The organism is Micromonospora sp. NPDC005291 (assembly GCF_040607415.1).
In the GTDB taxonomy this organism is placed as follows: Bacteria; Actinomycetota; Actinomycetes; order Mycobacteriales; family Micromonosporaceae; genus Micromonospora.
In genome coordinates, this window is sequence record NZ_JBEXGR010000006.1 from 224,449 (window position 1) to 281,748 (window position 57,300).

Annotated in this window: 50 protein-coding genes, 2 pseudogenes and 1 riboswitch (2 of these 53 cut by a window edge); of the genes and pseudogenes, 36 read left to right on the forward strand and 16 right to left on the reverse strand. The window is 73.1% G+C overall.

The window, feature by feature from the left end; genetic code table 11:
* Together ABZT18_RS11535 and ABZT18_RS11540 are read right to left on the reverse strand one after the other, a co-directional pair.
* Positions 1–242 carry the start of an inositol monophosphatase family protein gene (locus ABZT18_RS11535; RefSeq protein WP_354994187.1) on the reverse strand. Its footprint begins 562 nt before the window's first position, so the window shows 242 of its 804 coding nt (coding positions 1–242); it begins with the start codon at positions 240–242; its stop codon lies off the left edge, out of view.
* Complete coding sequence (locus ABZT18_RS11540; protein ID WP_354994186.1) at positions 239–1,072, reverse strand: DUF5919 domain-containing protein; 834 nt, start codon at positions 1,070–1,072, stop codon at positions 239–241. The genes ABZT18_RS11535 and ABZT18_RS11540 overlap by 4 nt, the downstream gene beginning before the upstream one ends.
* A gap of 213 nt (positions 1,073–1,285) precedes the next feature.
* Here ABZT18_RS11540 and ABZT18_RS11545 point away from each other — a divergent pair, with 213 nt between their 5' ends.
* The 13 genes and pseudogenes from ABZT18_RS11545 (at position 1,286) to cobA (ending at position 18,528) form a co-directional block, all read left to right on the forward strand.
* On the forward strand, positions 1,286–1,561 hold the full coding sequence (locus tag ABZT18_RS11545) for a hypothetical protein (protein WP_354994185.1): 276 nt from the start codon (positions 1,286–1,288) through the stop codon (positions 1,559–1,561).
* Positions 1,562–2,132: 571 nt separating this feature from the next.
* Positions 2,133–2,262, forward strand: a riboswitch (cobalamin riboswitch).
* A 337-nt stretch (positions 2,263–2,599) separates the two neighbouring features.
* Positions 2,600–6,268, forward strand: a complete 3,669-nt coding sequence (gene cobN, locus ABZT18_RS11550; protein ID WP_354994184.1) for a cobaltochelatase subunit CobN — start codon at positions 2,600–2,602, stop codon at positions 6,266–6,268.
* A complete protein-coding gene (locus tag ABZT18_RS11555; protein WP_354994183.1) occupies positions 6,265–8,376 on the forward strand; it encodes a VWA domain-containing protein in 2,112 nt (703 codons plus the stop codon). The genes cobN and ABZT18_RS11555 overlap by 4 nt, the downstream gene beginning before the upstream one ends.
* Before the next feature lie 84 nt (positions 8,377–8,460).
* Positions 8,461–9,072, forward strand: coding sequence for a cob(I)yrinic acid a,c-diamide adenosyltransferase (gene cobO, locus ABZT18_RS11560; RefSeq protein WP_354994182.1), 612 nt, complete (start codon positions 8,461–8,463; stop codon positions 9,070–9,072).
* Positions 9,066–10,430 (forward strand): cobyrinate a,c-diamide synthase, encoded by a 1,365-nt coding sequence (locus ABZT18_RS11565; RefSeq protein ID WP_354994181.1) that lies wholly within the window; start codon positions 9,066–9,068, stop codon positions 10,428–10,430. Before cobO ends, ABZT18_RS11565 begins: the two co-directional genes overlap by 7 nt.
* Positions 10,427–11,206 carry a precorrin-2 C(20)-methyltransferase gene (cobI, locus tag ABZT18_RS11570; RefSeq protein WP_354994180.1) on the forward strand — a complete coding sequence of 260 codons (780 nt, stop codon included), beginning with the start codon at positions 10,427–10,429 and terminating at the stop codon, positions 11,204–11,206. The genes ABZT18_RS11565 and cobI overlap by 4 nt, the downstream gene beginning before the upstream one ends.
* Entirely contained in the window at positions 11,203–12,048 is an 846-nt protein-coding gene (gene cobM / locus ABZT18_RS11575) for a precorrin-4 C(11)-methyltransferase (RefSeq protein ID WP_355251166.1), read from the forward strand. The genes cobI and cobM overlap by 4 nt, the downstream gene beginning before the upstream one ends.
* Positions 12,045–13,196 carry a cobalt-precorrin-5B (C(1))-methyltransferase gene (locus tag ABZT18_RS11580; protein WP_355251169.1) on the forward strand — a complete coding sequence of 384 codons (1,152 nt, stop codon included), beginning with the start codon at positions 12,045–12,047 and terminating at the stop codon, positions 13,194–13,196. The genes cobM and ABZT18_RS11580 overlap by 4 nt, the downstream gene beginning before the upstream one ends.
* 5 nt (positions 13,197–13,201) lie before the next feature.
* Positions 13,202–14,407: pseudogene (gene cbiE / locus ABZT18_RS11585) on the forward strand (precorrin-6y C5,15-methyltransferase (decarboxylating) subunit CbiE); the annotation flags it as partial.
* A complete protein-coding gene (cobJ, locus tag ABZT18_RS11590) occupies positions 14,395–16,122 on the forward strand; it encodes a precorrin-3B C(17)-methyltransferase (protein WP_355251172.1) in 1,728 nt (575 codons plus the stop codon). The pseudogene cbiE and the gene cobJ, both read left to right, overlap by 13 nt.
* Positions 16,110–16,307, forward strand: a complete 198-nt coding sequence (locus ABZT18_RS11595) for a 4Fe-4S binding protein (RefSeq protein WP_355251175.1) — start codon at positions 16,110–16,112, stop codon at positions 16,305–16,307. Before cobJ ends, ABZT18_RS11595 begins: the two co-directional genes overlap by 13 nt.
* Complete coding sequence (locus ABZT18_RS11600) at positions 16,304–16,900, forward strand: precorrin-8X methylmutase (protein ID WP_355251178.1); 597 nt, start codon at positions 16,304–16,306, stop codon at positions 16,898–16,900. The genes ABZT18_RS11595 and ABZT18_RS11600 overlap by 4 nt, the downstream gene beginning before the upstream one ends.
* Positions 16,897–18,528 (forward strand): uroporphyrinogen-III C-methyltransferase, encoded by a 1,632-nt coding sequence (gene cobA / locus ABZT18_RS11605; protein ID WP_355251181.1) that lies wholly within the window; start codon positions 16,897–16,899, stop codon positions 18,526–18,528. The genes ABZT18_RS11600 and cobA overlap by 4 nt, the downstream gene beginning before the upstream one ends.
* A gap of 3 nt (positions 18,529–18,531) precedes the next feature.
* Here cobA and ABZT18_RS11610 read toward each other — a convergent pair whose 3' ends face one another.
* From ABZT18_RS11610 to ABZT18_RS11635, 6 genes are all read right to left on the reverse strand, one after another.
* Positions 18,532–20,688, reverse strand: coding sequence for an FtsX-like permease family protein (locus tag ABZT18_RS11610; protein WP_355251184.1), 2,157 nt, complete (start codon positions 20,686–20,688; stop codon positions 18,532–18,534).
* Positions 20,685–21,365: an ABC transporter ATP-binding protein gene (locus ABZT18_RS11615; RefSeq protein ID WP_355251187.1), complete on the reverse strand. Its 681-nt coding sequence runs from the start codon at positions 21,363–21,365 to the stop codon at positions 20,685–20,687. The genes ABZT18_RS11610 and ABZT18_RS11615 overlap by 4 nt, the downstream gene beginning before the upstream one ends.
* On the reverse strand, positions 21,362–21,886 hold the full coding sequence (locus ABZT18_RS11620; protein WP_354994171.1) for a PadR family transcriptional regulator: 525 nt from the start codon (positions 21,884–21,886) through the stop codon (positions 21,362–21,364). The genes ABZT18_RS11615 and ABZT18_RS11620 overlap by 4 nt, the downstream gene beginning before the upstream one ends.
* Before the next feature lie 91 nt (positions 21,887–21,977).
* Positions 21,978–22,340, reverse strand: coding sequence for a fluoride efflux transporter CrcB (gene crcB, locus ABZT18_RS11625; protein WP_354994170.1), 363 nt, complete (start codon positions 22,338–22,340; stop codon positions 21,978–21,980).
* Positions 22,337–22,813 (reverse strand): CrcB family protein, encoded by a 477-nt coding sequence (locus ABZT18_RS11630; protein WP_354994169.1) that lies wholly within the window; start codon positions 22,811–22,813, stop codon positions 22,337–22,339. The genes crcB and ABZT18_RS11630 overlap by 4 nt, the downstream gene beginning before the upstream one ends.
* A gap of 6 nt (positions 22,814–22,819) precedes the next feature.
* The gene (locus tag ABZT18_RS11635; protein WP_354994168.1) at positions 22,820–23,578 is read right to left on the reverse strand and encodes a class I SAM-dependent methyltransferase; all 759 of its coding nucleotides are present in this window, start codon (positions 23,576–23,578) and stop codon (positions 22,820–22,822) included.
* Positions 23,579–23,785: 207 nt separating this feature from the next.
* Between ABZT18_RS11635 and ABZT18_RS11640 the strand changes: the two genes are divergently transcribed.
* The 5 genes from ABZT18_RS11640 (at position 23,786) to ABZT18_RS11660 (ending at position 27,970) form a co-directional block, all read left to right on the forward strand.
* A complete protein-coding gene (locus ABZT18_RS11640) occupies positions 23,786–24,061 on the forward strand; it encodes a MarR family transcriptional regulator (RefSeq protein ID WP_354994167.1) in 276 nt (91 codons plus the stop codon).
* A gap of 86 nt (positions 24,062–24,147) precedes the next feature.
* Positions 24,148–25,455: a phenylacetate--CoA ligase PaaK gene (gene paaK / locus ABZT18_RS11645; protein WP_354994166.1), complete on the forward strand. Its 1,308-nt coding sequence runs from the start codon at positions 24,148–24,150 to the stop codon at positions 25,453–25,455.
* 120 nt (positions 25,456–25,575) lie between these two features.
* On the forward strand, positions 25,576–26,682 hold the full coding sequence (locus tag ABZT18_RS11650; protein ID WP_354994165.1) for a nucleotide disphospho-sugar-binding domain-containing protein: 1,107 nt from the start codon (positions 25,576–25,578) through the stop codon (positions 26,680–26,682).
* Between the two features lie 55 nt (positions 26,683–26,737).
* Entirely contained in the window at positions 26,738–27,304 is a 567-nt protein-coding gene (locus tag ABZT18_RS11655) for a dienelactone hydrolase family protein (RefSeq protein ID WP_354994164.1), read from the forward strand.
* Between the two features lie 120 nt (positions 27,305–27,424).
* Positions 27,425–27,970, forward strand: a complete 546-nt coding sequence (locus ABZT18_RS11660; RefSeq protein WP_354994163.1) for a YciI family protein — start codon at positions 27,425–27,427, stop codon at positions 27,968–27,970.
* An 89-nt stretch (positions 27,971–28,059) separates the two neighbouring features.
* Here ABZT18_RS11660 and ABZT18_RS11665 read toward each other — a convergent pair whose 3' ends face one another.
* Positions 28,060–30,384 carry an adenylate/guanylate cyclase domain-containing protein gene (locus ABZT18_RS11665; RefSeq protein WP_354994162.1) on the reverse strand — a complete coding sequence of 775 codons (2,325 nt, stop codon included), beginning with the start codon at positions 30,382–30,384 and terminating at the stop codon, positions 28,060–28,062.
* A gap of 194 nt (positions 30,385–30,578) precedes the next feature.
* On the opposite strand from ABZT18_RS11665, the gene ABZT18_RS11670 reads away from it, so the two are divergent.
* The 5 genes from ABZT18_RS11670 (at position 30,579) to ABZT18_RS11690 (ending at position 39,027) form a co-directional block, all read left to right on the forward strand.
* Positions 30,579–33,476 carry an AAA family ATPase gene (locus ABZT18_RS11670; RefSeq protein WP_354994161.1) on the forward strand — a complete coding sequence of 966 codons (2,898 nt, stop codon included), beginning with the start codon at positions 30,579–30,581 and terminating at the stop codon, positions 33,474–33,476.
* Between the two features lie 134 nt (positions 33,477–33,610).
* On the forward strand, positions 33,611–34,381 hold the full coding sequence (locus tag ABZT18_RS11675) for a DUF5995 family protein (RefSeq protein WP_354994160.1): 771 nt from the start codon (positions 33,611–33,613) through the stop codon (positions 34,379–34,381).
* Positions 34,382–34,758: 377 nt separating this feature from the next.
* Positions 34,759–35,160, forward strand: a complete 402-nt coding sequence (locus ABZT18_RS11680; RefSeq protein WP_354994159.1) for a hypothetical protein — start codon at positions 34,759–34,761, stop codon at positions 35,158–35,160.
* Positions 35,161–35,247: 87 nt separating this feature from the next.
* Positions 35,248–37,344, forward strand: a complete 2,097-nt coding sequence (locus ABZT18_RS11685; RefSeq protein ID WP_354994158.1) for an amino acid transporter — start codon at positions 35,248–35,250, stop codon at positions 37,342–37,344.
* A 168-nt stretch (positions 37,345–37,512) separates the two neighbouring features.
* Entirely contained in the window at positions 37,513–39,027 is a 1,515-nt protein-coding gene (locus ABZT18_RS11690) for a hypothetical protein (protein WP_354994157.1), read from the forward strand.
* Between the two features lie 113 nt (positions 39,028–39,140).
* Here ABZT18_RS11690 and ABZT18_RS11695 read toward each other — a convergent pair whose 3' ends face one another.
* Positions 39,141–40,100: a TIGR03557 family F420-dependent LLM class oxidoreductase gene (locus ABZT18_RS11695; protein ID WP_354994156.1), complete on the reverse strand. Its 960-nt coding sequence runs from the start codon at positions 40,098–40,100 to the stop codon at positions 39,141–39,143.
* A 254-nt stretch (positions 40,101–40,354) separates the two neighbouring features.
* On the opposite strand from ABZT18_RS11695, the gene ABZT18_RS11700 reads away from it, so the two are divergent.
* On the forward strand, positions 40,355–40,807 hold the full coding sequence (locus tag ABZT18_RS11700; protein ID WP_354994155.1) for a hypothetical protein: 453 nt from the start codon (positions 40,355–40,357) through the stop codon (positions 40,805–40,807).
* A gap of 68 nt (positions 40,808–40,875) precedes the next feature.
* Here the strand turns inward: ABZT18_RS11700 and ABZT18_RS11705 are convergent, their stop codons facing one another.
* On the reverse strand, positions 40,876–41,082 hold the full coding sequence (locus ABZT18_RS11705) for a hypothetical protein (RefSeq protein WP_306271566.1): 207 nt from the start codon (positions 41,080–41,082) through the stop codon (positions 40,876–40,878).
* A 251-nt stretch (positions 41,083–41,333) separates the two neighbouring features.
* Here ABZT18_RS11705 and ABZT18_RS11710 point away from each other — a divergent pair, with 251 nt between their 5' ends.
* Together ABZT18_RS11710 and ABZT18_RS11715 are read left to right on the forward strand one after the other, a co-directional pair.
* Positions 41,334–42,161 carry a hypothetical protein gene (locus ABZT18_RS11710; protein ID WP_354994154.1) on the forward strand — a complete coding sequence of 276 codons (828 nt, stop codon included), beginning with the start codon at positions 41,334–41,336 and terminating at the stop codon, positions 42,159–42,161.
* A complete protein-coding gene (locus ABZT18_RS11715) occupies positions 42,158–42,916 on the forward strand; it encodes an Asp/Glu racemase (protein WP_354994153.1) in 759 nt (252 codons plus the stop codon). The genes ABZT18_RS11710 and ABZT18_RS11715 overlap by 4 nt, the downstream gene beginning before the upstream one ends.
* Before the next feature lie 24 nt (positions 42,917–42,940).
* Here the strand turns inward: ABZT18_RS11715 and ABZT18_RS11720 are convergent, their stop codons facing one another.
* From ABZT18_RS11720 to ABZT18_RS11740, 5 genes and pseudogenes are all read right to left on the reverse strand, one after another.
* Positions 42,941–44,149, reverse strand: coding sequence for a low temperature requirement protein A (locus ABZT18_RS11720; RefSeq protein WP_354994152.1), 1,209 nt, complete (start codon positions 44,147–44,149; stop codon positions 42,941–42,943).
* A gap of 283 nt (positions 44,150–44,432) precedes the next feature.
* Positions 44,433–44,669, reverse strand: a pseudogene (locus ABZT18_RS11725) (hypothetical protein); the annotation flags it as partial.
* 1,247 nt (positions 44,670–45,916) lie between these two features.
* A complete protein-coding gene (locus ABZT18_RS11730; RefSeq protein WP_354994151.1) occupies positions 45,917–47,266 on the reverse strand; it encodes an NAD(P)/FAD-dependent oxidoreductase in 1,350 nt (449 codons plus the stop codon).
* A 1-nt stretch (position 47,267) separates the two neighbouring features.
* Positions 47,268–47,609 carry a TcmI family type II polyketide cyclase gene (locus ABZT18_RS11735; protein ID WP_354994150.1) on the reverse strand — a complete coding sequence of 114 codons (342 nt, stop codon included), beginning with the start codon at positions 47,607–47,609 and terminating at the stop codon, positions 47,268–47,270.
* A gap of 88 nt (positions 47,610–47,697) precedes the next feature.
* Positions 47,698–48,495: a BTAD domain-containing putative transcriptional regulator gene (locus ABZT18_RS11740; protein ID WP_354994149.1), complete on the reverse strand. Its 798-nt coding sequence runs from the start codon at positions 48,493–48,495 to the stop codon at positions 47,698–47,700.
* Between the two features lie 444 nt (positions 48,496–48,939).
* Here ABZT18_RS11740 and ABZT18_RS11745 point away from each other — a divergent pair, with 444 nt between their 5' ends.
* The 10 genes from ABZT18_RS11745 to ABZT18_RS11790 all read left to right on the forward strand — a co-directional run.
* Complete coding sequence (locus ABZT18_RS11745; RefSeq protein WP_354994148.1) at positions 48,940–49,278, forward strand: TcmI family type II polyketide cyclase; 339 nt, start codon at positions 48,940–48,942, stop codon at positions 49,276–49,278.
* Positions 49,275–51,062 (forward strand): acetyl-CoA carboxylase carboxyltransferase subunit alpha, encoded by a 1,788-nt coding sequence (locus ABZT18_RS11750; protein WP_354994147.1) that lies wholly within the window; start codon positions 49,275–49,277, stop codon positions 51,060–51,062. The genes ABZT18_RS11745 and ABZT18_RS11750 overlap by 4 nt, the downstream gene beginning before the upstream one ends.
* Positions 51,063–51,079: 17 nt before the next feature.
* Positions 51,080–51,580, forward strand: a complete 501-nt coding sequence (gene accB, locus ABZT18_RS11755; RefSeq protein WP_354994386.1) for an acetyl-CoA carboxylase biotin carboxyl carrier protein — start codon at positions 51,080–51,082, stop codon at positions 51,578–51,580.
* Between the two features lie 19 nt (positions 51,581–51,599).
* The gene (locus ABZT18_RS11760; protein WP_354994146.1) at positions 51,600–53,030 is read left to right on the forward strand and encodes an acetyl-CoA carboxylase biotin carboxylase subunit; all 1,431 of its coding nucleotides are present in this window, start codon (positions 51,600–51,602) and stop codon (positions 53,028–53,030) included.
* Positions 53,027–53,782, forward strand: coding sequence for an SRPBCC family protein (locus tag ABZT18_RS11765; protein ID WP_354994145.1), 756 nt, complete (start codon positions 53,027–53,029; stop codon positions 53,780–53,782). The genes ABZT18_RS11760 and ABZT18_RS11765 overlap by 4 nt, the downstream gene beginning before the upstream one ends.
* Positions 53,775–54,179: a cupin domain-containing protein gene (locus ABZT18_RS11770; RefSeq protein WP_354994144.1), complete on the forward strand. Its 405-nt coding sequence runs from the start codon at positions 53,775–53,777 to the stop codon at positions 54,177–54,179. Before ABZT18_RS11765 ends, ABZT18_RS11770 begins: the two co-directional genes overlap by 8 nt.
* 55 nt (positions 54,180–54,234) lie before the next feature.
* Positions 54,235–55,509: a beta-ketoacyl-[acyl-carrier-protein] synthase family protein gene (locus tag ABZT18_RS11775; protein WP_354994143.1), complete on the forward strand. Its 1,275-nt coding sequence runs from the start codon at positions 54,235–54,237 to the stop codon at positions 55,507–55,509.
* Entirely contained in the window at positions 55,506–56,762 is a 1,257-nt protein-coding gene (locus ABZT18_RS11780) for a beta-ketoacyl synthase N-terminal-like domain-containing protein (protein ID WP_354994142.1), read from the forward strand. Before ABZT18_RS11775 ends, ABZT18_RS11780 begins: the two co-directional genes overlap by 4 nt.
* Positions 56,759–57,076, forward strand: coding sequence for an antibiotic biosynthesis monooxygenase family protein (locus ABZT18_RS11785; protein WP_354994141.1), 318 nt, complete (start codon positions 56,759–56,761; stop codon positions 57,074–57,076). Before ABZT18_RS11780 ends, ABZT18_RS11785 begins: the two co-directional genes overlap by 4 nt.
* A gap of 127 nt (positions 57,077–57,203) precedes the next feature.
* Positions 57,204–57,300, forward strand: partial view of a hypothetical protein gene (locus tag ABZT18_RS11790; RefSeq protein ID WP_354994140.1) — the 5' end (the start) only. The gene runs 257 nt beyond the window's last position; the window shows 97 of its 354 coding nt (coding positions 1–97); its start codon is at positions 57,204–57,206; its stop codon lies beyond the right edge, outside the window.

The following is a 57,300-nucleotide window of genomic DNA, read 5'->3' on the forward strand; positions in this document are numbered from 1 at the left end:
AGTGCCCACGTGAGTTGGCTGGTGTCGCCGCTGGCGCCGTACTCCTCGCCGAGGAACCCGATGTCGGGTGCCTTGGCGGCCAGGTGCTCGCGGACCTGTTGCTCGATGGCGTAGTCCAGCTCAGAGGCCATGTCGCGGTCACCCTTGAAGGTGAGCGCACCGGGACGGAGAGTCCGCATCAGGTTATGCGCCAGGTCGATGGCCTCATGTGCCAGGGGGAGGAGATAGGCGTAGTCGGTCATAGCTGGCGGCTGCGCTCCCAGAGGGAGGTGAACATCTCGTCGAATACCGGGTAGAGGACGGCGGGGCCGGCGGTGCGTTCGATAACCATCGTGGGGCAGTCGACGCCGCGCCTCTGCGGTAGGTAGTGCTGGACGACGCAGAGCCGGTCGTCGATCAGAAGGACGTTGGCCCGGACGGATTCGTCGTACACGCGAATGGCCAGGCGGTCACGGTCATCCGCCGGGAGCCGGTTGCGGATACGGCGAGCCAGGTTTTGGATGTTGAGTTCGGTGAGTGCGCTGAGATGTCCGTCCGGATAGTCGTCCTCGCGCTCCTGCCGCCGGATCGTCTCGCCGGCCGGATCAAGGAACAGGCAGCGGAGGCGACCGCCGGCGGCGAGGAGCTTCAGGAGATGGTTGTCGGCGTACTGCTGACAGATGAGGTTGAGCGACAAGCCGGCCGCCCGGATGTCCTTGGCCTGGTCGAAAAGGACGTGCGGAGGCAACTCTGCGGTGAAGTCTGACCGGTTGGAATATATCGCCGTGACATCGCCCAGTCGGTCGCGATCAGTCCTGTCGAGCTGCGGGCCACTGATGTCCTGCTCTGCCGAGGCCGAGTGGCGTTCGCCGAGGAGGAGCGTCATGCGTGCGTGGCTCGGCACGGACAGGCCGGCGCAGATACGGGTGAGGACGTCGATGCTGCTGACCCGCCGGGTGCCGCTGGTGATCTCGCTGACCTGAGCCTGGCTGAGACCGGTGGCGATACCGAGATTGGTTTGGCTGGCGCGGGTGGCCCGCTGCACAAGCCGGAACACCTGAGCGATGTCGCGAGCGGTCAGAGCGTCGAGCATGTCGGCGGTCTCCCACAGCAGGTGGGGGATGGTGACCGCTGCGGCCGTTCGAACGCTCACGCGAGGCTCCCTTCCCACCTGTGGGGTGAGGTGAGCTTATCCAGTGGTCGAATGGCCCGACCCGGACGACATCCGGAAGGCGGGTGGAAACTATCCGCCGAAGAACCATCCGCCGTGATGGATGGCATCGGTTGCGGCAAGCAGGCTCGCTGCGTGAGACTCTCGTGCCGCCCACACCTGCCGATGCGCCCAGCCTGGCTGTGCCGTGACTGCGCCGCCCCGTGGCCGTGCTCGCGCGCGCAGCTCGATCTCGTCGCCGAGTTCTACGGCCACTCGCTGGCGCTGGCGTTCTACCTGGCGTCCTGCATGAACGAGGCGATTCACGACCTGCTCAGCCTCGGGGGTCGCCCCGACCTTGCCAAGATGCACGTGCGTTTCCTCGGCTGGCTGTCGCTGGCTCGTCGCCCCCGCCGCCGTGAGCCAGACTGATGGGCCTCGCGGACGTTGCCGCCCGGCTCAGGCGTCGTCGACGGCTGAGCGGGCTGCTCCAGCGCGGCCCAGGTCTCGGCGGCGTGCGCGGGGCTCCGCCCGGCGTCGATCATCACACTGCCGCGCTCGTCGGCGACCACCGCGACGCCGGCCTGGACCGCGTCCGGGTCCGGATCGCCTGGGCAGAGCCAGACTCGGCCGGAGAGGTGACGGAACTGCACGGCGACGATGGTGATCGACCCCCGAGATTGATGGCCGACGCTGGTCCGGCGATCACCGATCCTAGGTGCCGGGGCCGGGAGTCGCTGCCCCGCCGGGTGATCGGGGCAGGCCAGGGCATGCGCGCGGACCTTTGCTCTGCTTACGCATACGCACCGAAAAGACGTCGGCACTGTTGCGTCGGGTGAAGCAGAGCAAAGGAACCGCGGCATTGACCCAGGGCATTGCGATCCTGGTTTTCGCACACAAGCCAATCGTCAAATCTCGATGCATGGCGCTCGCCCGGCGGTGTCGGGGTCGGCGTTGACCGGCGACGGAGGGGTGTGGCAGCATTCGCGGCCTGACGGCAGTGAAGGAAGTCGGTGTGAATCCGACGCGGTCCCGCCACTGTCACCGGGGAGCGATCCCCCCTCGTGAGTCACGGCCGTGTGTCTGCGGTTGGAAGGCCGGGGGAGAGCGTCGATCCGGAAGCCAGGATACTTCGGCCGTCGGGACGTACCCCAGGGCGTGGACACCCGAGGAGGACCCGATGACGCACGGCGTCTCATTCATTGGCGAGCATCGTCATGAACCGCACGGTGGGCGCTTCGCCGCGCCCGTGACCGGCGGCACCCGCATGCGCCGAGCCGGCCGCGTCGGTGTGCTCCGAGCCGGCCGCGTCGGCCACCGGTACCGCTGAACTGACCGCCCGGCGCTGACCGTCCCCGACGCCCGCGTCGGTGAGTCGTCCGCCCGGCCGTCGTACCGGCTGACGCCGCACCCACTCGTATCGCCCCGTCACCCCCGTGGTGACCAGGGCGTCATCTCTCGGAGCCTGCCGTGCGCATCCTGCTGCTCTCCACCGCCGACACCGACCTGCTGGCCGCCCGCGCCAGCGGCGCCGACTACCGGCTGGCCAACCCCGCGCGGGTCCCCGCCGACGAGGTACCCGCCCTGCTCGACGGGGTCGACCTCGTCGTCGTACGCCTGCTCGGGGGTCGGCAGGCGTGGCCGGACGGCCTCGCGGCGGTGCTCGCCACCGGCGTGCCGACGGTCGTGCTCGGCGGCGAGGCACTACCCGACGCCGAGCTGATGGCCATCTCCACCGTGCCGTCCGGGGTCGTCACCCAGGCGCTGGCGTACCTGGTCGAGGGCGGGCCCGACAACCTCGGGCAGATGGCCCGGTTCCTCTCCGACACGGTGCTGCTCACCGGCGAGGGGTTCGCCCCGCCCGCACCCACCCCGGCGTACGGCGTGCACGGCGCGCACCTGGCCGACCCGTACCGGCCCACCGTGGGGATCGTCTTCTACCGGGCACACGCGCTGGCCGGCAACACCGGGTTCGTCGACGTGCTGGTCGAGGCGGTGCGGGCTGCCGGCGGCAACCCGCTGCCGATCTTCTGCGGCTCCCTGCGCGGGCTCACCGCCGACAGCGGACCGTTCGGGCTCTTCGCCCGCTGCGACGCGCTGCTGGTCACCGTGCTCGCGGCCGGCGGCGCGGTCGCCGCGGACGCCTCCGGAGGCGGTGACTCCGATGCCTGGGACGTCGGCGCGCTGGCCGCCCTGGACGTGCCGATCATCCAGGCGCTCTGCCTGACCAGCACCCGTGCGCAGTGGGCCCGCAGCGACGCCGGACTGTCCCCGTTGGACGCGGCGATGCAGGTGGCCATCCCCGAATTCGACGGCCGGATCGTCACCGTGCCGTTCTCGTTCAAGCAGATCGACGCGGACGGGCTCTCGGTCTACGCCGCCGACGAGGAGCGGGCCGCCCGGGTCGCCGGGATCGCGGTTCGCCACGCCCGGCTGCGGTACGTTCCCAACGCCGACAAGCGGATCGCCGTGCTGCTCAGCTCGTACCCCACCAAGCACTCCCGGGTCGGCAATGCCGTCGGGCTGGACACCCCGGTCTCGGCGGTCCGGCTGTTCGCCGCGCTCGCCGACGCCGGCTACCACCTGGGCGACGCGCCGCTGCCCGACGACGGTGACGCCCTGATCCACGCGCTGATCGCCGCCGGCGGTCACGACGTGGAGTGGCTCACCCCGGAGCAGCTCGCCGCCGCCGAGGCCCGGGTGCCCGGGCAGACGTACCGACGCTGGTTCGATCAGGTCCCGGCAGAGCTGCGTGAGCGGATGCGGGAGCACTGGGGTGAGCCGCCGGGCGAGCTCTACACCGAGGGCGGGGACATCGCGCTCGCCGGGCTGCGCTTCGGCAACGTGGTGCTGCTGATCCAGCCGCCGCGCGGCTTCGGGGAGAACCCGATCGCCATCTACCACGACCCGGACCTGCCGCCCAGCCACCACTACCTGGCCGCGTACCGCTGGTTGGCAGCACCGGTCGCCGACGGCGGCTTCGGCGCGGACGCCGTGGTGCACCTGGGCAAGCACGGCACCCTGGAGTGGCTGCCCGGCAAGGGCCTCGGCCTCGCCGCCGACTGCGCACCCGACGCGGTCCTCGGCGACCTGCCGCTGGTCTACCCGTTCATCGTCAACGACCCCGGCGAGGGCACCCAGGCCAAGCGGCGGGCGCACGCCGTGGTGATCGACCACCTCGTGCCGCCGATGGCCCGCGCCGAAACCTACGGCGACCTGGCCAAACTGGAACAACTGCTCGACGAGTACGCCACCGTGCAGGCCCTCGACCCGGCCAAGGTGCCGACCGTGCGGGCACAGATCTGGGATCTGGTACGCGCCGCCGAGCTGCACCACGACCTGAACGCCGAGGCGATGCCCGACGCGGACGACTTCGACGACTTCGTGCTGCACCTCGACGGGTACCTCTGCGAGGTCAAGGACGTGCAGATTCGCGACGGGCTGCACATCCTCGCCGACGCGCCCACCGGGGAGCCCCGGGTCAACCTGGTCCTCGCGGTGCTGCGCGCCCCACAGATCTGGGGTGGTGCCCGCGCCCTGCCCGGCCTGCGGCAGGCCCTCGCCGTCGCGTACGGGCTTGACGAGCAGGCGCTGCTCGCGTCACCGGGCCAGCGACTGGCACTGCCCACGGCGCTGACCGAGGTGGTGGACGGGCCGGCCGGCACCGCCGCCGACGCCGTCGACCTGATCGAGGCCCTCGCCCGGCGGTTGGTCATCGGCATGGAGACGCTCGACTGGGACGCCGAGACCGTCGACGCCGTGGTCGAGGAGGTCACCGGCCAGCCGATCCGGGACGTCGCCGCGGTGCTGCGTTTCGCCGCCACCGAGCTGGTGCCCCGGCTGGACCGGACCACCGACGAGCTGAGGAACACCCTCGGCGCGCTCGACGGGCGGTTCGTGCCGCCCGGTCCGTCCGGCTCACCCACCCGGGGCCTGGTCAACGTGCTGCCCACCGGCCGCAACTTCTACTCCGTCGACCCCAAGGCCATTCCCAGCCGCAACGCCTGGGACGTCGGGGTCGCCCTCGCCGACTCGCTGCTGGCCCGGCACCTCGCCGACACCGGGGCGTACCCCCGCTCGGTGGGTTTGACCGTGTGGGGCACCAGCGCCATGCGGACCCAGGGCGACGACATCGCCGAGGTGCTCGCGCTGCTGGGCTGCCGCCCGGTCTGGGACGACCGGTCGCGGCGCGTCACCGGCATCGAGGTGGTGTCGACCGCCGAGCTGGGCCGGCCCCGCGTCGACGTCACCGTGCGCATCTCCGGCTTCTTCCGCGACGCGTTCCCGCACGTCGTGGCGCTGCTCGACGACGCCGTCCGGCGGATCGCCGCCCTGGACGAGCCGGATGAGGAGAACTACCTGCGAGCGCACGTCGCCGTCGACCTCGCCGAGCACGGCGACGAGCGGCGGGCCACCGCCCGGATCTTCGGCTCCAAGCCCGGGGCGTACGGCGCGGGCCTGCTGCCCCTCATCGACGCCCGGACCTGGCGCAGCGACGCCGATCTGGCCGAGGTGTACGCGGTGTGGGGCGGCTACGCCTACGGCCGGGGCCTGGACGGGCGGGAGGCGCGCGCCGACATGGAACGCTCCTTCGCCCGGATCGCGGTGGCGGTGAAGAACCAGGACACCCGCGAGCACGACATCGTCGACTCCGACGACTACTTCCAGTACCACGGTGGGATGGTGGCGATGGTCCGTCACCTCACCGGCACGTCGCCGCAGGCGTACGTGGGTGACTCGGCGATGCCACACGACGTGCGTACCCGCACGCTGGGCGAGGAGACCCGGCGGGTGTTCCGGGCCCGGGTGGTCAACCCGAAGTGGATCGCCGCGATGCGCCGGCACGGCTACAAGGGCGCATTCGAGTTGGCCGCCACCGTGGACTACCTGTTCGGGTACGACGCCACCGCCGGCGTGGTCGACGACTGGATGTACGAGCACCTGGCCGCCGCGTACCTCTTCGACGAGACCACCCGGGAGTTCCTGGAGCAATCCAACCCGTGGGCGCTGCGCGGCATCACCGAGCGGCTGTTGGAGGCCGCCGACCGGGGGTTGTGGGCCACACCCGAGCCGACCACCCTCGACCGGCTCCGCGATACGTACCTGGCCAGCGAGGGTGACCTGGAGGACCGGGCATGACCAGTACCTACCCGTTCAGTGCTGTGCTCGGCATGGCTGACATGCGGCTGGCGCTGCTGCTCAACGCGGTGTCCCCGGCGATCGGCGGGGTGCTGGTCCGCGGCGAGAAGGGCACTGCCAAGTCGACGGCCGTACGGGCCCTCGCCGCGCTGCTGCCCCCCGTACCCCGGGTCGCCGGTTGCCGCTTCGGCTGTGACCCGGCCGAGCCGGACCCGGCCTGCCCGGACGGCCCGCATCCGGCCGAAGCCCCTACCGAGACCCGTCCGGCGCGGCTGGTGGAGCTGCCGGTCGGTGCCGCCGAGGACCGGGTGGTCGGCTCGCTGGACCTGGAGAAGGCCCTCGGCGAGGGCGTACGCGCCTTCGAACCGGGCCTGCTCGCTGCCGCGCACCGGGGCCTGCTCTACGTCGACGAGGTCAACCTCCTGCACGACCACCTCGTCGACCTGCTGCTCGACGCGGCGGCGATGGGCCGCAGTCACGTCGAGCGGGAGGGCGTCTCGGTCAGTCATGCCGCCCGGTTCCTGCTGGTCGGCACGATGAACCCGGAGGAGGGGGAGCTGCGCCCGCAGTTGCTCGACCGGTTCGGCCTCACCGTCGAGGTGGGGGCCAGCCGCGACCCGGAGGTCCGGGTCGAGGTGGTTCGCCGCCGGCTCGCCGCCGACGCCGACCCGGCCGGGTTCGCCGCCCGCTGGGCCGGTGCCGACGCGGAGATCGCCGGCCAGGTGGCCGCCGCACGCCGCAGGCTTCCCGGGGTACGACTCCCGGACGCCGCGTTGCGGCAGATCGCCGAGGTCTGCGCGGCGTTCGACGTGGACGGGATGCGCGCCGACATCGTCACCGCCCGTACCGCCCTCGCTCACGCCGCCTGGCACGGCCGGGACCGGGTCACCATCGACGACGTCCGGGTCGCCGCCCGGCTCGCCCTGCCGCACCGCCGTCGCCGCGACCCCTTCGACACACCAGGGCTGGACGAGAAGCGCCTCGACGAGGCGTTGCAGCGCGCCCAGGACGCACACCCCGACGACCTGGACGACGACCGTGGCCCCGACGACGGCAGCGGTCCCGACGGCGGCGGCGGTCCGGCTGGCAGTGGCCCCGACGGCCGTGGCCCGGCTGGCGGTGGCCCCGACGGTGGCGGCCCGGCCGGCGGCGGTGGCCCGGCTGGTCCCGGCGGCCGGGACGGCGGGGATGGGAGCGGCGGCGACCGGCAGAACGAGGGTGCGCACGGCGGTCGGGATGCGGCGACCGGTGACGACGACCTTTCCCGTGGGCGGGGCAGCGGCGGGGAGGGGCAGCCGGTGGCCGTACCCCGAGGTGGGTTGAGGGCGCGGGTCCTCACCGCGCCCGGCGTGGGTGACGGGGTGCCTGGCCGGCGTTCGCGTGCCCGCACCGGGCGGGGCCGCACCACCGGGGCCCGGGTGCCGACGAGTCGGGTCGGGGCGCTGCACCTGCCGGCGACGGTTCGTGCCGCCGCGCCGCACCAGGCCTCCCGGGGGCGACTGACCGGCCCTCTGCGGCTGCGTCCGGACGACGTGCGCGAGGCGGTCCGGGAGGGGCGCGAGGGCAACCTGGTGCTGTTCGTGGTGGACGCGAGCGGCTCGATGGGTGCCCGGCAGCGAATGAGCGCCGTGAAGGACGCGGTGCTCGCCCTGCTCACCGACGCGTACCAGCGGCGGGACAAGGTCGCGGTGATCGCCTTCCGGGGTGCTGGCGCGCGGACGTTGCTGCCGGCCACCTCCTCGGTGCTGGCCGCCTCGACCCGGCTGGCCGAGTTGCCCACCGGTGGGCGTACGCCGCTGGCCGAGGGGCTGCTCGCCGCCGCCGACCTGCTGCGCGTGGAGCGCCTGCGCGACCCGAGGCGGCGGCCCCTGGTCCTCATCGTCACCGACGGCCGGGCCACCGCAGGCAACCGCCCGTTGGACCGCGCGGCGGGAGCGGCAGCCGTGCTGGCAGCAACGAACGCCCCCTGCGTGGTGATCGACTGCGAAACCGGCCCGGTCCGCCTGAACCTGGCGCGCCGTCTGGCGACCCAGCTCAACAACGCACCCCACCACACCCTCGACACCCTCACCCGCCCTCGCGATCTTGCACTTACTGCCCCGGCATAGCGGACGAGGTGCACATATGACAGACCGAAACTGCGAGATCGCGGGGATGTGGGCCGGGGTCGGGGCGAGAAGGGGAGACTGCTGATGCCGCAGGGGAAACCTGACGTGGTGCCCGATGACGGGTTGACTACCCGGCAGCGGCGTCGTCGGCCACTGCTGATAGTCCACACCGGACAGATGAAGGGGAAGTCGACCGCTGCCTTCGGGTTGGCGTTGCGGGCCTGGACGGCCGGTCTGCCGGTCGGGGTGTTCCAGTTCGTCAAGAGCGCCAAGTGGCGGGTGGGGGAGGAGAACGCCTTCCGAGCGCTCGGCGAGGTGCACGCGCGCACCGGCCAGGGCGCACCGGTGGCCTGGCACAAGATGGGCGAGGGCTGGTCGTGGATCCAGCGTGGTGGCGACGCCGACCACGCCGCCGACGCCCTGGAGGGCTGGCGGCAGATCCAGCGTGACCTGGCCGCCGAGCGCTACGGGCTGTACGTGCTGGACGAGTTCACCTACCCGATGACGTGGGGCTGGGTGGACGTCGACGAGGTGGTCGCCACCCTGGCCGACCGACCCGGTTTCCAACACGTGGTCATCACCGGCCGGAACGCCGACCCACGCCTGGTCGCCGCCGCGGATCTGGTCGCCGAGCTGACCAAGGTCAAGCACCCGATGGACACCGGCCAGAAGGGCCAGAAGGGCATCGAGTGGTGAGCACCCCTGCCGAGCCGTGGCCGCTGCCCCGGGTGGTCGTCGCCGCGCCGGCCAGCGGCCACGGCAAGACGACCATCGCCACCGGGCTGCTCGCCGCGCTGCGCCGTCGTGGCCTGACAGTCAGCCCGCACAAGGTCGGCCCGGACTACATCGACCCCGGCTACCACGCCCTCGCCGCCGGCCGGGTCGGCCGCAACCTCGACCCGTTCCTGGTCGGGGCCGAGCGGATCGCCCCGCTGCTGCGGCACGGCGCGAGCGTCCCGACAGCCGCCGACATCGCCGTGGTGGAGGGCGTCATGGGCCTGCACGACGGCGCGGTCGGCCGCCGCGACTACGCCTCCACCGCACACGTCGCCCGGCTCATCGACGCACCCGTGCTGCTGGTGCTGGACACCACCGCGCAGGGCCGCTCGGCCGCCGCGCTGACGCTGGGCATGGCCGCGTTCGACCCGGCCGTACGGATCGGCGGCGTGATCCTCAACCGGGTCGGCTCGCCCCGGCACGAGACACTGCTGCGCGACGCCCTCGCCGAGGTGGGCGTACCGGTGCTCGGGGCGGTCACCCGCGCCGCCGAGGTGACCGCGCCGGCCCGGCACCTCGGGTTGGTCCCGGTCGCCGAGCGGGCACCCGAGTCCCTCGCGATCGTCAGCGCGCTCGCCGAACTGGTCGAAGCCACCGTGGACGTCGACGCCGTGCTCGACCTGGCCCGTACCGCCCCACCGCTGACCATCCCGGCGTGGGACCCGGTCACGGCCGTCGGCGGGCCGGCCGGCACCGAGCGGCCACGTGTCGCGCTCGCCGGTGGTCCCGCCTTCACCTTCTCGTACGCGGAGACCGCCGAACTGCTCACCGGGGCCGGCGCGGACGTGGTCACCGTCGACCCGCTGTGTGACCCGGCGCTGCCCGTCGGCACCCGCGCGGTGATCATCGGCGGCGGGTTCCCCGAGGCGTACGCGGAGGCGCTGGCCGGCAACGCCGCGCTCCGCGCCGAGCTGGCCGACTTCGACGGGCCGATCGTGGCCGAGTGCGCCGGGCTGCTCTACCTCGGGCGGTCCCTGGACGGCGTACCGATGTGCGGCCGGCTGGACCTGACCGCCCGGATGACCGGCCGGCTCACCCTCGGCTACCGCGAGGCCGTGGCTGTCACCGACTCCCCGCTGGCCCTCGCCGGCCAGCCGGTACGCGGCCACGAGTTCCACCGCACCACCACCGACCCTCAGCACGGTGACCGGCCGGCGTGGCGCTGGGATGACGCGGAGCACGGCTTCGTCACCGGTGGGCTGCACGCCTCCTACCTGCACACCCACTGGGCCGGTCACCCCGACGCGGCCCGCCGGCTGGTCGAGGCGTGCCGATGAACGCCGACGCCACGCTGACCGGGGTGGGCGTCGGCCCGGGCGACCCGGAACTGCTCACCGTCAAGGCGGTGCGGGTGCTGCGCGAGGCCGACCTGGTCTTCGTACCGGTGATGGCGGACCGGGTCGAGCCCACCGCGACCGCCGGTCCGACGCCGCCGGGCGTGGACGCCGGGCGCGCCGAGCGGACCGTGCGGACCCACGTCGCGGCGGACCGGCTGCGCCGGCTGCCGTTCGCCCTGGACGACCGGGGCGGGGTGACCGCCCGCCGGGCGGCGGCCTGGGACGACGCGGCCCGGGTGGTCGTCGACGCGATCGACGCGGGCGCACGGTCCCTGGTCTTCGCGACCATCGGCGACCCGAACGTCTACTCCACCTTCGGCTATCTGGCGCAGAGCGTCCGGGCCCTGCGCCCGGCGGTGCGGGTGGCGAGCGTGCCCGGCGTCACCGCCATGCAGGAGCTGGCCGCACGCAGTGGCACCCCACTTTGCGAGGGACGCGAACCGCTGACCCTGCTGCCGGCCACCGCCGGGCTGGCGCTGTTCGCCGACGCCCTCGCTGGGCCGGGCACCGTGGTCGTCTACAAGGGCTGGCGACGGCACCCGGAGCTGCTCGCCGAACTGCGCCGCCAGGGCCGGCTCCCCGCCGCGGTGCTCGGGCGCAGCCTGGGGCTGCCCGGTGAACGGATCGGCCCGGTCGACGACACCGCCCACGACCTGCCGTACCTGTCGACGCTGCTGGTCCCGGCCCGCCGCGACCACCGAGGAGGAAAACTGTGACCAGCGACGGCAAGGTGTGGTTCGTCGGTGCCGGCCCAGGTGCGGCGGACCTGCTGACCCTGCGGGCCGCCCGGGTGATCGCCGAGGCGGACATCGTGATCTGGGCGGCCAGCCTGGTGCACGCCGACGTGCTCGACCACGCCCACCCCGGCGCGGAGATCGTCGATTCGTCGCAGCTGCCCATCGAGGGGGTGCTGCCGCTCTACGAGCGGGCCGCCGAGCAGGGGCTGACCGTGGCTCGGATCCACTCCGGCGACCCGGCGCTGTGGGGCGCGGTGCAGGAGCAACTGGACCTGTGCCGTGCGCTCGGCCTGGCCGTCGAGATCGTGCCCGGGGTCTCCTCGTTCACCGCCGTCGCGGCGATCGTCGGGCGGGAGCTGACCGTGCCCGAGATCGCCCAGTCGGTGATCCTCACCCGCCTCGAAGGTGGCAAGACCCCGATGCCGCCCGGCGAGCGGGTCCGAGACTTCGCCCGGCACGGCACCACGATGGCGCTGTTCCTCTCCGCCGCCCGCTCCGGGCAGGTGCAGGCCGAGTTGCTGGCCGGCGGCTACCCGGCGGACACCCCGGCCGTGGTGGCGTACCAGGCGACCTGGCCCGACGAACTGGTCGTGCGCTGCACGGTCGGCACCCTGGAAGCGACGGTCAAGCAGCACCGGCTGTGGAAGCACACCCTGTTCCTGGTCGGACCGGCCCTCGCCGCCGAGGGCACCCGCTCGCACCTGTACCACCCCGGGCACTTCCACACCTTCCGCAAGGCGGAGCCGGCCGCCCGCGCCGAGCTGCGCCGCCAGGCCGGCGCCCGCACCGGGGGGACAGCCACACCGGGGCACACACCATGACGTACGCCGAGCCACCGCTGCGCGAGCCAGACCTGCCGCGTACCGCGAAGGTCCGGCCCACCGCGCTGCGGACCGGCTGGACCACCGGCGCCTGCGCGACGGCGGCGGCCAAGGCCGCGGTCACCGCCCTGGTCACGGGGGAGATCCAACCGGAGGTGGAGATCGGTCTGCCCGCAGGGCGTCGGGTGCGTTTCCCGGTGGAACGCTGCGAGGTGACCGGCACCCCGCCGGTCCGGGCCGAGGCGGTCGTCGTCAAGGACGCCGGGGACGACCCGGACGTCACCCACGGGGCCGAGCTGACCGCCACCGTGGACTGGACCGACGTCCCCGGTCTGCGGCTCTCCGGCGGTGCCGGCGTCGGCACGGTCACCAAGCCGGGTCTCGGGCTCGCGGTCGGCGGTCCGGCGATCAACGACACCCCGCGCCGGATGATCGGCGAGGCGGTGGCCGAGGTGGTCGACCTCACCGAGGTCGGCGTCCGCGTGCTGATCAGCGTGCCCCGGGGCGAGATCATGGCCCGCAAGACCACCAACCGACGGCTCGGCATCCTCGGCGGCATCTCGATCCTCGGCACCACCGGGATCGTCCGTCCCTTCTCGACCGCGTCCTGGCGGGCAAGCGTCGTCCAGGCCGTGCACGTGATGGCCGCACAGGGCGAGCCGACCGTGGTGCTCTGCACCGGCGGGCGCACCGAACGGGCCGCCCGCGCACTGCTGCCCGACCTGCCCGAGGTCTGCTTCGTCGAGGTCGGCGACTTCACCGGTGCCGCGGTGACCGCCGCCGTGGGCGACGCGATGACCGGGGTGGTCTTCGTCGGGATGGCCGGCAAACTGGCCAAACTCGCCGCCGGCATCCTGATGACCCACTACACGCGCTCCACGGTCGACCTGTCGCTGCTCGGCGCGGTGACCGCCGAGGCCGGTGGCGACCCGTCGCTCGTCGCCGCCGTGACCGAGGCGAACACCGGACGGCACGCGTACGAGCTGTGGGAGGCCGCCGGCCTGCTCAGCCCCGCCGGTGACCTGCTCTGCCAGCGGGTCCGCCAGGTGCTGCGGCGCTTCGCGGGGCCGACGGTCACCGTGGACGTGGCGATGGTCGACTTCGCCGGAGCGCACGTCGTCGCCTCCTCCGGGCGGTGGCCCCGGTGACCGGCGTGACCGTGGTCGGGCTGGACGCCGCCGGCGCACCGCCGCACCCCGCGCTCGCGCCGGTGCTGGCCGCCGCCGGGCTGGTCGTCGGGGCCGCCCGGCACCTGGCCGCGGTGCCCGTACCGGCCGGCACGGACACTGTCGCCCTCGGACCGCTCGCCCCCGCCCTGCACCGGCTGGCCGACGCCGTCGCCGCCGGGGTGCCGGCCGTGGTGCTGGCCAGCGGGGATCCCGGTCTGTTCGGCATCGTCCGGCGGTTGCGCGCGGCCGGGCTGCCGCTGCGGGTGGTGCCGGCGGTGTCCAGTGTGGCCGCCGCGTTCGCGCGCGCCGGGCTGCCCTGGGACGGTGCCGCCGTGGTCACCGCGCACGGGCGCGACCCGCGACCGGCCCTGAACGCCTGCCGGGCGTTGCCGCTGGTCGCGGTGCTCACCGCGCCCGGCGCGGGCGCGGCCGAGGTGGGCACCGGCCTGATCGGATGGTCCCGCCGCCTGCTGATCGCCGAGCACCTGGGCACCGACGCCGAACGGGTCCGCGAGGTGACCCCCGAGCAGGCCGCCGCTGAGACCTGGTCCGACCCACACGTCCTGCTCAGCCTCGCCGACGCCGAACCCGGTGGAATGCGCTCGGACAACCAGCCGGCTGCCGGGCCGGTCGGCGGTTGGGCGCTGCCGGAGACCCGGTACGCCCACCGCGACTCAATGATCACCAAGTCGGAGGTGCGCGCCCTCGTCGTCGCCTGGCTGCGACCCCGACTGGGCCGGCTGATCTGGGACGTCGGTGCGGGCAGCGGCTCGGTCGGCATCGAGTGCGCGTTGCTCGGCGCGGCGGTGCTCGCCGTCGAGCAGGACCCCCGGGCCGGCGCGACCATCCGGGCCAACGCCACCGCGCACGCCGTGGACGTCCGGCTCGTCACCGGGCGAGCTCCGGAGGCGCTGGCCGGCCTGCCCGAGCCGGACGCGGTCTTCGTCGGCGGTGGCGGCGGCGACGTCCTCGCCGCCGTGGTGGCCCGCCAGCCCGAGCGGGTGGTGCTCACCCTGGCCGCCCTGGACCGGGTCGCGCCGGCCGTGGGCCTGCTGCGCGCCGCCGGCTACACGGTCGAGGGCAGTCAGCTCTCCGCCGCCCGCCTCGCCGATCTGCCCGGCGGGTCGATCCGCCTCGCGGCCACCAACCCGGTGGTCGTCCTCACCGGGGAGCTCCCGTGCATGACCTGACCGTGACCCCCCGGATTGGTCTGGTGGCGGCCACCGCCGCCGGCCGACGGCACGCCCACACCGTCACCGCCGCGTGGCCGCACGCGCGGCTGATCGAGGGGGAGACCGTGGCCGACGCGCTGCGGAGCGCCTGGGCGGGGTGTGACGCGGTCGTCGCGTTCCTGGCCACCGGCGCGGCGGTGCGGATCCTCGCGCCGCTGCTTGCCGACAAGCGCAGCGACCCGGCCGTGGTGGTCGTCGACGAGGCTGCCCGGCACGCCGTGGCGCTGCTCGGCGGGCACGCTGGCGGCGGCAATGACCTCACCGAGCAGGTCGGCGCACTGCTGGACGCCCGACCGGTGATCACCACCGCCACCGACGCGGTCGGCCTGCCAGGGCTGGACACCCTCGGTTGGCCCGTGCAGGGCGCGGTCGCCGCGGTGTCCCGGGCCATCCTGGACGGCGAGCCGGTCCACCTGATCGCCGACGCACAGTGGCCGCTGCCCGCACTGCCACCGAACGTCCACACAGAGTCCACCGACACCGGCAACACCGTGGCCTACCGGCTGCTGGTCACCGACCGGGTGGTGCCGCTGGACGACCGGACCGCCGTGCTGCGCCCGCCGTCGCTGGTTGTCGGCGTGGGCGCGAGTCGGGGCGTACCCGCCGCCGAGGTGACCGAGCTGCTGCACCGGGTGCTGGCCGAGGCCGGCCTCAGCCCGGCGAGCCTGCGCTGCCTCGCCAGCGCCGACGTCAAGGCCGACGAGGCGGGCATCCTGAGCACCGCCGACGCGATCGGCGTACCCCTGGTGACCTGGCCGGCGACGCGGCTGGCGGCGGTCGACGTGCCGCACCCCAGCGAGGTGGTCCGCGCCGCGGTCGGCACGCCGAGCGTGGCGGAGGCCGCGGCGCTGCTCGGCCCGGCGGGTCAGGGCGACGCCACACTGCTGGTGGGAAAGACCGCCACGGCGATGGCCACCGTGGCGGTCGCCAGGCATGCGCCGCGCGGCCGGCTGGCCGTCGTGGGGCTCGGGCCGGGCGCCGCCGACCTGCGCACCCCCCGCGCGGTGGCCGAGCTGCGTCGGGCCGCCGTGGTGGTCGGCCTGGACCAGTACCTCGACCAGGTCCGCGACGTGCTCCGTCCGGGCACCCGGGTGCTCTCCAGTGGGCTGGGCGCGGAGGAGGCGCGGGCCCGCGCCGCCGTCGCCGAGGCCACCGCGGGCCGGGCCGTCGCGCTGGTCGGCTCCGGCGACGCCGGGGTGTACGCGATGGCCAGCCCCGCCCTGGAGTACGCCGACGAGCGGATCGATGTGGTGGGTGTGCCCGGGGTGACCGCCGCGCTGGCCGCCGGCGCGCTGCTCGGCGCCCCGCTCGGCCACGATCACGCCTACCTGAGCCTGTCCGATCTGCACACCCCGTGGGAGGTCATCGAGCGGCGGGTGACCGCAGCAGCCGAGGGGGACTTCGTGACGCTGTTCTACAACCCGCGCAGCCGGGCACGCGACTGGCAGCTCGGCAAGGCGCTCGGCATCCTCGCCGCGCACCGGCCACCGGACACCCCGATCGGTGTGGTGCGCAACGCCAGCCGCCCCGGTGAACGCGTGCACCTGGCGACCCTGGCCACCCTCGACCCGGCCGTGGTCGACATGTACAGCGTCGTCGTGGTCGGCAGCAGCGACACCAGGCTGATCGCCGGCCGGATGGTCACGCCCCGGGGGTACCGGTGGCGATCGTGACGATCGGTGCCTGCCAGGGCTGCGGCGCCTGCCTGCTCACCTGCCCCACGCACGCGATCCGGCCGGTCGCCGGCGGCCTGACGATCCGCGCCGACCGCTGCACCGGCTGCCTGGAGTGCCTGGAGATCTGCCCGGTCGACGCGATCCGCGTCGCCGAGCCCGACCCTTCTGGAGGAGCCCGATGAGCCGGGTGGTACATCCGATCGAGGTCGAGTCGTACCGCATCCTGCGCGAGCGGGTCGACCTGTCGCACCTGCCGCCGCTGAGCCGTGCGGTGACCGAGCGTGTGGTGCACGCCAGCGCCGACCTCGCGTACGTCGACGAGTTGGTCTGCGACGAGGCCGCGCTGGAATCGGGGCTGGCCGCGCTGCGCGGCGGCGTGCCGGTGGTCACCGACGTGGCGATGGTCGCCGCCGGCATCACCCGGGCCGGCCTGGAACTGGTCTGCCCGGTCGCCGAGCCGGTCGCCGCCGAACTGGGCCGCGCCGCCGGGATCACCCGGTCGGCGGCGGCCGTGCGGATCGCCCTGGCCCGGGTCGGCCCGAATGCGGTCTGGGTGGTCGGCTGCGCGCCCACCGCGCTTGTCGAACTGCTCACCCTGGACGCCGCGCCCGCGCTGGTCATCGGCCTGCCGGTCGGCTTCGTGGGTGCCGCCGAGTCGAAGGCGGCGCTGCGGGCCAGCGGCCTGCCCGCAGTGTCCAACGTGGGCGAGAAGGGTGGTTCGGCGGTCGCCGCCGCCGCCCTCAACGCCCTGCTCTACATCGAGGAGAAAGCATGACCGGATTGGTCATCGTCGGGCACGGTACGCGCAGCGCGGCCGGGGTCGACCAGTTCGCCGCTCTCGTCGAGCGGGTCCGTCGTCGCGCTGACATCGGTGACGTCGAGGGTGGCTTCATCGAGCTGTCCCGTCCGCCGCTGACCGACGCGGTCGGCGCGCTCGTCGCACGCGGGCAACGGGCGCTGGTGGCGTTGCCGCTGGTGCTCACCGCCGCCGGACACGGCAAGGGCGACATCCCCGCCGCGATGTTCCGGGAGCAGCAGCGCCACCCCGGGCTGAGCTACCGCTACGGGCGCCCGCTCGGCCCGCACCCGCTGCTGCACGACGCCCTCGAACAGCGCATCGACGCGGCGCTGGTCGGTGTCGACCACGCCGACGCGCCGGACCGGGCCGCCACGTGGATCGCGCTGATCGGCCGGGGCTCCACCGACCCGGACGCCAACGCCGAGGTCGCCAAGGTGGCCCGGCTGCTGTGGGAGGGGCGCGGCTACGCCGGCGTGGAGCCGGGGTTCATCAGCCTCGCGCAGCCGTCGGTGCCGGCGGTGCTGGAGCGGCTGCGTCGGCTCGGCGCGCGGCGGATCGTCGTGGCGCCGTACTTCCTCTTCGCCGGGGTGCTGCCCGACCGGATCGTCGCCCGGTCGGCGGAGTTCGCCGCCGCCCACCCCGAGCTGGACGTGCGGGTGGCCGACCTGATCGGCGACTGTGACGCCCTCGCCGACCTGGTGCTGGAGCGCTACGCCGAAGCGCTGGGCGGGGACATCCGGATGAACTGCGACACCTGCGCGTACCGGGTGTTGATGCCTGGCTTCGCCGACAAGGTGGGCCGCCCGCAACGCCCGCACGACCACCCCGACGACCCGGTCGGTCACCACCACCACCACGCACACGACCATGGTTCGGTCGCCCTGGTCGGCGGTGGGCCGGGGCCCGACGACCTGATCACGGTACGCGGAAAGGCCCTCCTCGACGCCGCGGACGTCGTGATGGTCGACCGGCTCGCCCCGCAGGGGTTGCTCAGCGGGCTGCGCCCCGACGTGCTGGTGGTCGACGCCGCCAAGGTGCCCCGCGGCCCGTCGATGGCCCAGGAGGCGATCAACGCGGCCCTCGTGTCACACGCCCGCGCTGGCCGGCGGGTGGTCCGGCTCAAGGGCGGCGACCCGTACGTCTTCGGTCGCGGTCACGAGGAGGTGCAGGCCTGCGTGGCGGCCGGTGTACCCGTGACGGTGGTCCCCGGGGTGAGCAGCGCCTTCGCCGCGCCCGCCCTCGCTGGCGTGCCGGTGACCCACCGGGGTGTGGCGCACGACGTCACCGTCGCCTCCGGGCACCTGCCACCCGGGCACCCCGACTCGCTTGTCGACTGGGCGGCGCTGGCCCGCACCAGGGGCACCGTCGTGCTGCTGATGGCCGTCGACACCATCGCCAAGATCGCGACTGTGCTGATCGAGCACGGCCGTGCCCCGGAGACCCCGGTGCTCGCCGTGCAGGACGCCGGGCAGCCCGACCAGCGGTCGGTGCCCGCCCGGCTGGACGAGATCGGCGCGTTGGCCGCCCGGGAGGGAATTCGTCCGCCCGCCGTCTTCGTCGTCGGCCCGGTGGCCGCCCTCACCACCACCGGGCCCACGGTCTGACGACTACTCGCTGCGGGCGGTCTCCGGCCCGGTGAGCCGTTCCAGCAGCGGCAGGGTGGAGGCGATGACACCGAGGCAGGCAGCCAACCCGACGACGACGATCACGTAGAAGCGCGGCTCCGGCGCGACCAGCGTGTAGCCCATCTGTGCCCGCAGGAACAGGTGCGCGGCGAGGAGGCCCATCCCGATGGCGACGGCGGCGACGGCGAGCATCGGCACGGCGCTCTCCAACGCGACCACCCGGCGCAGGACCCGCACCGGTGCGCCGCTGAGGCGCAGCAGGCTGAACGGGCGTCTGCGTTCGGTGAGACCGCCGATGACGCTGACCGCGAGGCTGCACCCGCCGAGCGCGAGGCTGGCGATGATGACGACGTTGGCCAGTTGTTCCCAGGCGCGCAGCGTGTTGGCGAATTCCGACTCGAAGTCGCCGGGCACGTTCGGCGCCACCCGAAAGGCCGGGAAGGCGGCCTCAAGGACGGTACGTGAGCGTTCGACGGCGGCTGCCGATCCGTCCGTGTCGACGACGATTGACATCACCGGCAGCTGTTGGAGGTTGCCGAGCGGAACCGACGCGGAGGGCCAGACCCGGGCGGACGACGCCGACTCCCGGAAGGGAACTAGGCCCGTCGCGACCTCGGCGACGATGGCGCCGTCGGCGCACCGGCCGTACGCGCTCGGGATCTCGGTGCACGCGATCACGCCGGGCTCGCTGGCGCTCTTCCAGTCCGGGTTCTCGCGCACCGCGGCTGCGGACCGCACGCCGGTGATCGAGCGCAGCTCGGTGAAGAGCGAGTCAGGCGCTGTCGGTGCATCCTCAGGAAGGTAGAGAGACACCTGTCCCGCCTCGGTAGAGCCGACCGGTGCCGGGCCGCGGTTGGCGACGATCGTGGTGATCACACCGACGGCCACGCTCGTCACGAAGAGCGAGAGCATGATGCCGCTGATCGCCCGGAAGCCGGCCTTCGGGTTGTCGGCGAGACGTCGCGCGGCGATGAGCGTCGCCGGGCGGTTGGCGTACCGGGCCATCACCCGGGCGCCGACCATCGTCAACCACGGGCCGGCGAAGACCAGGCCGGCCATGATGAGCAGCAGGCCGGGCAGGAACACCGCCGCCTGGCCGTCGGACGTCTCGGGCCGGAAGCCGATGGCGAAGAACAGCACGGCGACGCCGAGCACCATCGGGATCAGCCGGTACGCGCGCGGCGCGCGGGGGGTGACCCGCCGGGTGACGCCCAGCGGCGAGATCCGTACGCGGCGCAGCGAGACCTGGGCCGCCAGCGCCGCGCCGGCCGGGACGCCGAGCGCCACCAGCAGTATGTCCAGCACGCCCAGCGACATGTCGCTGGGGAAGAACGGCATGCCGGTGAACGGTATGCCCGCCATCGAGCCGCGCGACGCGTAGAACAGGCCGAAGCCGACGGCGGTGCCGGCGACGGCCGCGGCGGTCGCCTCCACGGCGGCGACCATCGAGATCTGCCGGGGTGTCGCGCCGACCAGGCGCATCGCGGCGAACCGCTGCTCCCGGCGGGCAGCGTTGAGCCGGGTGGCCGTGCCGATGAAGATCAGCACCGGAAAGAGCAGCCCTCCGGCGATCACACCCAGGATGAGGTTCACCGTGGTCTCGGGAAGCGCGGGAGTGTCGCCGACGCTGGTGATCTGCCGGACGAGGGGAAGTGCGGCGACCTCGTCCGGCGTGCCACCCATGATGACGAGCAGGGTGTCCGGGGATGTCAGCGCGGCTGGGCCGACGGTGCCGAGGTCGCGCCCCGGGTAGCGTTCGCCCAGTTGGTCTGCCGGGTGAGTGGCCAGCAGGTCGCGCATCGCGGGCGAGGCGTAGTAATCCCCGGGGCCAGGGATGGTCGGGATGCCGACCGGGGTGGGCGCGCGTTGTCCGTTGGGCGCCACGTCGATCCGGATGATCTGCTCGCCGTGGAAGTAGTCCTCCCGGGTCGACCACCACAGAGGATCGGCGTCGCCGACGGCCGAGGCGTTGGGATAGATCGATGCGTACCGGGTGAGCTGGGAGTTGACCGCGTTGACCCCGGCGAGGGTGGTCAGCAGCAGCCCGCTGCCGATCGCGACGGCGGCGGCGATGACGAGCAGGCGGGTGAGCGCCTCGCGGCCGCCGGCCACGGCGAGGCGGAGCCCGAAGGTGATCATGAGGCGATCCGGTCCGGCGCGTTCACGCGCCCGTCGCGGACCATGACCTCGCGGTCGGCGTACGCGGCGATCCTGGCCTCGTGGGTGACCAGGATGACCGTGGTGCCCTGCTCACGGGCGGCGCTGACCAGCAGATCCATGACCTGCTCGCCGGTGAGTGAGTCGAGCGCGCCGGTCGGCTCGTCGGCGAAGAGGATTTGCGGCTCGGCGACCAGCCCTCGGGCGAGGGCGACGCGTTGCGCCTGCCCGCCGGACAGCTCACCCGACCGGCGCTGCTCCATGCCGTCCAGGCCGAGGCGCTCGAACCAGGCGTACGCCCTGCGCAGTGCCTCCGTCCGGCGTACGCCGCTGAGCAGTAGCGGCAGGGCGACGTTCTCCGCCGCGGTGAGCTCGGGGACGAGCTGGCCGAACTGGAACACGAAGCCGAAGCGGTCGCGGCGCAGACTGCTACGCGCGGTCTCGGCCATGGTGTCGACCCGGGCCCCGTCGAAGAGGATCTCGCCGGAGTCGGGCACGAGGATGCCGGCCAGGCAGTGCAGCAGGGTGGACTTGCCCGAGCCGCTGGGGCCCATGATGGCGAGGATCTCGCCCGCGTCCACGGCGATGCTGGCGCCGCGCAACGCGGGCGTCCGGCCGAAGGAGAACTCCACATCGCGTGCCTCGATGACGACGCTCATGGCCGCACCGCCTTCCTCAGGGCGTCCAGCCGGGCGCCGGTCATCTCGATCCATCGGAGGTCCGCCTCCAGGTGGTACAGGCCGTGGTCCGCGAGCAACGCGTCGACGAGGCTGCCGGCGCGCTTGATCTCGGTGAGCTCGCGCATCCGCTGCAGGTGTGCGCTGCGCTGGGTGTCGAGGTACTCATCGGCGGGACGGTCGAGCATCAGCGCGAGCACGACCTTGGCGAAGAGCACCGTCTGCAGGTGCGGCTCGGGGTCGACCGGCTGGGTCAGCCACTGCTCGACGTCGGTCGCGCCCAGGTCGGTGATGACATAGCGCTTGCGGTCGGGGCCGGAGCCGGGCGCGACGTCGCTGATCACCACCTTGCCGTCGCGGGCCAGGCGGCTGAGGGTGGAGTAGACCTGGCCGAACGGCAGCGGCTTGCCCCGCCCGAAGAAGGCGTCGTAGTCGCGTTTCAGGTCGTACCCGTGGCTGGGCTCCCGTTCGAGGAGGCCGAGAAGGGTCAGTGGCACGCTCATGGGAGGAGACTACCCCGAGTGTATACCTCGCGTATATACCCTCCGTATCTTCCCGGCGGGCAGGTGGTCGCTCGATGTGGTCTCCGCAGGGTCAGCCGGTCAGGGCGTGGATCAGGGCATAGCCCGCAGTGGCGGCGGCGAGCCCGGCGGCCACGCTGCCCACCACGTTGGCCAACGCGAGGAGGCGACGGCCGCCCTTGGCGAGCCGCAGCGTCTCGTAGCTGAAGGTGGAGTAGGTGGTCAGCGCGCCGCAGAACCCGGTGCCGAGCAACGCGCTGACCGCCGGGCCGACCGGCCACCCGACGAGGACGCCGAGCAGCAGCGACCCGACCATGTTGACGGTGAGCGTGCCCCAGGGGAACGCCGATTCGTGCCGGGACTGCACGGCCCGGTCGGTGAGGTAGCGCAGGGGCGCGCCGACGGCCGCGCCCAGGGCGATGAGCAGGACGGTCATCGGGGCGCCCACAGTCGCAACAGCCCGGCGGCGCCGGCGTCGCCCAACCCGACCGCGACCAGCGCCCCGAGCACCGTGGCGGCCAGGTAGGCCAGCGCGGTGCCCGGGGCGCCCGCGACCAGCGCCTGCTGAACGTCCACAGCGTAGGTGGAGAAGGTGGTGAACCCGCCGAGCACCCCGACCCCGAGGAACGGGCGAACCAGCGGGCGCCCACCGCCGAGGTGCCCGAGCACCGCCATCAGGACGCCGATCAAGAGGCAGCCGAACAGGTTGATGCCGAACGTCGCCCAGGGGAAACCCGTCGGCGAATGTGGGACGGCGTGTTGCAGGCCAGCCCGGGCCAGCGCCCCGATCACCCCGCCGGCCGCGATGGTGGCGAGAATCGTCGCGGGGCGCGCGGTCAGCTCGCCCCGGTCGGCGGGGACGTGGAGGTCGACGTCGGGGTCGGTACGCGGCTCGAACGGCTCTGACACGGGTCCTTAGCGTACTGCTGCGACGGCGGCGTCCGGGCCGCCCCGCCACACCGTGCCGACCTCGGTGAACCCGGCGGTGGTGAGCGCGGCGAGGTGCCAGGAGGCCGGCGGGTTCCACTCGGGGCTGTGCCCGGTGGGGTAGATCGTGCGCCGCTGGGCGACGAGCGGGGCGAGTACGGGGTCGGCGCCGGCCCGCTCCCACCAGTCCGACCAGGACAGCACCGAGCCGGCGGCGTACCGGGCGTTGCGTCGGTCGCGTGCCCGGTCCAGCAGTCGCTTGGTGAGCTCCGGCAGGGTCTCGTCCGGCATGTGGTCGGCGTTGACGAAGACCCCGCCCGGTCGCAGCACGTCGCGCAGCTCGGCGTAGAGCTGGCTGAGCCGGTCGGCCGGCAGCCAGTGCAGGGCGGTGGCGGTGAGCACGGCGTCGTACTCGCGGTGGGGGAGTGCGGAGCTCCACTCGGGGGTGCCGAGGTCGGCCGTGACGATGGTGGCCCGGTCGGCCAGCGAGGCGCCGGCGATGGCGAGCAATGCCGGGTCGAGGTCCACCAGGGTCACCTCGGCGCCGGGGAAGCGCGCCAGCGTCCGCAGGGAGATGGTGCCGGTGCCACCGGCCAGATCGAGCAGGCGCGGCGGCCGAGCGTCGAGGACCGCGTCGACGGTGTCGAGCATGGCGGTGAACCGGTGTTCCCGGTCCGGCATGAAGGCCTCCTGCTGGCGGTCCCAGCTCTCCTGCCAGGCCCACGGATCAACGATGTAAGGACTCATAGCGATCAGGCTAGTTACAGCGAGAGTGCATTGTCCAGACCTTGTTGCACATAACTTGCAGTTGCGAGAAGATGGCAAAGCGATGATCGGGGTGACGCCGGGTCGGGCATCCGCCCGGCCCGGCGTCCTCATGTCAGCGGGGTCGGGCCGCCGTGTCGACCAGGTCCACCTCGGCCTTCGTCGGATCGCCGCGGCGGGCCAGTCGCAGTGCTCCGAAAGCTCACCCGTGCCGCCGCACTCTCCGGCAGCGCCACCACCCGCCTGGTCACCCGGCTCGAACAGCGTGGCCTGCTCACCCGCATCCTCTGCGCCGACGACCGGCGCGGCATCTACACCGAGCTGACCCCGGCCGGCTCCGAGCTGCTCGCCCACGCCCGACCCACCCACGACCGGGTGCTCACCGACGCGCTCGCCGAGGCGGCGGCCACCCCCGAGCTGGCCCCGCTGGTCGACGCCCTGCACCGGCTGCCGACCGCCCGCTGACCCGTCCGGCCCCTTCGCGGGGCTGCGCGCTGCGGCGTACGGTACCGGCAGCCGCGCCCGGGACCGTCGCGAGAAGGAGGCAGGCGATGCAGGACCGCACCCCTCGTCCGGAGGAGCTGGAGCCGATCGAGCGCGCCGGCATCGACGAGCTGCGCGCCCTGCAACTCGAACGGCTGCGCTGGTCGTTGCGGCACGCGTACGACAACGTGCCGCACTACCGCCGGGCGTTCGACGCGGCGGGGGTGCACCCCGACGGCTGCCGGGATCTCGACGACCTGGCCCGCTACCCGTTCACCGGTAAGGCGGAGCTGCGGGAGAACTACCCGTTCGGCATGTTCGCCGTACCCCGGGACCGGGTCGCTCGTCTGCATGCCTCCTCCGGCACCACGGGCCGACCGACCGTGGTCGGCTACACCCGCGACGACCTTCGGACCTGGGCCCGACTGATGGCCCGGTCCATCCGCGCCTCCGGCGGTCGTCCCGGCGACCGGGTGCACGTCGCGTACGGCTACGGGCTCTTCACCGGCGGGCTCGGCGCGCACTACGGGGCCGAGGAGCTGGGCTGCACGGTCATCCCGGTCTCCGGCGGCATGACCGAACGTCAGGTGATGCTGATCCGCGACTTCGAACCCGAGGTCATCATGGTCACGCCCAGCTACATGCTCGCCATCGTGGACGAGATGCAGCGGCAGGGTCTCGACCCGCGCGCCACCTCACTGCGGGTGGGCATCTTCGGGGCGGAGCCGTGGACCGAGGACATGCGTCGGGAGATGGAACACCGGCTGGACATCCACGCGGTCGACATCTACGGGCTCTCCGAGGTGATGGGCCCCGGCGTGGCCACCGAGTGCGTCGAGACCAAGGACGGGCTGCACCTCTGGGAGGACCACTTCTACCCGGAGATCATCGACCCGGTCACCGGGGTGGTCCTGCCCGATGGCGAACAGGGCGAGCTGGTGCTCACCTCGCTGACCAAGGAGGCGATGCCGGTCGTGCGCTACCGCACCCGCGACCTGACCCGGCTGCTGCCCGGCACCGCCCGCCCGATGCGCCGGATCGAGAAGATCACCGGCCGGACCGACGACATGATGATCGTGCGTGGGGTGAACGTCTTCCCCACCCAGATCGAGGAGCTGATCCTGCGGACCCCGCAGCTGTCGCCGCACTTCCAGTGCGTCCTGGACCGCCAGGGCCGACTGGACACCCTGACGGTGCGGGTGGAGCGGCGCGTCGGGGTCGCTGTGGACGAAGCCGAGCGGGCCGGCACGACCCTGGTCGAGCTGGTGAAGAACACCATCGGGGTGAGCGTGGCCGTCGACGTCCTCGCACCGGACGCGGTGGAGCGGTCGATGGGCAAGATGCGTCGCATCGTCGACCAGCGACCGGCCGCCTGAACGGCCGACCAAACCCGATCGTTGGCAGCTCAGCAGGGCTCCACCCGGCGTGTCGAGTCGCTCAGCCGCCAACGATCATCGGGCACCCCCGCATCGTCGCGGTCGACATAGGATCTCGCCATGCGCGTGCTGGTGGTCTCCGCCCCGCTGGTCGGGCACGTCTTCCCGCTGGTGCCGCTCGCCGTCGCACTGCGCGACGCCGGCCACGACGTGCTGCTGGCCACCGGAGGCGGTGGTCTGGCCGCCGCCGACGCCGGGTTGCCGGTGCACGACATCGCGCCGGGCTTCGACTTCGGTCGGATCGCGATGCGGGTCTTCCCCCGCCATCCGCTGATCGCGCGTGCCGAGATGGCCGGCACCGCCGGCACCCGGGGCGCCGGCCTGCTCTTCGGCGCGCTCAACGACCAGCTCACCGATCCGGTGGTCGCGCTGGCCACCCAGTGGCGGCCGGATCTGGTGCTGCACGAGCCGTTCGCGGTCGCCGGTGCGGTGGCTGCCGCGCGGCTCGACGTGCCCGCCGTACGACAGGAGAACGCACTGTTCGACGGGCGGGACCTGGTCCGCGCCACCACCGCCCGGCTCGGCGCGGCGCTGCGTCGGCACCGCCTGGCCGAGCTGCCACCGCCCGCCGCCGCCCTCGCCGTGGCCCCGCCCAGCGTGGCCAGCCAGGGCGGTTGGCCGATGCGGTACGACTCCTACGTGGGCGGCGGCGAGCTGCCGGCCTGGCTGCGCGAGCCGGGTGAGCGGCCCCGGATCCTGGTCACCCGCAGCACCCTGACCGGCCCCGGCGACCGGGGTCCGATGCCCGCCGTGGTGGCCGCCGCCGCACAGGTGGACGCTGAGATCGTGCTGGTTCGGCCCGATGAGCGGTCGGCTCGTTCGTTGCCCGGCAACGTGCGGGTGGTCGACTGGATCCCGCTCGACGAGGCGTTGCCGGCGAGCGCGGCGCTGGTTCACCACGGCGGGGCCGGCAGTGCGCTCGGCGCCCTCGCCGCCGGCCTGCCGCAGCTGGCCACCGTGGGCCCGGGGGACCGGCGGCACAACGCCGAGCTGGTGGCCCGCCGGGGCGCCGGTCTGGCGCTGCGCCCCCGCGACATCACCGGACAGACGCTGACCCAGCTGATCACCGACGATGGCCTCCGCACCGCTGCCGAGCAGGTCAGCCGGGAAATCGCCGCGATGCCGCCGCCGACCGACCTCGTCGCGCGGCTGGCGGCGCTGGTCTGACGTTCGCCCCGCGTGGCCACACCGGACCGACGCTCGGCTGCGGCAGGATGACCTGATGCGACACGTCGTGCTGTTCCACTCCGTGTACGGACTGCGGCCCGCCGTGCGCGCCGCCGCCGACCGGATGCGCGCCGCCGGGCACCGGGTCACCACCCCCGACCTGTACGGCGTCCCGGCCAGCGACACGGTCGAGGAGGGCTTCGCGCTGCTCGACAAGATCGGCCAGGAGGTGGTGCTCGACCGCGCCCGGGCAGCCTTGCGCGACCTGCCACCGGAGACGGTGCTCGCCGGCTTCTCGATGGGCGCCGGTGTGGCCGGTGCGCTGCTGGCCGAGCGCCCTGACTCCGCCGGTCTGCTCCTGCTGCACGGCACCGGTGGCGCACCGGACGCAGTCCGCGCCGGGCTGCCGGTGCAGCTGCACCTCGCCGACCCGGACCCGTACGACGCGCCGGACGAGGTCGACGAGTGGCAGCAGGCGATGACCGACGCAGGCGCCGACCTGACGGTCTTCCGCTATCCCGGCGTGGGGCACCTGTTCACCGACCCGGACCTGTCCGAGGCGGCCCCGGACGCGGCTGCGGAAGCCTGGCCGCGGGTGCTGGCCTTCCTGGCCTCCCGCTGAGCCTCGGAGCCGCCCGTTGATCCGCGAACAGCGGCGCTGCCCACCTCGGCGTCCGTGCCGTAGAGCGGCGGGGCGGCCCGGCCCCCAAGGGTGTGCGGCACCCCGTCAAGAATGTGGGGCATGGAGTTTCTGTGCTACCACCGCGACCGCCCCGGCTCGGCAGCGCTACGCGACGAGCTGCTCGACGAGCACTGGTCCTACATGGACCGGTACGCGGCGGAGATGATCGCCCGCGGCCCAACCTTCGTCGGCGACACGCCTACCGGCAGCGTGCACATCATCGACGTGCCCGATCCGGCCGCTGCTCGGACGTTCGCCTTCGATGAGCCGAACTACCAGGCCGGCGTGTACCGGGATGTGCTGCTGCGCCGGTGGCGCAACACGCTCGGCCGCACGATGTGGGACTTCCCGGGCGGCCGGACCGGCGGCGACCGGTACCTGGTGCTCGGCCTCGGCCTGGGCCAGCCCGCCGACCTGGACGTGCCGCCCGACTCGGACGAGCTGATCGCGTACGGGCCCCTGCTGTCCGACGACGGCGCCACCTGGCTCGGCACCGCCGCGCTGGTCCGGGCGCCAAACCCGGGCGCGGCGCGCGCCATCCTGACTCAGGATGGGTACGCCGACATCGAAGTGCACAACTGGCAGTTCGGTGGGCGGCCGTCCTGACCCGCTGCGATGACAGTCGCGCTCACCTCGTACAGCTCGGGCGAAACGCGGCGGTGCGCGCCCGGCCAGCCGCATTCGCCGGTTGATCCTCAGGCGGCGGCGGCCAGACCGTCCGTCCGGCGGATCAACGGCGGGCGGGGTGCGGCGAGCGCCGTGCCGGGTGGAGCGCCGACGCCGGACAGCGGGCCGCGTCCGGCTGACCCCGGCATGCCAGGCAGCGTGCGGATCGACGCTCGGGTTCGGTCGACGCGCGGGCGCCAGTGAGCGCCCGTGTTGGTCGACGGCACGCCCGTGTTGGTCGGCAGCGTGCCTGCGTTGGTCGGCGGCACGTCACCGGCCGACGCGACGGCTCGGAGCCGGTGGGAGGCCGGTGGACGGCTGACCCCGGGAGTCGGCGCGGCCTGTCGGGTGGCCATCGTCGGGATGGGGACGCGTTGGCGCAGCGGCAGTGGGCCGGGGGGACCGGCCGGCCGTGCCGAGGCCAGCGGTGCGAGGACGGCGTCGAGACGGCCTGCCCGGGAGCGAACGGAGTCGAGGCGCACAACCCCAGCGCGTCTCGCGGCCGGGCCGACATCCCCCGCGTGGTAGATGGCAGCACGAACGGCATCAGCGGGAACGGCACCAGCGCGAACGGCATCAGCGTGGTCGTCGCGCGGGACGGCGTCGGCGTGGACGGTGTCGAGGCGCGGGGTGTCGGTAGCTCGGCGGGCGAAGACGGCCCGCAGCGCGCGGGGCAACCGCTCCGCGGCGACCTGGCGCAGCGCGGGCGCGGCGAACACGTAGCCGCCGGCGCGGTGGGGGAGCAGCAGCCCGGCAACGACCAGCCCGCGTAGGGCCGGTGCCGACCGGCCGGCTGTCCAGCCGAGTGCCGTGTCGACGGCCGCGCCGTAGATCATGCCGTCGAGGGTGCCGGCGGCCATCAACACCGCCCGCCGCTCACCGTCGAGGTGGTCCAGTTCCGCGCCGACGGTCCGGCGTACCGCCTCGGGCAGCGCGAGCGTCACCGGGTCGGCACCGTCCACGACCGACGCGACGTACGCCGCCGCGTGCCCGGGCCGGCCCCCGACCAGCGGCAGCAGCCGGTCGACCAGGGCCACCGGTTGCCCGGCCCGGGTCAGCAGGTGGCGCAGCAGTCGCCCGGACTGCACCGTGGCCAGCGGTCCGATCGTCAGCCGCCGGGCCGGGCCGGGCCGGGTGTCGGCCCACTGCGGTTGGTGCAGGGTGACCACGGCCAGCGGCAGCCCGCGCGAGGTCGCCGCGCTGAACAGCGCGTGCAGGAACCGGCTCACCGCGGGCGCGGCCCGGTCCACGTCGTCGACGGCGACGATCAGCGGCTGGTGGGCGGCCAGGCGCAGCAGGACGTCCCGGAAGACCGCCGCGCCCGCCAGCGCCGCGGTCGAGTCGTCCGGGGTGGTCAGCAACCGCTGCAGCGCCGCAACCGCCGCCGTGACACGGGCCGGCGGAAACAGCGGCGTCAGGGCGGCGACCAGCCGGTCGCGGACCGCCGCCGGGCCGTCACCGTGGCGGGTGCCGGCGAGGCCGCGGAGCAGCTCCGCGACCGGTGCCAACACCTGATCGGGGTACGGCTGACAGGTCGCCACGCACCAGCACACCGGCAACTCGTCCACCGTGGTCAGCCCACGGGTCAGCTCGTGCAGCAGCCGGCTGCGGCCACTGCCGGTGGGGCCGACCAGGGAGACCCAGCGCGGGTTCTTCTCCCGGATGGCCAAGCTCAGCTGCTCGCGGATGGTGGCCAGTTCGCGGCGGCGACCGATCAGCGGGCCGTCGTGCCGGTCGGCACCGGGGCGCACCGGACCGACGGCGTGCCAGACCGGCACCGGCGGCACGCGGCCGGCGACCGACACCGGCGTCAGCTGCCGCTGGGTGATCAGGCCTGCGGTGGCTCGCGCGGTGGCCGCGCAGAGTGCGACGGCGCCGGGTGGGGCGTACTCCTGCAGGCGGGCCGCGGTAGTGATCACCGCGCCGCTGGCCACGCCGTGGCCGCCGCTGACGGCGCTGCCCACGTCGACCATCACCTCGCCGGTGGCGACACCGACCCGCACCCGCAGCTTGGCACCCCCGACCGTGGGGCGGCGGTCCAGCGCGGCCTGGATCTCCAGGCCGGCGCGGACCGCACGGTACGCGTCGAAGCCGTCGGAGTGCCGCGCGCCGAAGAGCGCCATCACGGCGTCGCCGACGTACTTCTCGACCACCCCCTGCCAGCGGTGCAGCACACCGGCGACCGTGTCGAAGTAGGCCCGCTGCAACGCTCGGACGTCCTCCGGATCGAGCCGGTCCACCAGCGCCGTGGAGCCGACGATGTCGGCGAAGAGCACCGTGACAGTGCGTCTCTCCTCCGGCACCGGCCAGCGCGGGTGTACGGTCCGCTGCACGTCGACGACGATGGTGGTCATGGGTATCCCACCGGCCCTTCTCCCCGCTGATGCCTGATGACATCCGGAGATTGGCACCACTGGGCTGACGGGGGATCTGCCGAACGACGTATGTCGGCCACCCGCAACCTTTAGTCGCAAAGTCGACGCGAGGAGTACCACAAGCGGCCGGTGGCCGTAGAACGGTGAGGGGACCTGTGATTAGGCTGCGTGCCATGGCCAGCGATGTGGACACCGCGCCGCTCGTGGGCCGGGCCGAGCTGATGCAGACGGTTCGGTCCGCTCTGCTCGGTGACGCCGCGCACGGGCAGACCGCCGCCGTCTTCCTGACCGGCGAGAGTGGCGTGGGCAAGACCCGCCTGTTGGGCGAGATCGGCGACCGGCTGCGCGATCAGGGTGCCGTGGTGCTCACCGGCAGCTGCCTGGACATCGGCGACGCCTCTCCGCTGCACCCGCTGCTGCAGGCGCTGCGCCGCTTCGACGCCGATGTCTCCACGTCGCACGCGCGCGCCTCGTCGGCGGTGCGTGGGCTGTTGCAGATGTTCGCCGACGAGACCGCCGGTCCGGACGGCGCGGGCGCGTTGCTGGAGCGGGTCTCCCGCGGGTTGCACCTGATCGCCGAGGGCAGACCGCTGGTGTTGATCCTCGACGACCTGCAGTGGGTCGACCGGAGCACCCGGCAGCTGCTGCTCTACCTGCTGGCCGGGCTCGGTGACCTCCAGCTCTCGGTGCTGGCCGCGGTGCGCGCCGAGTCGTTGCAGGGTGCGCACCCGCTGCGCCGGGTGCTCACCGAGCTGCGTCGGCTGCGGACGGTGCGGGTGCTCGACCTGGCAACACTGGGCCGGGCCGACACCGACAAGCTCGCCGCCGCGGTGGTCGGCCGGACGCTGTCCGTCGACGCCGCCGAGCAGGTGTGGCAGCGCAGCGGCGGCAACCCGTTCGTCATCGAGGAGCTGGCCCGCGACCTGCGCGACGGCCGCGACGGCCTGTCCGAGACGTTGCGGGAGATCTTCCTGGACCGGGTCGACGCGCTGCCCCAGCACGCGCACGCGGTGGTGCACGCGGTGGCCGCCGGCGTCGAGCCGGTGCAGCACTGGCTGCTGGCCCAGGTGCTGCGGTTGCCGGAGGACGAGCTGATCGACGCGGCCCGCGCCGCGGTGGCGCACCGGCTGCTGGTCGGCGCCGACGACGGTTACCGGCTACGGCACCGCCTCGTGGCCGAGGTGCTGGCGCACGAGCTGCTGCCCGCCGAGCGCTCCGGGCTGCACCGCCGCTACGCCGAGGCGCTGACCGCGGCGCCGGGTGAGCTGCACCAGGCCCGGCTGGCGCACCACTGGCGGCTGGCCGGTGAGCCGGCGCGCGCGTTGCCGGCGGCGGTGGCCGCCGCGCAGGAGGCCGAGCGGCTGCACGGTTACGCCGAGGCGCACCGGCACTGGTCGGCGGCGTTGCAGCTGGCCACCGACCCCGGCCCGCTGACGGTGGACCGGGTTGAGCTGCTCGAGAACGCCGCCGAGGCGGCCCACCACTGTGGAGAGCACGCCCGCGCGTTGGCCCTGCTGGAAGAGCTGGCCGCGCTGCGGGGCGGCGAGCCGAGCTGCGCGCTGCACATCCGCCGGGCCCGTTACCTGGCCGCCGCCGGTCGCTCGGCGCTGGCCGAGGAGGAATACCAGCGGGCCCTGGAGGCGGCGGACTGCTCCCCGCGCGACCGGGCCGCCGCCGCCGCGCGCCTGGCCGAGCTGCTGCTGCACCTGGGCCGGTACGCCGACGCCGGTCAGCGGGCTCGGGAGGCGTTGTCGCTGGCCGAGAACGTGGAGGGTTCCGCCACCGAGGTCGTGTTGGCCAGCTCGGCGCTGGGCTTCAGCGACGCCTGTCTGGAAGACCCGGACGCCGGCCTGGCGGTCATGCGCGACGCCCTCGACACCGCCGAGCGCGCCGGCCAGCCCGAGGACGTGGCCTGCGCGTACCTGCACCTCGCGGAGCTGCTGACCGGGCCACTGAACATCCTCGAAGAGGGCGTGGTGGTGGCCCGGCGGGGTGCCGACCGGGTGACCGAGCTGGGGCTGGGCCGCACCTGGGGCACCCGACTGCTGGCCGTCGCCATCAACGGGCTGTTCCGGGTGGGTCAGTGGGCCGAGGCGGAGAAGGTGGTCGCCGCCGCCCTTCGGCACCGACCGTCCGGTGCGGACGCCGTCGAGTTGCTGCTCGCCCGGTGTCGGCTCTCGGTGGGCTACGGCGACATCGAGGCCGCCAGTCGGGACCTCGACGCGGTGGCGACCCTGCTCGCCGGCGGCGGGGCGCGACACGTCATTCCGCTGCTCACCCTGCGCTCCGGGCTGGCCATGTGGGAGGGCCGGCACGACGTGGCACGGCTGGCGGTGCAGCGCGGCCTCACCGAGAGCCGCTCCGACGACGTGATGATCCTGTCCGCTCTGGTCTGGCACGGCCTGCGCGCCGAGGCGGAGGCGCACGCCAGCCGCACCGTGGCCGTGGACCCGACGGCGGTACGACGGCTGCGGGACGTCGCCGAGCGGGTGTCCCGCAAGAGCGCCGGTGCGGCCCGACCGGTGCGGTCGGTGGTGGAGGGATTCCTGGCACTCTGCGCCGCCGAGGTGAGCCGCCTCGACGGCAGCGACCCGGAGCTGTGGGCCGCGTCGGTCGCCGAGTGGGACCGCCGTCACCACCCCTACCCGGCGGCGTACTCGCGACTGCGGCAGGCCGAGGCGTTGCTGGCTCGTCGCAGCCGGGTGGCCACCGCCGGCAAGCTGCTGCGTGAGGCGTACCGGGTGGCGCAGGGGTTGGGTGCGGTGCCGTTGACCTCGGAGATCCGCGAGCTAGCCGGGCGGGCCCGGGTGTCGCTGGACGAGAGCGAAACCGCCGGCGGTACGCGGGGCGTACCCGCCGAGGCGGCCGACGACGAGTTGACGGCGCTCACCGCACGGGAGCGGGAAGTGCTCGCGCTGGTCGCCGAGGGGCTGACCAACAAGGAGATCGGGCAGCGGCTGTTCATCAGCGAGCGGACCATCGGGGTCCACGTGTCGCACATCTTCGACAAGCTCCAGGTCCGTACCCGGGTCCAGGCCAGCGCGATTCAGTTGCGCAACCAGCGCGCCTGACCGGCCGCTCCGTCAGCCGGCGCGTGTGCGCGCCGGGATACGTCGTTCTACTGATCCGCCGAGCGGGTGTCGGCTGAGAGGCTGAGCCGCGTCGACGACGGCGCGGGGGTGTCGCAGACCACCATGGAGGAGAGATGACCGAACCGGTCTGGGGGCCCGTGCACCGGGATATCGTCGACCTGCTCGCCGACCATCCCGCGGACGTGCCGGCCGTGGTCGATCACCTCACCAAGCTCCAGGACCTGCTGGTGCGGCTGCCTCCGTTGGAGGACAGTTGCCCGCTGGCCGACTTCAACAGGCTCTACCTGACCATCACCAGCAGTGTCCTGGACGGGTTGTACGACGACCGGTTCGTCGACCCGGCCTTCCTCTCGCGGCTCGACGTCGAGTTCGCCGCGAGGTATTTCGACGCGATGCGCCTGTGGACCGACTCCAGCCCGGGCACACCGAAGGCGTGGTCGTGTCTCTTCGAGCGAATGCGGGGGCCGGACGCCCGTCCGCTGCCCTCCGCGGCGGCCGGGGTGAACGCACACATCAATTTCGACCTGCCGTTCGCGTTGGTGACCACGTTCGACCACCTGGAGTCGGAGCCGGTCGACGGCAGCGACCAGCACCACGACTACCTCGAGATCAACAAGATCTTCGCGGACAAGATCCCGGGCCTGCGCCGCGGCTACCTGGAGCGGTGGCAGCTGCTCATCGACATGCTCAACGGTGACATCGACGACTGGTACCAGGGGGAACTGGTCGAGTACACCCGCGATGTCGCCTGGCGTAACGCACAGAAGATCTGGCGGTGCCGGCACGACCCGGACGCCCGCGAGTGTGAGCGCACGCGGTTGGACGACAACGCCGCGGCGCTCGGCCGGCTGCTGCTCTCGCCCCTGGGGGCGTTCCTGCAGTAGTCGGGACGGGGGGTCCCCGCGCTCCGCCCCGTGGGGGGCGGCGGAGCGCGGGGACGCGTCCCACCAGTTCCGCCCACCCCGTGTGGTCCGCCCGAGGTTTGGTCGGCCCCGGGGGGTACAGCCGGTCGGCCCCGGGGGGTGTCGACCGTCTGCCACCGTCGGCCGGCCCGGGGGGTGCCGGCCGGCGGTGGGGGAGGGTGTCGGGGCCGTGCCGACGATGAGGCGTTGCGGGGGTGTCGGCGGGCTCGTACGGGGTACGCCCGCGCCATGACCGTCCTGGCCCGGCGCCGGCCCGCCGCCCGACCCCGGCCCGCGCGGCCCGGCCCGCTGCGGCCGGGTGGCCCGGTGCCGCGACCCACCGCCCGGCCCGGTGCGCGATGACCGGCGCCGCGACGCGGTTCCCGTTCCGCTTCGACCCGGTGTTCCGCCCGATGTTGGCGCTGCTGGGGGTCCGCCCGGCGACGGCCTGGGTCGCCGTCACCGACCGGGATCTGCTGATCCGGTACGGGCCGTGGCGGCTGCGGACCGACCGGGGCAACGTGTCGGCTGTCGAGCTGAGCGGCCCGTACCGCTGGTGGCGGGTGATCGGGCCACACCTGTCGCTGGCCGACGGTGGCGCGAGCTTCGGCAGCAGCACCGCCGGCGGGATCTGCCTGCGCTTCGGCGTACCGGTGCCGGCCCTGGTGCCCGGCGGGCGGCCACGACACCCGGCGGTCACGGTGACCGTCGCCGATCCGCCCGGCCTGGCCCGGTTGCTCGCCGTTCCGGACCTGTCCTGAGCAGCCCGTCCACGTGCCCGGTTCCGCCTGCCGGGCCTCTGGCCACCGCCTACCGTCGGATCAGGACCTGTGAGGGTGGGACTGGCGATGGGTGACGAGCACCGGGCGAAACCGCGACGCTGGAGCGGACGCCGCCACGCGCCAACCGGGCCGGACCCGGCGCTGCGGGCAGCCCGCGACCCTGCCCGCCCGCACCGGGGCGGCCGGCAGGGTGTCGTGGTGCCCGAACGCGTGGCCACCCCGACCCGGTCGGCGCCGCCAGCCAGCCCACTGCGCCGCTGGCTCTTCCAGCACCAGGTGCAGCCGCCGGGCCCGGAGGCGACCGAGGGGCAGAACCGCAGGCACGCCTGGTGGCAGGTGATGTGCCTGACCGGCGTGGACTATTTCTCCACCCTGTCGTACCTGCCGGGCATCGCGGCGGTGGCGGCCGGTGTGCTCTCCCCGCTGGCGACTCTGTTGATCGTCGCGCTCACCCTGTTCGGCATGCTGCCGATGTACCGACGGGTGGCCCACGAGAGCCCGCACGGGCAGGGCTCGGTGGCGATGCTGGAGCGGCTGCTGCCGTTCTGGCGGGGCAAGATCTTCGTACTCGTGCTGCTCGGCTTCGTGGCCACCTCCTGGATCATCACGATCACCCTCTCCTCGGCCGACGCCACCGTGCACCTGATGGAGAACCCGTACGTGCCGGACACCCTGCACCGCCCCCTGGTCCCGGTCGTGGCCACCGTGGTGCTGCTGCTCATCCTCGGCGGGGTGTTCCTGCTCGGCTTCCGCGAGGCGGTGGTCGTGGCCATCCCGCTGGTCGCGGTCTTCCTGGCGCTCAACGCGGTGATCGTCGTGGTGTCGGTGGTCCGGATCGCTGGCGACCCGGCCATCGTGTCGGACTGGACCGCCGCGTTGACCACGACCGGCGGCGGGCCGGGCCGCGTGCTGCTCACCGCCGTGCTGGCGTTTCCGCTGCTGGTGCTGGGGCTGTCCGGTTTCGAGACCGGGGTCAGCATGATGCCCCTGGTCGCGGCCGACGGGCCGGACAAGCAGGCCCGGCTTGCCGCCCGGATCCGCAACACGCGTCGGCTGCTCACCACCGCCGCGCTGATCATGTCGGTGTACCTGATCTCGACGACCTTCGTCACGACGGTGCTCATCCCAACGGAGGAGTTCCGACCGGGCGGCGCCGCGAACGGTCGGGCGCTGGCGTTCCTGGCGCACACCTACCTGGGTGAGGTGTTCGGCACCGTCTACGACGTGAGCAGCGTGCTCATCCTCTGGTTCGCTGGCGCCTCGGCGATGGCCGGGCTGATCAACATCGTGCCGCGCTACCTGCCCTCGTACGGCATGGCCCCGGAGTGGGCGCGGGCGGTGCGCCCGGTCGTGATCGTCTACACCGTGGTCAGCGTCGCCATCACGATCGCCTTCCGGGCCGACGTCAACGCTCAGGCCGGGGCGTACGCCACCGGCATCCTGGCGATGATGGTCTCCGGTGCGGTGGCGGTGACGATCTCCGCGGCCCGCCGCCACCGGCGCGCCGCCGCGATCGGCTTCACCGTGCTGACCCTGGTGCTGCTGTACGCGCTGCTGGAGAACGTCATCGAGCAGCCGGACGGGATCACCATCTCCGCGCTGTTCATCCTCGGCATCATCGTGGTGTCGTTGGTCTCCCGGGTCACCCGGACCACCGAGCTACGCGCCGAGCGGATCGAGTTCGACGAGTCGGCCCGTCGGTTCATCACCGAGTCACTGGCTCACGACGGGCAGCTGCACCTGATCGCGAACAAGCGGCAGAACGGCTCCGTGAAGGAGTACACGCTCAAGGAGCGCGCGCAGCGTGGGATGAATCCAGTGCCCGGGGCCGCGGACGTGCTGTTCCTGGAGATCGAGGTGGTCGACCCGTCGGAGTTCAGTCAGGTGCTGCGAGTGCACGGGATCGAGGTGGGTGGCTTCCGGGTGCTGCGGGCCAGCAGCCCGGCCGCGCCCAACGCGATCGCCGCGATCCTGCTGGCACTGCGTGACGCCACCGGCGTCCGGCCGCACGCGCACTTCGAGTGGTCGGAGGGAAGCCCGATCGCGCACCTGGCGCGCTATCTCATCCTCGGTCGCGGCGACACCCCGCCGGTGGTACGGGAGATCATCCGCCGGACCGAGCGGGACCCGCTGCGTCGTCCCGGTATCCACGTCGGGGGGTGATCGGACACCGGTTGACGGGTTTTGAAGATGAATAGGGGCACTATTCACGTTCACACCTTCTTGTCCGTATTACGGACTTATCGTGACTTTTGGTGGTCGGCGATACGTCGATCCCCCCGCGCCCGGATCGGCGCGCGGTCACGTCAGGCAGGAAGGCAGGCACCTTTGATGTCCACGCAGCGAGGGGGAGACCGCGCGACCCGACCCAGGCGGCGCTCCCGATGGGTCTTAGCCGGCGGCCTCCTGGCCGGGAGCCTGGTCGTGGGGGCGGCCGGAGCGGCTGGCGTCGCTGCCGCCGCCGACCGTGACCTGTCCCTCCCAGGTCTGGGCCGGCTGACCGCGGCCCAGAGTGACGACGACCGGCGAACCGACGATCAGCGTGCGGCGGAGCGCGACCAGGGCGGCGCCGAGCGGGCCCGTCCGGCTACCCCGGGCACCGGCAAGCCGGGCGTGGTGTCGGTGCCCTGCGACGCCGCGAAGCTGGTGGCGGCGCTGGTGACGGCCAACGCCGAGGGCGGCGCGGAACTCCGGCTCGCGCCCAAGTGCCGCTACACCCTTACCGAGGCGTTCCACGAGACCGACCAGTACGACGGCGGGATCCGGGACGCACGGGAGGCCGCCGACGCCGCCGAGACCCCCGGTGACGCCGACGCACCCCCGCACAACCCGGCCGACGACACCGCCGGCCTGCCGGTGATCTACCAGCCCATCACGATCGACGGCGCGGGCGCCACCATCGCCCGGGACGCCCAAGCCGCCGCGTTCCGCTTCTTCACCGTTCGCGATGGCGGCGAGCTGACCCTGCGCGACGTGGAACTGCACAACGGCCGCTCGGCCATCGAGGGCGGCAGCGTGCACGTGGTGCATGGGGCGACAGCTGTGGTGGAGCGCGTCACCGTCACCCAGAGCACCTCGCTGTCCCCCGAGGGCGGCGGTGGTGGGATCTTCAACGACGGCAACATGGTCGTCACCGACTCCACGTTCATCGGCAACAGCGCCTCCGGCGCCGCGGGCAAGGGCGGGGGCCTGCTCAACGGTGGTGTGCTGACGCTGAAGCGCTCCGAGTTCCACCACAACAGCGCCAACGGGTACGGCGGCGGCCTCGGCAACTACCGTGGCGCGGCCGACGTGGAGAGCGTCTCCTTCACCCAGAACAGCGCCGGCCAGGGCGGCGGGCTGGCCAGTTTCTCGGCCCGGACGAAGGTCTCCGACACCGAACTGCTGAACAACACCGCGCAGGTCGGCGGCGGTGCCGCGAACTCCGACGCGGTGTTGGTGATGCGCAAGATGACCATCCGCGGCAACACGTCCACCGTCAACGGCGGCGGCATCTCGACCGTGAAGGGCCTGACGCCGCTCGACGACAGCGTGGTCGACGGCAACACCACGCACGGCATTGGCGGCGGCATCTACGCCGAGAAGGCGAACCTGCTGGTGCGCGGCAGCGACGTGACCCGTAACGAGGCTGTCGGCGCCGCGTCCAAGGGTGGCGGCATCTACGCCACCGCGGGCTCGGTGGCGCTCTACACCAGCAAGGTCACCCACAACGCGTCGACGGTGAAGCCCGGCGGCATCTTCGCCTCGCACGCCCAGGTCAAGATCGACGACGAGAGCGTGGTCGTCGAGAACGAGCCGACCAACTGTGAGGGCAGCGCGGTACCGATCACGCACTGCTTCCGCTGAGTAAACCCGCGCACCGACCCCGAGCGCGCAGCGAGCCGCCCCGACGATCAGTCGAGGCGGCTCGCCGCGCTCTGTCCTGGTCATGTGATCCTCAGTCGTCCGAACGGCTGGGATCAGCCCATCGCGCGGAGGCGGCCGGAAAGATCTCCGGCGAAGAAGTCGAGGAAGCCGTCCGGGTCGGGGCCGGCGTTCTGCAGGACGATGTGGTCGAAGCCGGCCTCGATGTACGACCGGACCTTGGCCACGTGCGGCTCCGGGTCGGGACCGACGGAGAAGAGTTGGCGGATGTGCTTCTCCTCGACGTACGAGCTGGCCGCGTCGAAGTTGACCGGGTTCGGCAGCTCGCTCATCACCTTCCAGCCGGTGACCATCCACCGGCTGGTCTGCAACACCGCCTGCACCGCCTGTTGCTCGTCGGTGGCGCAGGCCAGCGGAACCTCCGCGTAGCGCGGGCCCGAACCGTGGGCGTGCCGGTAGTGCTCGACGATCGACGCCTCCGGCTCGGTGGCGAACAGCCCGTCGCCCAACTCGGCGGCGAGCCGGGCCGACACCTCGCCGCTGGCAGCCACCGCGATCACCGGCGGGGTGTCCGGCAGGTCGAAGACCCGGGCGTCCTCCAGTTGCAGGTGCCGGCCCTCGTACGACTGGTAGCCGCCCTGCCAGAGCAGTCGGATGATTTCCAGCGCCTCGCGCAGTCGCTCGTGCCGGCCCCGCACGCTGGGAAAGCCCTGCCCGACCACATGCTCGTTGAGCCGCTCACCGGCCCCCACCCCCAGGGTGAACCGCCCGTCGGAGATCAGCGCCATGGTCGCCGCGGCCTGCGCGATGATCGCCGGGTGGTAGCGGACGGTCGGGCACGTGACGCCGGTGGCGAGGTGCAGGGTGCTGGTCTTGGCCGCGATGGCGCCGAGCACGCTCCAGGTGAAGGAGGAGTGGCCCTGCACGTCGAGCCAGGGGTGGAAGTGGTCGCTCATCTCGACGAAGTCGAAACCAGCCTGTTCGGCCAGGACGGCCTGCCGGATGATCTCCTGTGGTCCGTAGCCCTCCGAGGCCAGCTTGTAGCCGATCTGCATGCCAGGCTCCCGATTCCGTCCGCCGACTGACGCCGGGTCGGTTCCCGACCTCGGCACCGACAAACGCCGCCGAGACAGGCAAGGCAGCCTCCTAGGATGCCCTACGGGGTGTGAGGTGTCGGCGCCAACCCCTGCGGCGGTGGGGCACCATCGACTGCTTTCGGGGCAGTGGGCCGCCGGCCGTCCCGTTAGGATCGACTTTGCTCGATGTCAATGGCCGGGCCGGTCGTGACAGAGCCACCATGGGGGTAGGAATGGCCAACAGACTGATCCGCCGTGCCGCCGCCTTCGCTGCGGCCGCCGTCCTCGGGGGCGGCGTAGCCCTCGCCGCCGCATCACCCGCTCAGGCGTCGGGTTGCTTCTACGGCAGCGCCAGCGTCCCGAGCCCAACCGGCGGGACGGGAGCCACCGCGGCGGCCCGTCTCTGCATCAACAGCGCCGGCTACGCCTGGCTCGACACGAACACCAACAACTACATCAAGGACCAGAAGGCCGACGGGTACGCCGCCCGCGCGTACGTCTACTGGTCGCAGCAGTACACCAGTGCGCTCGCCGTCGACGACACCGGCACCTCCGGGGGCACCAGCCTGTACTGGGAGTCCAACGTCGGCACCCAGTACCTCTGGTCGGAGGTCTGGGTCTGCCTGGGCTACGCCCGGCCCGAGGACAACACGAGCCGCTGCGCCCTGGTCGTCTACGGCAGCTGAGCCGTCTCTACCTGCGCACACCGGCCCGTGCCCCCTGATCAGGGGGCACGGGCCGGTGGATGTTCCTCCTACTTGGAGGGCTCGGGCAGCTTGCAGTCGACCTTGGGGTTGGCGCCGATGTAGTTCAAGGGCCCGGCCACGATGGTGACCAGGATGGTGCCGGCCTCGGCACAGTTGGTGTCGTCCCCGCTGTAATAGCCGCGCTGGCCGGCCGCGACCGCGCCGATTACCAACCAGATTACGACGATGACTCCGAGTATCGAGGTGCCGCGCATCGCTGCCTCCTGAGGAATGTGGTGAGTGTGAGGTGCAGGCGTTGTACCCAATCGGGTCGCGCGGCTAACGGCTGAGCGTTACACCCCTCCTGGATCCTCCATCCGGCCGATGCCATCCGCCGTTGAGTACCGTCCGGGCATCGGCCGCCCGCACCGGGTAGCGCGAGTCGGCTATCGGATCGACGACCGACCTCGCCGTCGCACGGGTCCGTGGACGTAGAACTGCCTCACGGCCCCGCCGAGGAGGACTCATGGACGCCCCGATACCGCCCCTGTACATCGACCGCCCCGAGGACGTGGCGGTCGCCGCCCGCGCGCTGGCCGGCGGCGCGGTCGTCGCGGCGGCGTTCGCCAACTTCTACGTCATCGTCACGCGCCCCGACGCGGCCACCGTACGCCGGGTCAACCTGGCCAAGGGTCGTCCGGTCCACCAGGTCGGCAGCATCACCACCGCGATCGGCCGGATCCCCGGGATGTTCGACTGGACGCGGATCTCGCCGCGGTTGCCGGTCGGTCGGGTGCGGGCTCTGATGGACGCCCTCTACGGGGCCGGGCCGTTCGGCTTCCGCGGGCCGGCGGCGGAGCGGTTGCCCGAGCACCTCACCCAGGTCGATCAGGGGTTGCGGACCACTCAGGTGATCGCACCGGGCCTGACCTGTCCGTCCAACGCCTTCTTCGAGCGGGCGCTCGCCGAGACCGGGTCGGACCACCTCTACATCACCTCGGCGAACCGGTCCCGGCATCTCACCGGCGCAGCCGAGGAACCGGCGCACTGGAAGGCCGGGGCCCTCGCCGCCGACTTCGCCCACCTCGACGACCTGGTGGTCCTCGTCCACCGGGACGAGGCGGCGTCCCGGGCCGCGTACCCGGGCTACCTCACCACCTCGGTCACCCTGCTCTCCTTCCACGCACCGGACGGTGAGATCGAGGAGCCGCCGGTGCTCACCGTGGACCGGCACGGATCGCTGCACCTGGACGACGTCCGCCGCGCCGCCGCGCCGCTTGGTTTGCAGGTGCGCCTGGGCGGCACCGCCGGGCAGCGGCTACAGGTCCGGGGGTACGCCGGGGCGCTGGTGTGAGCGGCTACCGCATCGGGCTGGTGGTGCCGAGTTCGAACACCACGATGGAGACCGAGATCCCGGCGATGCTGCGCCGGCGCGAGACCGTCGACCCGACGGTCCGCTTCACCACACACGCCAGCCGGGTACGACTGTGCCAGGTGACCCCCGACGAGTTGGCCCGGATGAACCGCTCCGCCCTCCGATGTGCCGCCGAACTGGCCGACGCCCGTTGCGACGTGCTCGCGTACGCCTGCCTGGTGGCGGTGATGTGCGAGGGCGCCGGCGCGCACGAGCGGGCCGAGCGGCGGTTGGGCCGCGCGGCCGGTCGTGCCGGGCACGACATGCCGGTGGTGACGAGTGCGGGCGCGCTGGTCGCCGGGCTGCGTGCGCTGGGTGCCCGCCGGGTGGCCCTGATCGCGCCGTACCTGCCCCCGTTGACCGCGACCGTCTGCGCCTACCTCGCCGCGCACGGCGTGCGGGTGACCGAGGCGGTGAGCCTCAGCGAGCCGGACAACGTGGCGGTGGGGCGCATGCCCGCGTCCCGCCTGGTCGAGCTGGCCGATCGGCTGGACGTGACCGAGGTGGACGCGGTGGTCCTCCCCGCCTGCGTGCAGCTTCCGTCGTTGGCGGCGGTGCCGCAGGTGGAGGCCCGCCTCGGCCGTCCGGTGCTCACCGCGGCCACCGCCACCGTGCACCAACTGCTCACCGGTCTGGGTGTCGAGCCGTACGTGCCGAACGCCGGTCGGCTGCTGGCCGGGGCGACACCAGGCTGAGCGGGCCGGCACCGACCGGTCGGTTCAGTGCGGTGGGGCGGGAATCTCCGGCGGTTTGCCGTGGCTACGCCGGAAGTCCGCGTAGGCCACGCCGGCCAGCACCAGCAGGGCACCGAGCGAGGCGAAGATCGACGGCAGGAACAGCACAGCGGGCGCGATGCTCAGCAGCGCCAGCACGCCGCCGGGCCGGGACCACGACACCCGGCTGAACACCTCGTACTCGAAGGAGGCCCGGCCGGCCAGGAACAATGCCGGGCCGCCGAGAATCACCGCCAGCCAGGCCGGCGGCGTCCGCCCGGTCGGGTCGTGCAGCATCAGGTGGAAGCCGGATGCGGTGGTCACCACGCCGGAAATCATCAACAGATGGGTGTACGGCGCGGTGACCAGGAATTTGCTCGGTGACCGGGCCGCCTGAATGGCGACTGGCAGCAGCTCACCGGACTTGTGCACGTAGATCCGCCAGAGCACGAGGGTGGTCAGGAACGCCAACGCGAACGTCCCGATATTCTCGCCCTCGGTGTGCTCCATGCTGAACTCGATGCCGAGCGTCAGGATCGCATCGCCGAGAGCGATGATGAAGAACTGCTGGTAGCGCTCGGAAAGGTGCTCCGCCGTGACGTTGCGTTGCTGCTCCGGCACCACCCCGAGCCCGGGCACCGGGTACGCGAGCCGGAAACCGATGTAGTCGATGGCGAGCGCGAGGGCCCACCACGCCATCCGGGCGTCGTCGCTGACGAACGCGCCGACGATCCACGGGATCGCCGACACGGCGAACCAGATGAAGATGCGTGCCGCGCGGCGCTGGGTCTGCGGTTCGCGGCGTACCGCCGGCATCAGGAACAGCCCGCGCCCGAGGTGGATCGCCACGTAGGTGGCGGCGAAGACGAGCCCTCGGTCGTTGAACGCCTCCGGGATCGCGGTGGTCATCAGCAACGCGCCGAACATCACGGCGCTGATCAGCAGCTTGATCTCGGTTCGTTCCGGGTTGTACAGGTCGGTGACCAGGGTGGTGATCGTCCAGGTCCACCAGACGGCGGCCAGCAGGATCAGTGCCTGGCCGGCCCGGCGCCAGTCGAGCTGGTCCACCATCGCTCGGGAGATGAGCGTGAGCGCGACCACGTACACCAGGTCGAAGAAGAGCTCAAGAAGCGTCACCCGGCGGGGGCCCTCCGGGTCGCGCAACGGTGCGCGGCGGGTCCGCGGGGACCCGGGCTCCGGCGCGGCGAGGGGCACGGGCTACTCCTGCGGAACCGGTCGACTCGACGGACCTGTCCGGCCCACCTCGACGGACGGTAGCGAGCGGCCGGCCGTGCGGCCCCGGATTCGCCAGGCCATCCCCCGACGGGGGGATGATCCACTCCATGTCGGCGACATCGGGGTATCAAGGGGCCGCGACAGCCCCACATCGGCGAAGCGGTGTCGATCATTATCTTGGGACCGATGGTCCGCCCCTGAACGGCCGAGCCCCCGGCCCACCGTCTCGTCGGACGGCCGCCGGGGGCTCGATGTCACCGCGTCAGGCTGGGCTGCCGCCCGGCAGCACCGCCGCCATCTCGTCACCGGCACCGGCGAGCACGCGGGCCTGCTGCGGCCAGCTGGCCAGCCCGGGTGCGGCGCGCAGGCCGGCGGCCCGGATCAGGTCACGCAGCGCCGCCTCGTCCAGCTCGCCGAGCTGGCCGTAGGTGCGCACGCCGGCGTCCTGCAACGCCGCCGCCATCTTCGGCCCGACCCCCTGGATCCGACGGAAGTCGTCGGCCGGGCCCGTCGAGCTGGCGTCGGCGCTGCTGACCGTGGTGCCGTCGGCCGAAAGGACCGGCGGGGTCGCGGTGTCGGTCGGCCGGACCGGCGGCGCGGCCACCACCGGCCGCGCCGGCTCGGCGTCAGCGTCGACCGGGTCAGCGTCGACCGGGTCAGCGGTCACCGCGTCGGCGGTCACCGGGTCGGCGGTCACCGGGTCGGCGGTCACCGGGTCGGCGGTCACCGGGTCGGCGGTCACCGCGTCGGCGGTCACCGGGTCGGCGGTCACCGGGTCGGCGGTCACCGGGTCAGCGTCCACCGTCTTGGCGGCGGTTACCGGGTCGGCGTCGACCGTTTCAGCGGTCACCGGCGTCTGCACCGGCGCCGGGTCGCCCACCGTGGCCTCGGTCTTCGCAGCCTCGGCCGGGCTCGAGTCGAGCGGTTCCGCATCGGCCGGTTTGGTGTCGAGCGGGGTGTCGGCCGGGAGGTCGTCCGCGGGCTGACGGGGGGCGATCACGGCCGCCGGGGCGGGCTGCTCCTCGACCGCGACCGGCTCGGGGGCCGATTCCACGGTGGGCTCGGGCCGCAGCTCAGCCGCGTCGGACTGCTCGGCGGCCGGTACGGGCGGCGGGGCCTCGGTCAGCGCCATGTCGGCCGGGTCGACAGTGCTCGGGGCGTCCGTCAGGGTGGACGTCGCGGTGGACGCCGGGGTGGAACCGTCCGGCTCGGTCATCGCGGCTGGCGCGCTGACCGTGTCCACCGGCACCGGCTCGTCGGCGACCGCGGTCGGGGCCGGGTCGACGGTGGCCGCGGGCCGGGCCTCGTCGGTGGTGGCCGCTGGCGTCGGTGTGGTGATCACGGCCAGGCTGGCGACGGGATCACCATCCACGATCGACCGACCCTGTCCAGTGTCCTGTGCGCCCCGTCGGCCGCGCAGCAGCCACCCGGCGGCCAGGCCCAGCAACAGTGCCAGTACCACTATCAGCGAGTGTCCGATAGACCACGCCACGGCGAACCTCCCTCTCACGTCGTCGGAAAAGTCACGAGAAAAACTCGCGCGCAGCTTCGCACACGCGTGTTGCCGATGACAGAGAGGATCGGTCGAGGGCGTTGCGGGTGGGACGGCCAGCTCAGCGGGTGCCTGTTGGGTAACACAGAGTCGCACTGAACACGACGTGACACAGGGCGACGCGAAACCCGGACGTGACGAGACCCGGGCCCGGCGGGGGACGCCGGACCCGGGTGGACGGGACGATGCCCGGCTCAGTCCCGGTCGCCCTCATAGGTGTGAAAGTCGTCCACGAACCGGCGACGGAGCCGCGGCACTCGGCTGGTCACTCCGAAGTAGCCGCGCGCGCCGAGCAGCGCTAGTCGGCCCACCACCGGCCGGTACATCCGGTCGTCGCCGCTGGTGCCGCTGCGATTCAACGATTCGGCGACCCGCGCGAAGCCGTACGGCGCCATCGCGGCCTCGTAGTCCGCCACCGCCTGTAGCAGCGTCTTGTCGCCGGTGGTGGCACGGCTGAGCTGCTCGCAGAGCAGTCGGGCGTCGCGCAGCGCGGTGTTCGCGCCGACACCGCGACCCGGGGTCATGGTGTGGATGGCGTCGCCGAGCATGGTGACGGTACTGCTCTTCCAGGGCGGCACCGGCTCGGACGTGGACACGTTGATCGGTAGGGCGCTGGCCGGATCCGCGCGGTTCAGCAGCTCCCGCAGGTGCGGGTGCCAGTTGGGGGTGAGGTCCAGGGCGATCCGCACCAGGTCCTCGCCGCGGCGCTCCATGACGTCGGTCGGGAACCGGCGGGCCGTGCTCCAGATGATCAGGTTGATGTTGTCCGTGGTGGTGTCGTGGGACAGGCCGGGCCAGTCCCGCAGCAGAGCGGCGTCGGCGTCGCTGACACCGGGCTTGATCGCCCGTTCGGCGTCCCACTTGAACTCCATGACGTGCAGCACGCCCATCATCCCGCCGACCCCGAAGATCAGCGAGATGCCCTGCCGGACCCGCTCCGGGACGAGACCGCGGGTGTGCGCGGTCAGCGGGATCCGGGTGGCGATGTTGATGGTGCCGGCATCACGGGTGACGGCGTGCGGCAGGTACTGGCGGCGCACTGCCGAGTGTGTGCCGTCCGCCGCCACCAGCAGGTCGCCGGTGGCGCTGGTGCCGTCCGCGAAGTACGCGGTGACCGTGCCGTCGTCGCGCTGCTCGTACCGGGTGAAGGTCTTGTCGAAGCGCACCACGTCGTCGAGGCCGGTCAGCAGCACCTGGCGCAGGACCATCCGCGCCACCGAGTGTTCGGTGTGCGCCGGGTCGGCGTCCGGCCGCAGCGCGAATGACGCGGTCTGGCGCAGCCCCTGGGTGACCACGTTGAAGTAGTGCGGCGGCCGGGCGCAGGTGGCCAGGAAGGTGGCGTACAGCTCCGGGGGCAGGCACTCGAGCAGTGCACGACTACCGGTGGGGCCGATGCCCACCCGGTAGCCGAGCAGCCCTTCGGCGCGATGGCGGTGCCGTTCGTAGACGGCGACGCTGATCCCGGCGCGGCGCAGGCCGTGTGCCAGGCACAGCCCGCCCGTGCCGGCGCCGATGATCAGGACGTGCGGTGGCGCGGTGGACATGTCAGCCCTGCGCCACGGGCGCGTCGGCGGCGTCCCACCGGTAGAAGCAGCCGGCGATCGCGTCCCGGGGAGAGCGCCAGGTCGGCAGGTACGGCGACGTGTGCGCGGAGAGCCGCTCGTTGACCTGCTGGAAGAGCGGGTGGTTGCGGGCCGCCGCGAGCGCGTCCGGGTCGACCTCCGAGGTCTCCAGCACGTGTACGTACAGGTCGTGCAGGCAGTACAGGGACCGGTGCGTGACGCCGGTCAGACCGGGCAGTTCGGTGGCGTCGGATTCGGCGAAGATCTGCGCGACCCGCCCCTCCGCGCCTGGGATGATCCGGCTGACGATCAGTAGACGACTCATGGGACCCCTTCCGCCGGTGGCGCCGACCCTCGGATCGGCGCCACGTGCTCTGTACGCCCACCGTGCCGCAGCGCCTGTCACATCACCGTCACGTACGCCGGCCGGCCGGTGACGGGCGGTCGGTCACGGCTTCCCGGCTGGCTTCGCGGATCGGGGCGAGCGTGTCGTCGAGCAGGGCGCTCATCGCGGGGCTGGGCTCCAGGCGCAACTCCCTGCGCAGCAGGTCCCGGTAGACGTAGAAGGCGTGTACGGCTTCGAAGGCGTTGCCCTCGGCCAGGTGGATGCGGACCACCAGCCGGTGGGGCGTCTCTCGTAACGGCTCGGCGGCCATCGCCTCCAGCGCGGCTTCGAGGGCCTCGCCGTGCCGCCCTGCGGTCAGGTGGTGCCCGGCCACCTGTTCCAGCATGTGCAGGCGCAGTTGACGCAGTCTCTCCCGGTCCAGCAGCACCCAGTCGTCGTACCAGCCGGGTAGGAGGTCGTGCCGGCCGGCGGCGAGTGCCCCGGCCGCCGTGCGTGGGTCGTCCCCGTCGCGAACCCGGGCCGCGGTGCCGACCAGATCGTCCACGTCGAGCCGGACCGCCGGGCCGAGGCGTACGGTGTCGCTGGCCACGGTCATCGGGCAGCACGGGTCCTGCCGCAGTCGCCAGAGTGCGGTGCGCAGTGAGGACAGCGCCCGTTCCTCCGACGCGTCCGGCCAGAGCAGCCCCGCGAGCTGGCTGCGGGTGGCACCGGGGCGCAGCCCGATCAGCGCGATCACCCTTTGCAGGCCGCGCGGCACCACCACCGGCACCGCCTCGCGCAGCAGTCGGAAGCCGCCGAGCAGGTGTAACGAGACACCCTCCTCGGGCGGGTCCCCGGCGGTCGGAACGGACGGATCAGCGGCCACGGCGGCACCCCCTGCGGAACGCTCGTCCCGACTGTCTGCTGTGTCCCGGATCGGTTGCCCGTAACGCCACTGTCGACCCCACCGGCGGAGGCGCGACCACGACTGCCGGGCGCGGCCCCGCCCGCCGAGGCCGCCGGGCTGACCACGGTGAAGATTATCAATAGCGGTCACGGTGAGTCAACGGCGGCGTGGACCTTCTATTGGCGACAGTCAACCTGAGATCGGTTCTGAACTGGCCAAACATTCGTTCGATCTATCGCCCTGGGTGCAGCGGACGCATAGCTGATACACAGATTGCGTCAACGCAGCGTCACCGCCTTGCGTCGCTGGCCGACCCTGCCCGGTGACGCCGCCGTGACGAGGACTGCCGCATCGTGTCGGCAGTCGTCCAGCGCGTCCCGGGGCCACCCGTCGCCGGCCGGACGCCGTGGGGGGAGGCCCAGGATGGACCGATCGCTGATCGTCGCGAAGGTGGATCCGACCGCCGAGGAGCGGGTCGCCGCGATCTTCGCCGAGTCGGACGCGTCGGAGCTGCCGCGCCTGGTCGGCGTTCGGCACCGCTCGCTGTACCGACTGCACGACCTCTATGTGCACCTGCTCGAGACCGAGCAGCCGGCGGAGGGCGCTGTGGAGGCCGCCCGTGGGCACCCCGAGTTCATCCGGGTCAGCGACCGCCTGCGCCCGTACGTCTCGCCGTACCTCTCGACCTGGCGCTCGCCGCGCGACGCGATGGCGCAGTGCTTCTACCGGTTCGACGCCCCGGACACCGGGCGGCGGTCGTGACGGCCACCGCACCGCGTGAGGAGCAGGCGTGGTCCCGCTGCGCCGGCTGCGCCAGCCTGCTCTACCGCAAGCGGCTGCGCCGCAACCTGGACGTCTGCCCGGAGTGCGGCCAGCACGCGCGACTCAGCGCCCCGGAACGCCTGCGCCAACTCGTCGACCCGGGATCGCTGCGCCCACTGCCCGACCGGCTTCCCGAGGCGGACCCGATCGACTTCGTCGATGTGCTGCCGTACCCGCACCGGCTCACCGCCGCGCGGGCCAGCACCGGCCTGGCGGAGGCGGTCGTCTGCGGCACCGCCACCATCGGTGGGCACCCGGCGGCGTTGGCGGTGATGGACTTCCGCTTCCTCGGCGGCAGCCTGGGCTGCGCGGTGGGCGAGCTGATCACCCGAGCCGCCGAACGGGCGCTGGACGACCGCACCCCGCTCATCCTGGTCACCGCCTCCGGCGGGGCGCGAATGCAGGAGGGCGCGCTGTCGCTGATGCAGATGGCCACCGTCAGCCAGGCCATCGCCGCGCTGCGCGAGGCGGGTCTGCTCACCGTGAGCGTCCTCACCGACCCGACCTACGGCGGGGTGGCCGCGTCGTTCGCCACCAACACCGACCTGGTGCTCGCCGAGAGCGGCGCGCGGATGGGCTTCGCCGGCCCCCGGGTGATCCGTCAGGTCACCGGTCGGGCACTACCGGAGGGCTTCCAGACCGCCGATTTCCTGCTCCGACACGGCCAGGTCGACATGGTGCTCCAGCGCCGGTCACTGCGCGGGCGACTGGTGGCGTTGCTCGCCGCAGCCCGCGCCGCCTGTCCGACCCGCGCCGACCGTCCCGCCCGTCCGCCCGTACCCCGGCAGGAGCCGACGCCGCACCGCGAGCGCCTCGCCGACGACGGCCCGGCTCTGGTGCGGCCGGCGGTCCCGGCAGCCGCCGTGGCGCCGCCGTCGACCCCCGGAGCGAGTGACACCCCGGCGGTACGCGACGCGTGGGACACCGTCCGGATGGCCCGCCACCCTGGTCGACCCACCACACTGGATTATCTGGACACCGTGTTCGACGGGTTCGTGGAGCTGCACGGCGACCGGCTCGGCGGGGACTGCCCGGCCATCGTGGGTGGCGTGGCCCGACTGGCCGGCCGACATGTGATGGTCATCGGCCACCAGAAGGGGCACACCACCGCCGAGCTGGTGGCTCGCAACTTCGGCATGGCCAGCCCGGCCGGGCACCGCAAGGCGCTGCGGCTGATGCGCCTCGCCGCCCGGCTCGGCCTGCCCGTGGTCACCCTCGTGGACACCCCCGGCGCCGACCCCGGGGTGGGCGCCGAGGAACAGGGCCAGGCCGCGGCCATCGCGGAGAACATCCTCACCCTCACCGTGTTGCCCACCCCCGTGCTCACCGTGATCACCGGAGAGGGCGGCAGCGGTGGCGCACTGGCGCTGGCGGTCGCCGACCGGGTGCTGATGCTGGAGAACGCCGTCTACTCGGTGATCAGCCCCGAGGGCTGTGCGGCCATCCTCTGGCCCGACCGGTCCGCGGCGCCGCAGGCCGCCCGCGCGCTGCGACTGACCGCGCCCGACCTGTGCCGACTCGGGGTGGTCGACGAGATCGTGCCGGAGCCGGCGACCGCCGCGCACGAGGACCCGGCGGAGACCGCCCACCGGCTGCGCGCCGCCCTGCTGACCAATCTGCTGCCGCTGCTCGACGTGCCGCCCGCCACCCTGGTTCGCCTGCGCCGACAGCGGTTCCGGCGGTTCGGCGCGACCCGCGCCGGTGCCCGGGCGGGTGCCCGGTGACCGCCGCCGACGGGGCGGTGTCGACCGTCGACGCGCCCGACGACGCCGGGGTGGGCGGCGAGGAGGCGCTGGCCGGGTTGCGCCGGCAGGCGCAGCACCTGATCGCCGAGTTGGCCGGGCCGGTGCGCCGGATCCGGCTGCGCAGTGGGCCGGCGGTGCTCGAGGTCGAGTGGCACCCCGACGACGCGACGCGACCGGACGCACCACCACCGCCGGCCGAGGTGGCGCCGCCGGCACCCGGTCCACCGACGGCGCCCATCCGGCCGCAGGTGCCCGGGCGGGTCGCGGTGCGGGCACCGATCGTCGGCACCTTCTACCGGGCGCCGGAGCCCGGCGCGGGACCGTTCGTCGCGGTGGGCGACCTGGTCCGCCCCGGCCAGCCGGTCGCCATCGTCGAGGCCATGAAGCTGATGAACGAGGTGACCGCCGACCGCGCTGGTCGGGTGGTCGCGATTCTCGTCGAAGACGGCCAGCCGGTCGAGTACGACCAGCCGCTGGTCGAGCTGGACCCGGCGTGACGGCGCGGGGTGGTTGACCATGTTCGAGACCGTGTTGATCGCCAACCGGGGCGAGATCGCGCTGCGGGTGCTGCGTGCCTGCAAGGAGCTCGGCGTACGGACGGCGGTGGTCTACTCCGCCGCGGACGCCGACTCGGCGGCGGTCCGCCTCGCCGACCAGGCCGTCCGGATCGGGCCCGCGTCGAGTCGGCGCAGCTACCTCAACGCCGCCGCCATCGTGGAGGCGGCCCGACAGGTCGGCGCGCAGGCCGTGCACCCCGGCTACGGCTTCCTCTCCGAGGACGCCGACTTTGCCGAGATCTGCGCGGACAACGGTCTGACGTTCATCGGCCCGCCGCCGGCGGTGATGGCCGCGCTGGCCGACAAGTCCTCGGCGCGGGGCCTCATGAGCCGCGCCGGCCTGCCGCTGGCGCCAGGCAGCGTCGCGCCGGTGCCGACCGCCGCCGCGGCGGCCGAGGTGGCCGAGGCCGTCGGCTACCCGGTGATCGTGAAGGCCGCCGCCGGGGGCGGTGGCCGGGGGATGACCGTGGTGCACACCCCGGGCGAGCTGCGTCGGGCGTACGGCCGCACCCGGGCCGCCGCGCAGGCCGCCTTCGGCGACGACCGGGTGTACGTCGAGCGCTACCTCACCGAGGCCCGGCATGTCGAGGTGCAGGTGCTCTGCGACTCCCACGGAAACGGGGTGCACCTCGGCACCCGGGACTGCTCGGTGCAGCGCCGGCATCAGAAGCTGGTCGAGGAGGCGCCCGCCCCGGCGCTGCCCGCCGCCACCCTCGACGCCATCGCGGACATCGCGCTGCGGGGCGCGTTGGAGGTCGGCTTCGTCGGCGCCGGCACGCTGGAGTTCCTGGTCGACGCCGAGGAACGGTTCCACTTCCTGGAAATCAACTGCCGGATCCAGGTGGAGCACCCGGTCACCGAGATGGTCACCGGAATCGACCTGGTGCACGAGCAACTGCACATCGCCGCCGGGGTGCCGCTGCGCTGGCGGCAGGAGGAGGTCCGGCTGCACGGTGTCGCCGTGGAGTGCCGGGTCAACACCGAGGACCCCGAGCGCGGGTTCGCGCCCGCCCCCGGCCGGTTGGAGCGCTTCACCCCACCCGGCGGCCCGTTCACCCGGGTCGACACCCACGCCAGCGCCGGCTACCTGGTCGGCCCCTGGTACGACTCCCTGCTGGCCAAGGTGATCGTCTGGGCGCCCGACCGGGAGCTGGCCCTCAACCGGCTGGAGCGCGCCCTGGACGAGTTCGACATCGCCGGACCCGGCGTACACACCACCATCCCGTTCGTCCGGCGGGTTCTCGACGACGCCGCATTCCGCAAGGGCCGCTACACCACCGGCCTGGTCGACCGTCTGCTCGCGGCGCCCGCGAAGCGACCGACGGCCACCCCCGCACCGCGCCCCGCGCCCGCCGCGGAGCCCGACGTAACCCACAGGAGGACCCGATGACCGTCACCCATGGTCGCCCGATGACCGCCGAGATCACCGACATCCTGGTGGCGCACTGCGGGCTGGACGCCGACGCCGCGGCCCGGGCGCCCGCCGCGTCGCTGGAGGAGCTGGGCATGGATTCGCTCGCCCTGCTGGAGCTCTCGGCGGTCGTCGCCGACCGGTGGCAGGTGAGCATCCCCGAGCAGGCCGGGCAACTGAGCATCCCGGCGGTGGCCGACCTGGTCACCCGCCGCGCCGACCCGCCCGGACACACCGAGAACGGCGTCCTCATCGACGCGCCGCTGGCGCTGGTCTGGGAGGTCACCAACGACGTGGCGAACTGGACCGAGCTGTTCACCGAGTACGCCGTGGTGGACATTCTGCACCGCGACGGGCACACCGTGCGGTTCCGGCTCACCATGTACCCCGACGAGAACGGGACGGCCTGGAGTTGGGTCAGCGAACGCACCGTCGACCCGGTGAGCCGGCAGGTCCGGGCGCACCGGGTGGAGACCGGGCCGTTCGAGTACATGCGGATCCACTGGCGCTACACCGAGGAGACCGGCGGAACCCGGATGACCTGGACGCAGGACTTCGCGATGAAGCCGACCGCGCCGGTCGACAACGCCGCGATGACCGAGCGGATCAACACCAACAGCGTCATTCAACTGACCGTGATCAAGGACCGGGTGGAGCGGATCGCCCGGCAGCGCGCCGAGCAGGGCAGCCCGGCGGCCGGCAACGAGTCGACGGAGGCCGACGATGAGTGACCTGAGCACCCGGCCGATCGCCGCCCGGGACGTACCGGCCGACCGGCGACGCGGCGGTGAGCTGCGGGTGCTGCTGGGCCCCCGCACGGTCGGCAGCACCTCGGGCTTCCTCGGGGTGGCCGCGCTCGCGCCGGGGGAGCGGATCGCCGAGCACTACCACCCGTACAGCGAGGAGTTCCTGTACGTGGCGCGCGGCGCGATCACCGTCGACCTGGACGACCAGCCGATGCTCCTGGCCGCCGGCGAGGCCCTGTTTGTGCCGATCAACGTGCGGCACCGGCTGCGCAACACCGGCGTCGAACCGGCCGAGGTGGTCTTCCACCTGGGCCCGCTGGCCCCTCGCCCCGAGTTGGGGCACGTCGACACCGAGTTCGCCGAGCAGCGGGGCGGGTCGTGAGCGCGAGGAGTGAGCCGGGGTTGCGAGCCCCGCAGTCGCGATCCGAGGTGACACCATGAGCGGGCGCCGCACGGTGGTGACCGGCGTCGGGGTGGTCGCTCCGGGCGGCGCCAGCCGGGACCGCTTCTGGAAGACCATCACCGAGGGGCGGACCGCCACCCGGCGGATCAGCTTCTTCGACCCGTCGGCGTTCCGCTCCCAGATCGCCGCGGAGTGCGACTTCGACCCGATCGCCGCGGGGCTCACCGAGGCCGAACGACGCCGGGCCGACCGGTACGTGCAGTTCGCGCTGGCCTGCTCCGCCGAGGCCGTCGCCGATGCCGGGCTGGTGCTCACCGACGCCGAGCGGGACCGGGCCGGGGTGGTGCTCGGCACCGCCGTGGGCGGCACCATGGCCCTGGAACAGGAGTACGTCACCGTCAGCGAGCACGGCCGGCGCTGGCTGGTCGACGCTGCGCGCGGTGGCCCGTACCTCTATCAGGCGCTGGTGCCCAGCAGCCTGGCCGCCGACGTGGCCTGCCGGCACGGGCTGCACGGCCCGGCGCAGGTGGTCTCCACCGGCTGCACCTCCGGCATCGACGCCATCGGGTACGCCCATCAGATGATCGTGGACGGTGAGGCGGACGTGATGCTGGCCGGTGCGGCGGACTCGCCGATCTCGCCGGTCACCGTCGCGTCGTTCGACGCGATCAAGGCGACCAGCCCGGACAACGACGACCCCGCGCATGCCTCCCGCCCGTTCGACGCCGACCGGCACGGGTTCGTGCTGGCGGAGGGTGGGGCGGTGCTGGTGCTGGAGGAGGCCGGGCATGCCCGACGGCGGGGGGCGCACATCTACTGCGAGGTGGCCGGCTATGCCAGCCGCAGCAACGGCTACCACATGACCGGGCTGCGCCCGGACGGGCTGGAGATGAGCCTCGCTGTCACCGACGCGCTGAAGCAGGGACGGATCCTCCCCGAAAAGGTCTCCTACATCAGCGCGCACGGCTCGGGCACCCGCCAGAACGATCGGCACGAGACGGCCGCGTTCAAGCGGGCGCTGGGTCAGGCCGCGTACGGGGTGCCGATCAGCTCGATCAAGTCGATGGTCGGGCACTCGCTCGGTGCGATCGGGTCGATCGAGATGGCCGCGTGCGCCCTCGCGATCGAGTTCGGCGTGGTGCCGCCGACGGCCAACTGGAGCACCCGGGACCCGGAGTGCGACCTGGACTACGTACCGAACGAGGCGCGGGAGGTCCCGGTGGACGTCGCCCTCTCGGTGGGCAGCGGGTTCGGCGGTTTCCAGTCGGCGATGGTGTTCCGCCGGCTGCCCGGGGCGGTGGCGGCGTGAGCAGCCCTCCGGCCCGGGCGGTGGTGACCGGCATCGGTGTGGTCGCGCCCAGCGGCATCGGCGCGGACGCGCACTGGCGCACGGTGCTGGCCGGCACCCGCCGGACCGGGCCGATCACGTTGTTCGACCCGGCCGGCTACCCGACCCGCTACGGCGGGGAGGTGCCCGGCTTCGCCGCCGACTCCTACGCAGACAGCCGACAGTTGGTGCAGACCGACCGGTGGACGCACCTCGGCTTCGCCGCCACTCGGCTGGCGTTGACCGACGCCGGCCTGCCCGACCGGGCCCCCGACCCGTACGGCTACGCGGTGACCCTGGCCAGCTCGTCCGGGGGCAACCTGTTCGGCCAGCGGGAGCTGCAACGGCTCTGGGGCGGGTCGTCGCGCACGGTCGGGGCGTACCAGTCGATCGCCTGGTTCTACGCGGCCAGCGTCGGGCAGCTCTCGATCCACCACCAGTTCAAGGGCCCGAGCGGGGTGCTGGTCGCGGAGGCGGCCGGAGGGCTGGACAGCCTGGCGCATGCTGCCCGCGCGGTGCGCCGGGGCACCCCGGTCGTGATCGCCGGGGCCACCGAGTGCCCGCTGAGCCCGTACGCCCTGGCCTGCCAGCTGCGCTCCGGGCTGCTCAGCGACGTCGCCGACCCGGAGCGGGCGTACCGGCCGTTCGACGCCACCGCCAGCGGCTACCTGCCGGCGGAGGGGGGAGCGGTGTTCGTGGTGGAGGAGTTGGGGCACGCCCTGTCCCGGGGCGCCCGGGTCTACGGCGAGGTGAGTGGTTGGGGCTCCACCCACGACGCCGCGCACACCACGGCGGACAGTGCCGGCGATCCGGCACAGTACGCGCGGGCGATGCGGTTGGCCCTGGACCGGGCTGGCGTCGCGGCGGCCGGGATCGACGTGGTGCTGCCCGACGCGCTCGGTGTGCCCCGCTACGACCGTAGTGAGGCAGAGGCGCTGCGCGCCGTGTTCGCCGACCGGCCACCCCCGGTGACCACGCAGAAGCCGCTGACCGGGCGGGCGTACCAGGGTGGGTCGGCGTTGGACGTGGCCACCGCGCTGCTCGCCTTCGCGCACGACACGCTGCCCGCGTCGGCCGCCCCGGACGAGGTGGCCGACGGGTGCGAGCTGGACTTCCTGCGCGAGCACCGCCGGCCACGCAGCCGGCTCGCCCTGGTCTGCGCGCGGGGCTTCGACGGGTTCAACAGCGCGTTGGTCCTGCGTGGGGCCGCACCGATGAGAGGAGTGACGTCATGAGCGAAGAGCGGGCCCGGGTGGTCTTCCTGGTGCGGGTGCCGGCGCCGCGCACCGAGCAGTTCCTCGCCGCGTACGAGGAGGTGCGGCATCTGGTCGCCGGCGGGGTGCCGGGGCACCTTGTGGACCAGGTGTGCCGCTCGTCGACCGACCCGGAGCAGTGGTTGATCACCAGCGAGTGGGCGAGCCTGGCCGACTTCGAGGCCTGGGAACGCACCCCGGAACACCGGGACCTGGTGCGCCCGATGCGGGAGTGCTTCACCGACGCCCGCTCGCTGCGCTTCCACATCCACGCACAGACACCGGCCCTAACCTAACGGCCCGCGCGACCCCGGAAACCCGCACGACCCGCACTGCCCGCACGACCCGCACTGCCCGTCGATCATGGAGTTGTGGTGGGCGACAAAGTACCCGCTACAAGGACCAACCAGGCACCACAACTCCATGATCGAGAGCCCTCTCCAGCTCGGAGAGGTCCTGCTGTACTGCCGCGTGGATCGCGTCAGCGGCTCAACTCGACTGCGACTGGCCCACTTTGTCA

Coding starts and splice junctions, on each gene's coding strand:
- ABZT18_RS11540 (WP_354994186.1), bottom strand. CDS start 1,072: ATGCTCGACGCTCTGACCGCTCGCGACATCGCTCAGGTGTTCCGGCTT.
- ABZT18_RS11555 (WP_354994183.1), top strand. CDS start 6,265: ATGACCAGTACCTACCCGTTCAGTGCTGTGCTCGGCATGGCTGACATG.
- cobO (WP_354994182.1), top strand. CDS start 8,461: ATGCCGCAGGGGAAACCTGACGTGGTGCCCGATGACGGGTTGACTACC.
- cobI (WP_354994180.1), top strand. CDS start 10,427: ATGAACGCCGACGCCACGCTGACCGGGGTGGGCGTCGGCCCGGGCGAC.
- ABZT18_RS11580 (WP_355251169.1), top strand. CDS start 12,045: ATGACGTACGCCGAGCCACCGCTGCGCGAGCCAGACCTGCCGCGTACC.
- ABZT18_RS11600 (WP_355251178.1), top strand. CDS start 16,304: ATGAGCCGGGTGGTACATCCGATCGAGGTCGAGTCGTACCGCATCCTG.
- cobA (WP_355251181.1), top strand. CDS start 16,897: ATGACCGGATTGGTCATCGTCGGGCACGGTACGCGCAGCGCGGCCGGG.
- ABZT18_RS11610 (WP_355251184.1), bottom strand. CDS start 20,688: ATGATCACCTTCGGGCTCCGCCTCGCCGTGGCCGGCGGCCGCGAGGCG.
- ABZT18_RS11615 (WP_355251187.1), bottom strand. CDS start 21,365: ATGAGCGTCGTCATCGAGGCACGCGATGTGGAGTTCTCCTTCGGCCGG.
- ABZT18_RS11620 (WP_354994171.1), bottom strand. CDS start 21,886: ATGAGCGTGCCACTGACCCTTCTCGGCCTCCTCGAACGGGAGCCCAGC.
- crcB (WP_354994170.1), bottom strand. CDS start 22,340: ATGACCGTCCTGCTCATCGCCCTGGGCGCGGCCGTCGGCGCGCCCCTG.
- ABZT18_RS11635 (WP_354994168.1), bottom strand. CDS start 23,578: ATGAGTCCTTACATCGTTGATCCGTGGGCCTGGCAGGAGAGCTGGGAC.
- paaK (WP_354994166.1), top strand. CDS start 24,148: ATGCAGGACCGCACCCCTCGTCCGGAGGAGCTGGAGCCGATCGAGCGC.
- ABZT18_RS11650 (WP_354994165.1), top strand. CDS start 25,576: ATGCGCGTGCTGGTGGTCTCCGCCCCGCTGGTCGGGCACGTCTTCCCG.
- ABZT18_RS11655 (WP_354994164.1), top strand. CDS start 26,738: ATGCGACACGTCGTGCTGTTCCACTCCGTGTACGGACTGCGGCCCGCC.
- ABZT18_RS11660 (WP_354994163.1), top strand. CDS start 27,425: ATGGAGTTTCTGTGCTACCACCGCGACCGCCCCGGCTCGGCAGCGCTA.
- ABZT18_RS11665 (WP_354994162.1), bottom strand. CDS start 30,384: ATGACCACCATCGTCGTCGACGTGCAGCGGACCGTACACCCGCGCTGG.
- ABZT18_RS11670 (WP_354994161.1), top strand. CDS start 30,579: ATGGCCAGCGATGTGGACACCGCGCCGCTCGTGGGCCGGGCCGAGCTG.
- ABZT18_RS11675 (WP_354994160.1), top strand. CDS start 33,611: ATGACCGAACCGGTCTGGGGGCCCGTGCACCGGGATATCGTCGACCTG.
- ABZT18_RS11680 (WP_354994159.1), top strand. CDS start 34,759: ATGACCGGCGCCGCGACGCGGTTCCCGTTCCGCTTCGACCCGGTGTTC.
- ABZT18_RS11685 (WP_354994158.1), top strand. CDS start 35,248: ATGGGTGACGAGCACCGGGCGAAACCGCGACGCTGGAGCGGACGCCGC.
- ABZT18_RS11690 (WP_354994157.1), top strand. CDS start 37,513: ATGTCCACGCAGCGAGGGGGAGACCGCGCGACCCGACCCAGGCGGCGC.
- ABZT18_RS11695 (WP_354994156.1), bottom strand. CDS start 40,100: ATGCAGATCGGCTACAAGCTGGCCTCGGAGGGCTACGGACCACAGGAG.
- ABZT18_RS11700 (WP_354994155.1), top strand. CDS start 40,355: ATGGCCAACAGACTGATCCGCCGTGCCGCCGCCTTCGCTGCGGCCGCC.
- ABZT18_RS11705 (WP_306271566.1), bottom strand. CDS start 41,082: ATGCGCGGCACCTCGATACTCGGAGTCATCGTCGTAATCTGGTTGGTA.
- ABZT18_RS11710 (WP_354994154.1), top strand. CDS start 41,334: ATGGACGCCCCGATACCGCCCCTGTACATCGACCGCCCCGAGGACGTG.
- ABZT18_RS11730 (WP_354994151.1), bottom strand. CDS start 47,266: ATGTCCACCGCGCCACCGCACGTCCTGATCATCGGCGCCGGCACGGGC.
- ABZT18_RS11735 (WP_354994150.1), bottom strand. CDS start 47,609: ATGAGTCGTCTACTGATCGTCAGCCGGATCATCCCAGGCGCGGAGGGG.
- ABZT18_RS11745 (WP_354994148.1), top strand. CDS start 48,940: ATGGACCGATCGCTGATCGTCGCGAAGGTGGATCCGACCGCCGAGGAG.
- ABZT18_RS11760 (WP_354994146.1), top strand. CDS start 51,600: ATGTTCGAGACCGTGTTGATCGCCAACCGGGGCGAGATCGCGCTGCGG.
- ABZT18_RS11765 (WP_354994145.1), top strand. CDS start 53,027: ATGACCGTCACCCATGGTCGCCCGATGACCGCCGAGATCACCGACATC.
- ABZT18_RS11770 (WP_354994144.1), top strand. CDS start 53,775: ATGAGTGACCTGAGCACCCGGCCGATCGCCGCCCGGGACGTACCGGCC.
- ABZT18_RS11775 (WP_354994143.1), top strand. CDS start 54,235: ATGAGCGGGCGCCGCACGGTGGTGACCGGCGTCGGGGTGGTCGCTCCG.
- ABZT18_RS11785 (WP_354994141.1), top strand. CDS start 56,759: ATGAGCGAAGAGCGGGCCCGGGTGGTCTTCCTGGTGCGGGTGCCGGCG.